General features: G+C 71.6%; 51 protein-coding genes and 4 pseudogenes (1 of these 55 only partly in view). 30 read left to right on the top strand and 25 right to left on the bottom strand.

What is annotated here, in order from left to right; translation table 11 throughout:
• Window positions 1–19: 19 nt before the first annotated feature.
• The 5 genes and pseudogenes from istB (PSED_RS17470) to PSED_RS17450 form a co-directional block, all read right to left on the bottom strand.
• The gene (gene istB, locus PSED_RS17470) at window positions 20–787 is read right to left on the bottom strand and encodes an IS21-like element helper ATPase IstB (RefSeq protein WP_041759784.1); all 768 of its coding nucleotides are present in this window, start codon (window positions 785–787) and stop codon (window positions 20–22) included.
• Window positions 784–1827: pseudogene (locus PSED_RS17465) on the bottom strand (Mu transposase domain-containing protein); the annotation flags it as partial. The gene istB (PSED_RS17470) and the pseudogene PSED_RS17465, both read right to left, overlap by 4 nt.
• A 44-nt stretch (window positions 1828–1871) precedes the next feature.
• Window positions 1872–3593, bottom strand: a complete 1722-nt coding sequence (locus PSED_RS17460; protein WP_013675570.1) for a tyrosine-type recombinase/integrase — start codon at window positions 3591–3593, stop codon at window positions 1872–1874.
• Between the two features lie 94 nt (window positions 3594–3687).
• Window positions 3688–4737, bottom strand: a complete 1050-nt coding sequence (locus PSED_RS17455) for a tyrosine-type recombinase/integrase (RefSeq protein WP_041759782.1) — start codon at window positions 4735–4737, stop codon at window positions 3688–3690.
• The gene (locus PSED_RS17450) at window positions 4658–5422 is read right to left on the bottom strand and encodes a hypothetical protein (protein ID WP_233899065.1); all 765 of its coding nucleotides are present in this window, start codon (window positions 5420–5422) and stop codon (window positions 4658–4660) included. The genes PSED_RS17455 and PSED_RS17450 overlap by 80 nt, the downstream gene beginning before the upstream one ends.
• Before the next feature lie 205 nt (window positions 5423–5627).
• On the opposite strand from PSED_RS17450, the pseudogene PSED_RS17445 reads away from it, so the two are divergent.
• The 3 genes and pseudogenes from PSED_RS17445 to PSED_RS17435 all read left to right on the top strand — a co-directional run.
• Window positions 5628–6509, top strand: a pseudogene (locus PSED_RS17445) (Mu transposase domain-containing protein); the annotation flags it as partial.
• Window positions 6506–7285, top strand: coding sequence for an IS21-like element helper ATPase IstB (gene istB, locus PSED_RS17440; protein WP_013673103.1), 780 nt, complete (start codon window positions 6506–6508; stop codon window positions 7283–7285). The pseudogene PSED_RS17445 and the gene istB (PSED_RS17440), both read left to right, overlap by 4 nt.
• A 186-nt stretch (window positions 7286–7471) precedes the next feature.
• Window positions 7472–8077 (top strand): DUF6197 family protein, encoded by a 606-nt coding sequence (locus PSED_RS17435; RefSeq protein WP_013675568.1) that lies wholly within the window; start codon window positions 7472–7474, stop codon window positions 8075–8077.
• A 753-nt stretch (window positions 8078–8830) separates the two neighbouring features.
• On the opposite strand, the gene PSED_RS17430 is transcribed toward PSED_RS17435, so the two are convergent.
• On the bottom strand, window positions 8831–10720 hold the full coding sequence (locus PSED_RS17430) for a transketolase (RefSeq protein WP_013675567.1): 1890 nt from the start codon (window positions 10718–10720) through the stop codon (window positions 8831–8833).
• Between the two features lie 78 nt (window positions 10721–10798).
• A complete protein-coding gene (locus PSED_RS17425) occupies window positions 10799–11476 on the bottom strand; it encodes a BON domain-containing protein (RefSeq protein WP_013675566.1) in 678 nt (225 codons plus the stop codon).
• Between the two features lie 694 nt (window positions 11477–12170).
• Here PSED_RS17425 and fdhA point away from each other — a divergent pair.
• Window positions 12171–13418 carry a formaldehyde dehydrogenase, glutathione-independent gene (gene fdhA, locus PSED_RS17420; protein ID WP_325176111.1) on the top strand — a complete coding sequence of 416 codons (1248 nt, stop codon included), beginning with the start codon at window positions 12171–12173 and terminating at the stop codon, window positions 13416–13418.
• Window positions 13419–13639: 221 nt separating this feature from the next.
• Here fdhA and PSED_RS17415 read toward each other — a convergent pair.
• Window positions 13640–13788: pseudogene (locus tag PSED_RS17415) on the bottom strand (IS3 family transposase); the annotation flags it as partial.
• 168 nt (window positions 13789–13956) lie between these two features.
• Window positions 13957–14409: an Hsp20/alpha crystallin family protein gene (locus tag PSED_RS35665; RefSeq protein ID WP_083845452.1), complete on the bottom strand. Its 453-nt coding sequence runs from the start codon at window positions 14407–14409 to the stop codon at window positions 13957–13959.
• Between the two features lie 49 nt (window positions 14410–14458).
• Here PSED_RS35665 and PSED_RS17410 point away from each other — a divergent pair, with 49 nt between their 5' ends.
• A complete protein-coding gene (locus PSED_RS17410; protein WP_013675564.1) occupies window positions 14459–14956 on the top strand; it encodes a phosphate-starvation-inducible PsiE family protein in 498 nt (165 codons plus the stop codon).
• Window positions 14957–14979: 23 nt separating this feature from the next.
• Here the strand turns inward: PSED_RS17410 and PSED_RS17405 are convergent, their stop codons facing one another.
• From PSED_RS17405 to PSED_RS17380, 6 genes and pseudogenes are all read right to left on the bottom strand, one after another.
• Window positions 14980–15837 carry a PPK2 family polyphosphate kinase gene (locus tag PSED_RS17405; RefSeq protein WP_013675563.1) on the bottom strand — a complete coding sequence of 286 codons (858 nt, stop codon included), beginning with the start codon at window positions 15835–15837 and terminating at the stop codon, window positions 14980–14982.
• Window positions 15838–16209: 372 nt separating this feature from the next.
• Entirely contained in the window at window positions 16210–17769 is a 1560-nt protein-coding gene (locus tag PSED_RS17400; protein WP_233899061.1) for an FAD-dependent oxidoreductase, read from the bottom strand.
• Window positions 17770–17930: 161 nt separating this feature from the next.
• Window positions 17931–18194: a UBP-type zinc finger domain-containing protein gene (locus PSED_RS17395; protein WP_013675561.1), complete on the bottom strand. Its 264-nt coding sequence runs from the start codon at window positions 18192–18194 to the stop codon at window positions 17931–17933.
• A gap of 260 nt (window positions 18195–18454) precedes the next feature.
• Window positions 18455–18790: pseudogene (locus PSED_RS17390) on the bottom strand (type VI secretion system ATPase TssH); the annotation flags it as partial.
• Window positions 18791–18883: 93 nt separating this feature from the next.
• On the bottom strand, window positions 18884–19219 hold the full coding sequence (locus tag PSED_RS17385) for a chaperone modulator CbpM (RefSeq protein ID WP_013675560.1): 336 nt from the start codon (window positions 19217–19219) through the stop codon (window positions 18884–18886).
• Window positions 19216–19635, bottom strand: coding sequence for a DnaJ domain-containing protein (locus PSED_RS17380; protein WP_233899059.1), 420 nt, complete (start codon window positions 19633–19635; stop codon window positions 19216–19218). The genes PSED_RS17385 and PSED_RS17380 overlap by 4 nt, the downstream gene beginning before the upstream one ends.
• A 261-nt stretch (window positions 19636–19896) precedes the next feature.
• On the opposite strand from PSED_RS17380, the gene PSED_RS17375 reads away from it, so the two are divergent.
• The gene (locus PSED_RS17375) at window positions 19897–20349 is read left to right on the top strand and encodes a DUF1931 family protein (protein WP_013675559.1); all 453 of its coding nucleotides are present in this window, start codon (window positions 19897–19899) and stop codon (window positions 20347–20349) included.
• Between the two features lie 192 nt (window positions 20350–20541).
• On the opposite strand, the gene PSED_RS17370 is transcribed toward PSED_RS17375, so the two are convergent.
• The 3 genes from PSED_RS17370 to PSED_RS17360 all read right to left on the bottom strand — a co-directional run bounded on the left by PSED_RS17370 (window position 20542) and on the right by PSED_RS17360 (window position 23826).
• A complete protein-coding gene (locus tag PSED_RS17370) occupies window positions 20542–21297 on the bottom strand; it encodes a hypothetical protein (RefSeq protein WP_013675558.1) in 756 nt (251 codons plus the stop codon).
• A 263-nt stretch (window positions 21298–21560) separates the two neighbouring features.
• Window positions 21561–22895: an NAD(P)/FAD-dependent oxidoreductase gene (locus tag PSED_RS17365; protein ID WP_041759773.1), complete on the bottom strand. Its 1335-nt coding sequence runs from the start codon at window positions 22893–22895 to the stop codon at window positions 21561–21563.
• 46 nt (window positions 22896–22941) lie between these two features.
• Complete coding sequence (locus PSED_RS17360; protein ID WP_041759771.1) at window positions 22942–23826, bottom strand: PrsW family intramembrane metalloprotease; 885 nt, start codon at window positions 23824–23826, stop codon at window positions 22942–22944.
• Between the two features lie 278 nt (window positions 23827–24104).
• Between PSED_RS17360 and PSED_RS17355 the strand changes: the two genes are divergently transcribed.
• Window positions 24105–24266: a hypothetical protein gene (locus tag PSED_RS17355; protein ID WP_158511320.1), complete on the top strand. Its 162-nt coding sequence runs from the start codon at window positions 24105–24107 to the stop codon at window positions 24264–24266.
• A 578-nt stretch (window positions 24267–24844) separates the two neighbouring features.
• Here PSED_RS17355 and PSED_RS17350 read toward each other — a convergent pair.
• Complete coding sequence (locus PSED_RS17350) at window positions 24845–25441, bottom strand: Dps family protein (RefSeq protein WP_013675554.1); 597 nt, start codon at window positions 25439–25441, stop codon at window positions 24845–24847.
• A 124-nt stretch (window positions 25442–25565) separates the two neighbouring features.
• Window positions 25566–27254 carry a PucR family transcriptional regulator gene (locus PSED_RS17345; protein WP_013675553.1) on the bottom strand — a complete coding sequence of 563 codons (1689 nt, stop codon included), beginning with the start codon at window positions 27252–27254 and terminating at the stop codon, window positions 25566–25568.
• Between the two features lie 942 nt (window positions 27255–28196).
• Here PSED_RS17345 and PSED_RS17340 point away from each other — a divergent pair.
• The gene (locus PSED_RS17340) at window positions 28197–28418 is read left to right on the top strand and encodes an Hsp20/alpha crystallin family protein (protein WP_013675552.1); all 222 of its coding nucleotides are present in this window, start codon (window positions 28197–28199) and stop codon (window positions 28416–28418) included.
• Between the two features lie 322 nt (window positions 28419–28740).
• On the opposite strand, the gene PSED_RS17335 is transcribed toward PSED_RS17340, so the two are convergent.
• Window positions 28741–29346 carry an MEDS domain-containing protein gene (locus PSED_RS17335; protein ID WP_013675551.1) on the bottom strand — a complete coding sequence of 202 codons (606 nt, stop codon included), beginning with the start codon at window positions 29344–29346 and terminating at the stop codon, window positions 28741–28743.
• Between the two features lie 611 nt (window positions 29347–29957).
• On the opposite strand from PSED_RS17335, the gene PSED_RS17330 reads away from it, so the two are divergent.
• A complete protein-coding gene (locus PSED_RS17330; protein ID WP_013675550.1) occupies window positions 29958–31124 on the top strand; it encodes an FUSC family protein in 1167 nt (388 codons plus the stop codon).
• A 216-nt stretch (window positions 31125–31340) separates the two neighbouring features.
• Here the strand turns inward: PSED_RS17330 and PSED_RS17325 are convergent, their stop codons facing one another.
• Both PSED_RS17325 and PSED_RS17320 read right to left on the bottom strand, forming a co-directional pair.
• Window positions 31341–31583 carry a hypothetical protein gene (locus PSED_RS17325; protein ID WP_143770514.1) on the bottom strand — a complete coding sequence of 81 codons (243 nt, stop codon included), beginning with the start codon at window positions 31581–31583 and terminating at the stop codon, window positions 31341–31343.
• A gap of 341 nt (window positions 31584–31924) precedes the next feature.
• Window positions 31925–32524, bottom strand: a complete 600-nt coding sequence (locus PSED_RS17320; RefSeq protein ID WP_013675549.1) for an SH3 domain-containing protein — start codon at window positions 32522–32524, stop codon at window positions 31925–31927.
• Between the two features lie 255 nt (window positions 32525–32779).
• Here PSED_RS17320 and metK point away from each other — a divergent pair, with 255 nt between their 5' ends.
• The 3 genes from metK (at window position 32780) to PSED_RS17305 (ending at window position 34787) form a co-directional block, all read left to right on the top strand.
• Complete coding sequence (gene metK, locus PSED_RS17315) at window positions 32780–33982, top strand: methionine adenosyltransferase (protein WP_013675548.1); 1203 nt, start codon at window positions 32780–32782, stop codon at window positions 33980–33982.
• On the top strand, window positions 33979–34443 hold the full coding sequence (locus tag PSED_RS17310; RefSeq protein ID WP_013675547.1) for a cupin domain-containing protein: 465 nt from the start codon (window positions 33979–33981) through the stop codon (window positions 34441–34443). The genes metK and PSED_RS17310 overlap by 4 nt, the downstream gene beginning before the upstream one ends.
• Window positions 34444–34589: 146 nt before the next feature.
• Window positions 34590–34787 (top strand): hypothetical protein, encoded by a 198-nt coding sequence (locus tag PSED_RS17305; RefSeq protein ID WP_013675546.1) that lies wholly within the window; start codon window positions 34590–34592, stop codon window positions 34785–34787.
• Window positions 34788–34814: 27 nt separating this feature from the next.
• Here the strand turns inward: PSED_RS17305 and PSED_RS17300 are convergent, their stop codons facing one another.
• Complete coding sequence (locus tag PSED_RS17300; protein WP_013675545.1) at window positions 34815–36092, bottom strand: geranylgeranyl reductase family protein; 1278 nt, start codon at window positions 36090–36092, stop codon at window positions 34815–34817.
• 118 nt (window positions 36093–36210) lie between these two features.
• On the opposite strand from PSED_RS17300, the gene PSED_RS17295 reads away from it, so the two are divergent.
• The 11 genes from PSED_RS17295 to PSED_RS17245 all read left to right on the top strand — a co-directional run bounded on the left by PSED_RS17295 (window position 36211) and on the right by PSED_RS17245 (window position 48162).
• Window positions 36211–38271: a primosomal protein N' gene (locus PSED_RS17295; protein WP_013675544.1), complete on the top strand. Its 2061-nt coding sequence runs from the start codon at window positions 36211–36213 to the stop codon at window positions 38269–38271.
• Between the two features lie 112 nt (window positions 38272–38383).
• On the top strand, window positions 38384–38932 hold the full coding sequence (def, locus tag PSED_RS17290) for a peptide deformylase (RefSeq protein ID WP_013675543.1): 549 nt from the start codon (window positions 38384–38386) through the stop codon (window positions 38930–38932).
• A complete protein-coding gene (locus PSED_RS17285) occupies window positions 38932–39864 on the top strand; it encodes a methionyl-tRNA formyltransferase (protein ID WP_013675542.1) in 933 nt (310 codons plus the stop codon). Before def ends, PSED_RS17285 begins: the two co-directional genes overlap by 1 nt.
• A 34-nt stretch (window positions 39865–39898) precedes the next feature.
• Window positions 39899–41347, top strand: a complete 1449-nt coding sequence (locus tag PSED_RS17280; RefSeq protein ID WP_013675541.1) for an RsmB/NOP family class I SAM-dependent RNA methyltransferase — start codon at window positions 39899–39901, stop codon at window positions 41345–41347.
• A 118-nt stretch (window positions 41348–41465) separates the two neighbouring features.
• Window positions 41466–42152 (top strand): ribulose-phosphate 3-epimerase, encoded by a 687-nt coding sequence (rpe, locus tag PSED_RS17275; RefSeq protein WP_041759765.1) that lies wholly within the window; start codon window positions 41466–41468, stop codon window positions 42150–42152.
• A gap of 67 nt (window positions 42153–42219) precedes the next feature.
• Window positions 42220–43377: a bifunctional diaminohydroxyphosphoribosylaminopyrimidine deaminase/5-amino-6-(5-phosphoribosylamino)uracil reductase RibD gene (ribD, locus tag PSED_RS17270; RefSeq protein ID WP_013675539.1), complete on the top strand. Its 1158-nt coding sequence runs from the start codon at window positions 42220–42222 to the stop codon at window positions 43375–43377.
• Window positions 43378–44010: a riboflavin synthase gene (locus PSED_RS17265; RefSeq protein WP_013675538.1), complete on the top strand. Its 633-nt coding sequence runs from the start codon at window positions 43378–43380 to the stop codon at window positions 44008–44010.
• A complete protein-coding gene (locus PSED_RS17260) occupies window positions 44007–45320 on the top strand; it encodes a bifunctional 3,4-dihydroxy-2-butanone-4-phosphate synthase/GTP cyclohydrolase II (RefSeq protein ID WP_013675537.1) in 1314 nt (437 codons plus the stop codon). Before PSED_RS17265 ends, PSED_RS17260 begins: the two co-directional genes overlap by 4 nt.
• Window positions 45321–45593: 273 nt before the next feature.
• Window positions 45594–46076 (top strand): 6,7-dimethyl-8-ribityllumazine synthase, encoded by a 483-nt coding sequence (gene ribH, locus PSED_RS17255; protein ID WP_013675536.1) that lies wholly within the window; start codon window positions 45594–45596, stop codon window positions 46074–46076.
• On the top strand, window positions 46073–46990 hold the full coding sequence (locus PSED_RS35520; RefSeq protein ID WP_013675535.1) for a PH domain-containing protein: 918 nt from the start codon (window positions 46073–46075) through the stop codon (window positions 46988–46990). The genes ribH and PSED_RS35520 overlap by 4 nt, the downstream gene beginning before the upstream one ends.
• Before the next feature lie 449 nt (window positions 46991–47439).
• On the top strand, window positions 47440–48162 hold the full coding sequence (locus PSED_RS17245; RefSeq protein WP_013675534.1) for an HAD family hydrolase: 723 nt from the start codon (window positions 47440–47442) through the stop codon (window positions 48160–48162).
• Window positions 48163–48176: 14 nt separating this feature from the next.
• Here PSED_RS17245 and PSED_RS17240 read toward each other — a convergent pair whose 3' ends face one another.
• A complete protein-coding gene (locus PSED_RS17240) occupies window positions 48177–48884 on the bottom strand; it encodes a DUF2786 domain-containing protein (RefSeq protein ID WP_013675533.1) in 708 nt (235 codons plus the stop codon).
• 136 nt (window positions 48885–49020) lie between these two features.
• Between PSED_RS17240 and uvrC the strand changes: the two genes are divergently transcribed.
• From uvrC to tpiA, 7 genes are all read left to right on the top strand, one after another.
• The gene (uvrC, locus tag PSED_RS17235) at window positions 49021–51249 is read left to right on the top strand and encodes an excinuclease ABC subunit UvrC (RefSeq protein WP_013675532.1); all 2229 of its coding nucleotides are present in this window, start codon (window positions 49021–49023) and stop codon (window positions 51247–51249) included.
• Window positions 51250–51281: 32 nt separating this feature from the next.
• Entirely contained in the window at window positions 51282–52139 is an 858-nt protein-coding gene (gene rapZ / locus PSED_RS17230; protein WP_041761478.1) for an RNase adapter RapZ, read from the top strand.
• 31 nt (window positions 52140–52170) lie between these two features.
• Window positions 52171–53259, top strand: coding sequence for a gluconeogenesis factor YvcK family protein (locus PSED_RS17225; protein WP_041761476.1), 1089 nt, complete (start codon window positions 52171–52173; stop codon window positions 53257–53259).
• A gap of 84 nt (window positions 53260–53343) precedes the next feature.
• A complete protein-coding gene (gene whiA, locus PSED_RS17220) occupies window positions 53344–54327 on the top strand; it encodes a DNA-binding protein WhiA (RefSeq protein ID WP_013675529.1) in 984 nt (327 codons plus the stop codon).
• Between the two features lie 120 nt (window positions 54328–54447).
• On the top strand, window positions 54448–55461 hold the full coding sequence (gene gap, locus PSED_RS17215) for a type I glyceraldehyde-3-phosphate dehydrogenase (protein ID WP_013675528.1): 1014 nt from the start codon (window positions 54448–54450) through the stop codon (window positions 55459–55461).
• On the top strand, window positions 55458–56636 hold the full coding sequence (locus tag PSED_RS17210) for a phosphoglycerate kinase (RefSeq protein WP_013675527.1): 1179 nt from the start codon (window positions 55458–55460) through the stop codon (window positions 56634–56636). Before gap ends, PSED_RS17210 begins: the two co-directional genes overlap by 4 nt.
• Window positions 56637–56691: 55 nt before the next feature.
• On the top strand, window positions 56692–57289 hold the 5' portion of the coding sequence (gene tpiA / locus PSED_RS17205) for a triose-phosphate isomerase (RefSeq protein ID WP_013675526.1). The gene runs 215 nt beyond the window's last position; 598 of the gene's 813 nt are visible here — the first part of the coding sequence; its start codon is at window positions 56692–56694; its stop codon lies beyond the right edge, outside the window.

The following is a 57289-nucleotide window of genomic DNA, read 5'->3' as shown; positions in this document are numbered from 1 at the left end:
TCTGGTCCGTGGTTGTGTTCTACCCGGCTTCTTGCTCTGCGGCCAGCGGGACACGGCCGGGACGCTTGCGTGGTCGGTAGCTGGCGCCGTTCATGTGGATGTGGTGACTGGTGTTGATCAACCCGTCGAGCAAGGACTCGGCGACGACCGGGTTCGGGAACAGCGGATACCAGTCGACCGGGGAGCGGTTGGACGTCAGCACCAGCGACCGTCCGGCGCGTTCGTTGATCAGCTCGTAGAGGTCGTCGGCCTGGGCGGCGGTGAGTTCGCGCATGCCGAAGTCGTCGAGGATCAGCACGGCGGGGCGGGCGAGCTCGCGCAGCCGGCGGGCCCAGCTGTGATCGGCGTGGCCGCCGGCGAGCTCGGCCAGGACTCGGCTGGTCTTAGCGAACCGGACGTCGGCGCCGTGGCGAATGGCCTGGTGACCGAGGGCCTGTGCGACGAAGGTCTTGCCGACTCCGACCGGCCCGGTGAGGATCACCGACTCGCCGGCGTCGAGCCAGCGCAGCGCGGCCAGGTCTCGGATCTGCGCGGCGGGCAGCTTCGGGTTGGCGTGGAAGTCGAAGCCTTCCAGGGTGACCTGTTCTTCGAAGTGGGCCCGGCGCAGCCGGCGCGCGAACGCGGCCTGGTCGCGGCGGGCGACCTCGTCCTGGCAGAGGACTTGGAGGAAGTCCAGGTGGCCGAGCTCGCCGGCGCGGGCCTGAGCCAACCTGGCGTCAAGGGTGTCGAGCATCCCGGACAACTTCAGCGCCCGCAGCGCCCCGCGCAGTCCGTCGTCGGCGCTCACCGCTGCCGCGCCTTCGGGTGTGAGCTCTTGGTGCCAGGGACGGACGCGATGGACAGGGGGACGACGTTCGCGGACGTGGCGGTCGAGGGGACGACGTCCGCCGGGGACGCGACGACGTCCGGCGGGTCGGCAAACAGGCGCTCGGGTCCATGCAGGTGCGCGGCGGCGCCGCCGTCCCCGGAGGCGCGGACCACGGCCCGTGCCTCGGTGCCCGCGGCCAGGATGCCCTTGACGGTGCGGTAGGTCGGGTCACCGACCTCGACCGCGCGGGCGCAGGCCGCTTCCAGACGGGCCGGCCCGTAGCGGTCGGCCAGCCCGAGCACCCCCTGCGCGGCGCGCAGCCGGAACAGCGCGTTGACCTCCAGCAACTCGTCGACCACCCGGGTGCAAGCGTCGCCGACCTCGGCGGCGCGGTCTCGACACCAGGTTGGAGTGCGCATGTGGAACGCGATCTTCTCCGGCGGGTAGTCGGCCGTGTCGGTCTGTCGTCCCCACGGCTTGGTGACATGGGTCTTGACCAGCACGCCGTCGTGGAAGATCTGCACCGTGGTCGGGGTCTCGCGGACGTCGACGTGCTCGCCGATCAGCCGCCAGGGCACCGAGTAGAGCGTCTTCTTCCCGACCTTGACGTGGATGTCCGGGCCGACCTTCGGCCGCGACCACGATGCGAGTTCGAACTCGCTACGCGGCAACGGCAGCAGCGCCGGCTGCTCGACCGCCGCGAACACCGCCCCGGGCGCGGCTCCGTCCAGCGGCCGGCAGGCCCGGGTGCCGGCGACCTCGACACACCAGCGCAGCGCCGCGGCCTGCATCTGGGCCAGGCTGGCGAACTCACGGCCGCGCCAGAAGCTGTCCCGGACATAGGGCATCGGGCGCTCCACCCGCGCCTTGTCCCGCGGCTTGCGCGACCGGGCCGGGTCGATCAGCACCCCGTAGTGCTCGGCGAGCTCCCCGTAGGACCGGTTGAGCAGCGGGTCGTAGAGATCCGGACGATCGACCCCGGTCTTGAGGTTGTCGGGCACTAGCCGGGCCGGCGCACCTCTAATATGCGGGTCTCGTTGTCAAGTCCTCCGTCCTAGTGCAGTCAGGATGCGTGGTCGTCGAGACGGGCCAGGAGCCCGTCGAAGATCTGCTTGCGAGCAACCTGTCCCTTGTTGGCGGCGTCGTCGCGCTGGCGTTCCAGGGTGGGGCGGAACTCGATGGTGGTGACGAAGAACGTGCAGGACTCGCAGATGGACTCGAAGTGGCAGTCCATCTCGATTGGTCGGGCGCAGTAGCCGTTGCCGAGCATCCGCCGGTGCACCTCGGCTCGGAGCTTGCGCATCTCTGAGCCCTCCGCATCCGCGGGCAGGTGCTTGGGCGCGTCGTAGAGGGCCTCGACGCGCTCGGAGACCGCGAAGTACTCGTCTGCGACGGTTCGGTTGGCGATTCGGGCATAGACGCGTGTCATCGAGAGCGATCGGTGGCCGAGCAAAGCCGCGATGGCCTCCAGCGACATGCCCCGGTTGATCGCTTGAGTGGCCAGCGTGTGCCGCAGCTGGTGCGGCGTGACCCGGCCCAGGCCGGCGCGGTCGGCGGCGTTGCGGACGGCGGCCTCGATCCGGGAGGCGTTGACCGGCCTGCCGTGGTCGGTGAACAGCAGGTCGGAGCGTAACCCCTCGGGCCGGCGGGCCAGCCAGTCGTCGATCAGGGCCTTGAGCTGCGGGTGCAGCGGGACGTAGCGGTCGGTGTGCATCTTGCCGACCGGGACGCGCAGCCAGTAGGCCGAGCCGATCTGCACGACCGCGTCGATGGTCAGGCCGAGCATCTCCGAGCGGCGCATTCCGGTGCGGGCCAGGATCTCGATCGCCAGGCGGGCAAACGGGTCTGGGTCGTTTCGGGCAGCTGCGAGCAGCTTCGCGGCGGCCGCGTCGTCCAGGAACCGGGGCAGGGGTTCGTCGGCGATCGGGAAGTCGCTGTCGAACACCAACTGCCGAGCCGGGCGGTCCTCGGTGTCCCACTCGTCGAGGCGCCGGAAGAAGCCCCGCAGTTTGCTCAGCCTGTCCCGGACGGTGTGTCGGTGCAGGGGCCCGCCGCGGGCGGCGGGGCGTTCCAGCAGCCAGGTCTTGTAGCGCTCAATGTGCTTGCGGCGCAGGTTGGCGACGCACCGGGTCTCGGGATCCTCGGCGGTGACCAGCAGCGCGAACTCCCGCAGGGTCAACTCCGCGTTCTTCACCGTGCCTGGACGCAGCGTGGTCGTGATCTGCTGCAGATAGTCGCGCATCGTCGTCGCAATGGCGGTGGGGACCCGCGCCCACTCCAGCTCGCGGACGTCGGCCCGGTCCGGGCTGCGGCGACGCGGCAACGAGTCGGACAGCCCGGCGTGGAAGAGCGTGGCCTCCAGGTTGAACAGCGATGTCGACAGGGCCTTGGCGCCCCGGTTGGGGATCCGGTGGGCGGCTTCCAGCAGCAGGCGGCGTCCCTCGTCCCAGTCGGCCTGGACCAGATCCTCCGGCCGCTTTCCCGCCACCGCAGCCAGATGGGCCAGCAGGTTGAACTGCCCGTGCGCGAGGTGGTCGCGGAAGCCCAGCATCCGCGTGGTCTCCATGAACCGCAGGTGCAGCTCCGGGTCGACTCGAGCCAGGATGATCCCCAGCCGAGGCCGGCGCGCGACCAGGTAGTCCGCGCCCGGACGCAGCCGCCCGGTCACCGCGAGCCAGCCGATGAACCGGTGGGTCTCGTGGTTGAACGCCAGCTGCTGGTCCAGCGGCAACATCGAGAACGACGCCAGGTCGGGCACCCTCGCCAGCAGCGCCCGCGCCCCCACCGCACCTTGTGGTCGGTGCCCATGCCCTGGGCGGCCCGATGCGCCAGATACGACGCGACGAGATCGGGCCGGGCCATCGGAAGCGGCCGAGGCATCAAGGCTCCCCTGGCCCTGCTTGACGTCCCGGCTCGGCGAGGTCCGCGTCGATGGCGGCGGCAGCGTCAAGATACTGCTGGACCAGCCAGGCGTTAGCCAGGTGAAGGTAGACGCGAGTCGACTCGATCGAACGGTGCCCGGCCTGGGCCTGCACCGCCTCCAGCGCCATCCCGGCCTCCCGCAGCCGGGTCAGGCAGGTGTGCCGCAGCTGATGGCACGTCAGCTTCGGCAGGCCCGCGCGCCAGCGCGCGCCGTGGACGATCTCATCCAGCCCCGCCGCCGTCAGCGGCCGACCGCGTGTCGGACCGCGCAGGACCACAAACAGCCGGTCGTGATCCACCGCCGGTCGCTCCCGATCCAGGTATTCCCCGACCGCGGCGAAGAACTGGGCGGAGACCGGCACCAGCCGCTGGTGCCCGCCCTTGCCCTCCGCGATGAACACCCGCCGCTCCCCGGGCGAGAGGTCCGGCAGCCGCAGCGCCAGCACCTCGCAACGCCGCAGCCCGCCCAGCAGCATCGCCAAGACCATCGCCCGGTCCCGGTCGGTGTTCAAGACCCTCAGAACGGCGTCGACCTCGTCCGGCCCCAGCACCCTCGGCAGCGTGCGCGGTGTCCGCAGCAGCGGCGCGCCGCGGGTCGCGCCCTGCCGCCGACCGGCAAGACCCGACGGCACCGGATTGCGGTCCACCGCGACGTCGTCCCGCGTCATGAGATAGCCGAACAACCCCGAGACGCTTGCCAGCCGCCTCTTGATCGTCCGAGCCGACAACCCCGCCTCACCGTCCTCCAGCCGCACCACCTTCACACCACGGCGCGGCGCCCGCTGGGCGGTGATGAACGCGAAGATGTCCGCGGTCACCACAGCCGCCGGCTCCTTGCGCACGACGGTGAAGAACACCTTCAGGTCGTAGGCGGTAGCCAGCAGCGTGTTCGGCCGCCCCCGCGACGCGACGAACGCCAGGTAGTCGTCAAGAAGGGCATGCCCAAGCGACACCGAGAGCTGGCCAGCGGCGTCGACTCGGCGCACCAACCTCGGTTGCCAGACCACGCGCGCTCCTCGGCAGGACGGACGCCCATCCTCGCCTGCGCGACTCCGAGAACGCGGGTTCGACACCCGCATAACCGTCGAAGAATGCGAACGCGTCCACGTGGGCCCGGGTCCACTCCCGCTGGTCCATGGTCAGCACCGGGCGCACGAACATGTGTCGTGAGCAGGCCAGGACCAGCACGAACGCCCACACCGCCCGTCGACGGCCGGACTGCGGGTCGATCCACATCCCGAGCTTGCCGTAGTCGACCTGGCCCTCCGAGCCCGGCACCACGTCGTCCGGGCGCAGCACCCGTACCTGCTGCCGGCGGGACTCTTCAGGCAGGTTCGCCCGCACCCAGCGGCGCAGGCTGGCCACCGACGCCTCCAGGCCCCGCTCGTCACGCAGCCGCTGGTGAATCGTCGCCACCGTCACCGCCGCCTCGAGCTGGGTGACGATGTAGTCGCGGTGGGGCTCGATCTGTGGCCAGGACACCTGCCGCAACGTGGTGTCGACCAGCTCCGGGAACCACTCCCGCACCCGCCGAGCCCACTCGGCGGACGGCACCGGCGGCCCGCCCGGGACGAACCCGGCGGCCTCGGCCGGGGCCAGATACTTGCGCACCGTCTTTGGGTCCACCCCCAACGAGGCGGCCACCTCGGTCTTTGGCCGCCCCGCATACCAGTGGACCAAGATCTCGGTCACGTCGATCACGGTGAAACTTCTCCTCGCCATCGCGGGTCCCTCGCCGTCGACACACACGTCGACCGCGCAGGCTGGGCACTGCGAGGACCAGGCCCCCGACAACACGCCGCAGCGCGTACGTCGTCCCCACGGGAATTCCGTGATCGCGGTAGGGAATTACGTGATCGCGACACCCACTCGAGCAGGGAATTTCATGATCGCCGACATCGTGGAGAACCTCGTCGGCTACGCCAAGTCCGACCTGATCATCGGCTGTGGTCTCGTCGCCGACCTCGACTCCAGCACAGGTCAGCGGCCGGTGGACCTTGCCGCGGCCAACGAGGCCGCCCGGCAGTGGTGCGTCGAGGTGAACGCGGCGACGCACTCGGAGATCGCCGCCGTTCCGGCCCGGCGCCTGGCCGAGCACGAGCTCGCCGTGTTGGGCGGATTGCCGTCGCTGCGGCCGCGGGTCACCGGCCCGGCCGTGCTGCGCAAGGTCGACCGGCTCTCCTGTGTCCGGTTCGGCTCGGCTCGCTACTCGGTGCCCACCACCGCGATCGGCACCCGGGTCGAGGTCCGCACCCACGCCGACCGGCTCACCATCCTCACCACCGCCACGCCCGGCAGCATGACCGGTGGGGTGGTGTTGGCCGAGCACCGCCTGGTCGGGCCGGGTGAGGCGTCGGTGATCGACGCGCATTACGGCGGTCCCCGCCCTGCCACTCCGGTTCGGGCCGTCCGCCCCAAGACCGCGCAGGAGAAGGCGTTCTGCGCGCTCGGCCCGATCGCGGCGGCGTTCCTGACCGGCGCCGCCGCGGCCGGATCGGCCCGTCTCGGGACTGAGTTGGGTGAGCTGCTGGGCCTCGGGCAGGCCCACGGCGAACAGGCGCTGCTCGACGCGCTGGCCCGGGCGACGGCGTTCCGGCGGTGGCGAGCCGAGGACGTCCGCTCGATCCTCGCCGCCGGCGCGGCCGCACCCAGGCCCCGCCCGGCCGGAGAAGCCCTGGTCGTCGAGCTGCCCGCGGTCCCGACCCGCTCCCTGGCCGACTACGCCATCACCACCACTACCGAGCCGGACACCGCGGTGGTCGATGGGGATGCGTCATGACCGCGAGCAAGCCCCCGGCGCTCGATGCTGACCTCGAGGCCGGGCTCAAGCGGCTCAAGCTCGCTGCGATGCGCCGCCTGGCTCCGGAGCTGTTGCTCACCGCCCGGACCCAGCGCTGGCGCCCCGAAGAGCTGCTACGCACCCTGGTCGAGGCCGAGGTCGCCGCCCGGGACGCCTCCAACATCGCGAACCGGCGCAAGGCCGCCGGGTTCCCGGTCGCCAAGACCCTCGACGAGTTCGACCTGTCCGCCTCCTCGATCCCGAAGGCCACGTTCGACTACCTCGCCTCACTCGAGTGGATCCGCGCTCCGGAGAACCTCGCCCTGGTCGGGCCGGCAGGGACCGGAAAGTCCCACCTGCTCGTCGCCCTCGGCACCGCGGCGGTCGAGGCCGGGCACCGGGTCCGCTACTTCACCGCGGCCGAGCTGGTCGAAGCGCTCTACCGCGGCCTGGCCGACAACTCCGTCGGCCGGCTGATCGGCCAGACCCTGCGCCACGACCTGATCATCATCGACGAGATCGGGTTCGCCCCGCTCGACGACACCGCCGCCCAGCTGCTGTTCCGGCTCGTCGCCGCCGCCTATGAACGCCGCAGCCTCGCCATCAGCTCGCACTGGCCCTTCGATCAATGGGGACGGTTCATGCCCGAACACACCACCGCGGTCAGCCTGCTCGACCGGCTCCTGCACCACGCCCACGTCGTCGTCACCAGCGGCGACTCCTACCGCATGCGCGAGGCCAGGACCGCGAAGGGAGCCCCCATCAACACCAGCTGAACGACCCCGGACCGGGGACTTTCACCTGGCCACCAGCGGGGACCACGAACTGGCCGTTGACAGCGCTGAACACCACATGGCCACCACATGGCCGACGCCGCATTGGGCGTTGACCCTGGCGTGCCCACGCGGCGCTCGCGGGCGGCCTGCCAGGTTGATCCTTCAGCACGGCGACGGGAGGACCAGATGACGCTCGACGCGACCGCCACGGAAGCGCGGCCGGCGCACCATGCGAAGCGCCTGCTGCGGTGGCGTGATCGGCGGCGGGAACGGGAAATCCTGGCCCGACGCGATCGCATCGGCGCGCAGATGGCCGAACTCCGTTACATCCAGGACCTCATAGCCGCTGCGCAAAAGGTGGTCGCGTCCGGCTGGGTCCGTGGAGGGTGGTTCGTCGTCCTTGACGGCAGTGGCCGGAAGCGCACGGTGAACGCCTACGACGCACGATATATGAACGGCTGGCCGATCGTGGGTGGGTGCTTGGTCGGGGCGATCGTCCACGCCGGTGGTGGGCTGGCGGCGGCGGAGGAGCAACCGGTGCGACGAGCGTTGGAACTCACGTGGCACACACTCTGCGGCCATGCGGAGGATCCCATCCGCTGGTGTCCTGCGCCGGACGCCCGAGCCGCTCACGTCCGCGACCTGACGCGGTGGAACGACGACGCAGGACGCACCGCTGACGAGGTGATCGCGCTGTTGCGGTCCGTTTGGCAGGCCGCGGCAGAAGAGCGCACACGTCTCCGCGCGGTAGGCGCAGAGACGGGCGGCCCGTCAGAAGCTTCATTGGCCTGACCCGCGCCGCCGGAGCGGGCCGACCGACGGCGACCTCAGCGCCGCCGTCGGTCACGGCGTGATCGGTCGCGGGGCGCCGCATTCTGGCCGGCAGTCAACTGCGACCCCGGTTCACCTCGATCCGGTCGTGCGGATGGACGCACCTACCGTCGGACGAGGGCAGGGCCCCGGTCGGTCGGCGATCACGCTCTGTCCGGCCCACCGTCGAGACAACGCTGGCGTACTCGCCGCGAGGGTCTGCGTTGGTCTTGCCTCCTGGTGCCGCACTCGACGACCTCGCCGGGGACGTATCAGTACCTCAACGCTCGCTTCCATGATCGCACTGGCCTGAAACGATCAGCAGGGCCCCAAAGTGCTCAACAACGGGCTCATCGCCTTCATGGCGTCGACGGATGCGGAAGCGCAGTGTGCCCATAGGCGGCCGCACTCCCGCGCGGAGCAAGCCGTCGCGCCGCCCCGACGAGCGCGAAGCGGCAACGAGGACTGTCGCGGCGCGAGCCTCCGGGCAGTGCGCTGCGGCAGTTCGATCGCCGAGGGCCCTGTGCTGACGACCCGCTTGCCGACGGCCGGTTCGGCACTGACGCGTCCGTTGCCCAACTAGAGCTCAACGCAGATAACGGGCTGTCGCATTCGCCACGAAGAAGGGGAGGGCCATGGATGTCGAAGACCGGACGCTCAAGGAGCGACATCGTGAGTTGCCAATTGGCTCGTCGAAGCGGGCCCGCCATCGAGACAGATCGAGATACCTTCTCGCTACACCTTCTGAAGCAATTGGCGCACTGCAGTCGTGATGTGATCCGCGTCGAGGCCCGCCCAGGCAAGGAGTTCCTCGGCTGAACCCGAGCCCGGCATCTCGCGCACAGCTAGGTGCGCCAGGGATAGACCGGTGCCTCTGTCGGTGAGAAGCGCGGCGGCGACAGCCGAGCCGAGGCCGCCCTCAGGGTGGTGGTCTTCGACAACGACGAGACGACCCGAGGTGACCGCGACCGCTGCCGCGAGGGTGTCCCGGTCGATGGGCTTGATCGAGTAGCAGTCGATGACGCGGGCGTGGACTCCATCCTGGGCCAACAGCTCGGCTGCGCGTAGGCAGGCGTGCAGAGTGACGCCGGCGCCGACGAGGGTGACGTCGTCGGCGTCGGTGGACCGTAATACCTTGGATCCACCGACCGGGAACGCCTCGCCGGCTGGGTAGAGGACGGGGTAGGCGCCGCGGGTGGTGCGCAGGTAGCTGATGCCCGGCGTGGCTGCCATGGCCTCGACGAGGGCGACAGTGCTGGCCCCGTCGCTGGGATAGAGCACGATCGAGCCCTGGACGGCGCGCATCATCGCAATGTCCTCGAGTCCCATCTGAGACGGGCCATCGGCGCCGATCTCGACGCCGGCATGGGAGCCCACAAGGCGGAGGTCGACCCCGGAGATGGCTCCCATGCGGATGAAGTCGTAGGACCTGGTGAGGAAGGCTGAAAATGTGGAGGCGAACGCGATGTAGCCGCGAACGTTAAGCCCTGTGGCTGCCGCGAGAAGCTGCTGCTCGGCGATGAACATCTCGAAGTACCGCTCCGGGAACGCGTGAGCGAACTCATCGGTGTAGGTGGAGTTGCTGACCTCGGCGTCGAGCGCGACGACTCGGTGGTTCTGCGCGCCGAGTGCGACAAGCGCGTCGCCATACGCCTTGCGAGTAGCGACGCTGTGGCCAACTGTGTAGGTAGGCCATTCTGTTGGCGCTGTTGGAGCCGGTGCCGTCACTGTGGCCGGGATACTGCTTGGCATCGGCCGCGGGCCGCGCAAGACGAGTTTGCGGACACCACCGAGCTCGGCGATGGCCATGTCGGCCATGTCGGCAGGGAAGGCCTTGCCGTGCCAGTTGGGGTCGTCCTCGACCATGGAGAAGCCGCGGCCCTTGACGGTCTTTGCCAAAATGACGGTCGGCTGCCCGCCGGCGGTGTCCTCAGCCGCCGTAAGGGCTTGGTCGATAGCCCCGACGGCGTGCCCATCGATCACGATCGCGCGGGCCCCGAACGCCTCGACGCGGCGGGCGTAGGTGTCCATGTCCCAGCCGAGCTCGGTGCGGCCGCGCTGGCCGAGGCCGTTGACGTCGACGATGGCGATCAAGTTGGACAACTGGTAATGCGAGGCCTTGTCGAGGGCTTCCCAGATGGAGCCCTCGGCGGTCTCGCTATCGCCGCAGAGCACCCAGACGCGGAAGGGCAGCCGGTCGAGGTACCTGGCGGCCAGGGCGATACCGACGCCGTCGGGAAGACCCTGGCCCAGGGAACCGGTGGCGACGTCAACCCATGGCAGCACCGGGGTGGGGTGGCCCTGCAGGCGCTGGCCGAACCGGCGGAAACCCGTCATGAGTTCGTCGTCGGTGATGACGCCGACAGCCTTGAAGACTGAGTACAACAGGGGCGCGGCATGTCCCTTGGAGAAGAGGAGGTGGTCGTTGGTCGCCGAGCGCGGATCGTCCCAGTCGTAGCGCAGGTGGCGGCTGGCTAGAACCGCGATCAGGTCGGCGGCCGACATGCTCGACGTCGGGTGACCGGAGCCGGCGCTGGTACTGCACCGGATTGAGTCGACACGCAGCTGGGCGGCGAGTTCGGCAGCCGTCGCGAGATCGACGGGCACGGCCGATCGGGCAGTCATGGGGTCCCCTGACGAGGCGGTGGTGGGTCCTGCTCAATGGGCGCGCACAGGGTTCTCGAGACCTCGGCGGGGTTTCCCTCAGGGTGAAATTTTGATGTAGTTTTCAACGTCAGCAACGCCGGGGGCGGACCACGCAACTTTTTCTGCCTCTTCCTTCTCGGCCCAGCTGCGCACCGATCCCCGGAGCACGACCGTGTCGCCTTCCACCTCCACCGTGATGCGCTCGGCGTCAGTCTCGGCATTCCGGATCAAGGCCTCTTGGATCTGCCGAGTCAGCCGGTCCGGAGCGGGACGGACGGAGGGCCGGACTCTGATCGTGTTGTAGACACCACGCACACCCGCCAGTCGGCGGACGGCTCGCTCCGCGGCCCGCCTCTCGTATTCCCAGTTCACGTCGCCCCGCAAGGTGACGTATCCCCGTGACACAGTCACCTCGATACGATCCGCCGGCACCAGCGTCTCCCACGCCAGTGCGCGGGTGGCCTCCGCGGCGATGTCGGCATCCGTTCGCTCTGCAGAACTGGGCAGGCGTACCTCGATGTCATTCGCCACCGCCTTGACGCCTCGCACCCGGTGGGCAGCACGCTCAGCAGCCGTACGTTTTGCATACGAGTCCACCCATCCCGTCAGAGCAACCACACCGTCCTTGACCACGACGCCGATGTCAGTCGAGCGGACTCGCGCATCCCATTCCAGCTCTGCCAGGACTTCACGCTGGATCTGTTGGTCGGTCTGAGTGATGGTGTCGGTGGTCATCAGGCGATCCTTCCTGGAATGGTCCTTCGTCCTCCTCGCCAGCCTGCCGACGACACCGCACTACGACCTCCCCCTGGCAATGCGAGCCCGGTGGATCGAAGTTGACACCTCGGGTCCCTTTCCGGGGAGCTGTCGCTCCCGGGGTCTGCAGCCTGTTCGGCGCCTTGAGCACGGGGGAGTTGTGCGGCAAGGTGAGCAGGACCGACGACGACGCTGACCGGAAGTCCGGCGATGCGGCCCCGGGGCTGGCACCGATCGGAGCAAGGCGGCCTCGCGGGCGACGGGCCTCTTGCAGGATTGGCACTTGAAGTCGATCCAACGAACGGGACAGACCGATTCTGTGCCGACCACCATGCGGGTCCCCGGTCGGCGGGCGCCCACGCGGTACCAATACCGAGATTGGCAGGGTGGCGAAGGGCCCGCCGCGGGTATCCACGTTACAGCGCAACAAACTGCTGGCGTGGTCGTTCGGACCGGTCGGGCAGCGGACCGCGACCGCGAAGCCGAGCCCCCAATGGGTCGCCCTCCGACCCGGCGGTACAACGCCGTCGAGGGGCGGGCACCGGGCGTGATCCTGCCGGCGCGAAGCCGTGTGCCGCATTCCGGCCTGCCGGGCGCAGGCCGTGATCGGCGCCGGCTGCAACCGTGACGGGGGTGGCCGCGATATCGCGGCGCTACCGCGACGCCGAGGCGTGTGCTGAGGCAGGTGCCGAAGCTTGATGGGGGTACGGCTGTGGCTGATAACAGGGGAGTGGTCTACGCGGGGCCGGGTAAGGTTGCTGTGGAAACAATCGATAATCCAGAGTTGATCCTGAGGCCGGGTCCCGGGGTGCCACCGATCAACGAGAACAGGGAATGTCCACACGGCGTGATCCTCAAGGTGGTGGCGTCCAACATCTGCGGCAGCGACCAGCACATGGTGCGCGGTCGGACCACCGCGCCAGTCGGCCTGGTGCTCGGCCACGAGATCACCGGTGAGATCGTGGAGGTGGGGCGCGACGTTGAATACCGTCGCGTCGGCGACCTGGTGTCGGTGCCATTCAACGTCGCCTGCGGGCGTTGCCGCAATTGCGTGGAGCGCCGTACCGATGTGTGCTTGAACGTGAACGACCACCCCGGCGGGGCGTACGGGTATGTCGATATGGGCGGCTGGCGCGGCGGCCAGGCGGAGTACGTGATGGTGCCCTACGCCGACTGGAACACGCTGAAGTATGCGGACAAGGATCAGGCGATGGCAAAGATGCTGGACCTGACGATGATCACCGACATCTTCCCGACCGGATACCACGGCTGCATGGAGGCCGGTGTCGGGACCGGTTCGACGGTTTACATCGCTGGCGGTGGGCCTGTTGGGCTGGCCGCCGCGACGTCGGCGTTCCTGCTGGGCGCGGCTGTCGTCATTGTCGGCGATCCCAATGAGAGCCGGCGAGAACATGCCCGCTCCTTCGGCTGCGCCACCGTGGACCCGCTGGCTGGGCCTTTGCCCGAGCAGATCGCCGAGATTCTCGGCGTCCCAGAGGTCGACGCTGCAGTGGATTGTGTCGGGTTCGAGGCGAAAGGCCATCAAGACGGCACCGAGCAGAACGCCGCGGTGCTCAATCAGGCCATGGAGGTAACCCGAGCGGCCGGAGCAATCGGGATTCCCGGCCTGTACGTGACCGAGGACCCCGGCGCGAAGGACGAAGCGGCCAAGCATGGCGCGGTATCGTTGAGCCTGGGCACGGGATGGGCGAAATCGCTCACGTTCGCCACCGGCCAGACGCCGACGATGCGGTACAACCGGACGCTGCGTGAAGCGATCCTGCACGATCGCGCGCCAATCGCGCGCAACGTCAACGCGACGGTGATTGCGCTCGATGACGCCCCGCGGGCGTATCGGGAGTTCGATGCCGGCGCGCCGAAGAAGTTCGTGATCGACCCGCACGGCATGCTCAACCGCTGATCGGGGCCCGGCGATAAAGAGGTGTGGTGAGTCGCAGCCATCGGCGGTGGTCGCGAGGCGAGTGCCGGGTAGAAGCGTCGTCCTCGGTGGCTGTGGCGAGGTGGTCGCGAGTCCCGCGGGCAACACTCTCGGCGGTGTCCCCGGTGCCTCAGGGCTACCCAGCCCGACGCGCGCTGAGGGTGTGGTCTTCGCGGACGACGACCAGCGCTTGCTCCCGTCTTCGCCCGGCGGAGTTCGCAGATCTCCTGCTCGAGCTCGCGAACCGGGCCGTCTCGTCGGTGGTGAGGCCGGGCTGGCGTCCGTCGTCGATGTCGGCCTGGCGCACCCACAACCGCACCGACTCCACCCCGTGGCCGAACTGGTCAGCGTCCGCTTGATGGTGCCGTGTTCCCGTTGCCCTTGCCCACCTCGCCGACATCGACCTGCCTCCGACTGCACGATCCCCGCGGCGATCGGAGTGAGAAGGGCGACCGGGAGCAGCGCGGTCGGCTTCGGGCTCGTCGGCCTCATCAGCGCCGACTGGCCAGGGTCAAGGCGCTCAATCCGCGCACTTCGGGACCCGCACCCTGAGCACACCGTCTGACAGCGTCGCACCCACGCGGTCGCGATCGATTTCGGCCGGCAGCACCAGGCGGCACTCGAACCGGCCGACCGGCCGGGTCTGTTTGCGCAGATTACCCAGGGTGGCTCTTGCCCCCGCCAGTGTGGGCGAGGCGACCCGCCTTGGCGCCGGCCGGCCCAGGAGCCTGCTCGGGCGAAAGGCGGGGACTAATCCTGCCGGTGCGAAGCCGGGTGGCCGATCCGGGCTTGGCGGGTGCAGGCGTGCCGCGGTGACGGCTGCGAGCGTGAGGCCTGCGCTACGGGATCGCGACCAGGGGCCGGGTGGAGGTAGCTGCGGTGATACGCAACAGGGGACTCGCCCACACGAATGCGAGAAGATCTGTGGGGGAGCCCGTCCATTACCCCGAGCGCGGAGGCATCGCAGGGCCATCGGAAGGTCGCCCTCGGAGTGCCCAGGACGGGCGAGCTCTGAACCCGACATGAGAGCCGGCAAGCGCGGCCCGTTGACGCACGTCCTCCGCGCGATAGAGCTCGGTGAGGACGCCCTCCACATTGTCGTGTCGATCCTTCTCGGGGCGCTCGGGGTGGCTCTGATCACCGACACGGTTCGGCGTGTCGCCGTCGTCCTGGCCGGCCCCTACAACCTTCCGGCGCTCGTTCTCGGCGTGCTCGAAGAGGCCCTTCTGCTGTTCATCGTCGGAGAGCTCCTGCACACCGTCGCCATCGCGCTCCGACATCGGGGGGCGCTGGACCCCGAGCCATTTCTCGTCGTGGGCATCGTGGCAGGGATCCGCCGCGTGCTGATAGTGACGGCTGAAGCCGAGCCGTCTTTCAGGTGGAACCCTCAAGGTGTCGAGTTGCTCATCCTCATGGCGTTGATACTGGTGATGACGGTGGCGACATTCGTCTGGCGACGGGCGTCTCGCGCCCTCCCGGAGCCGGTGGTCGACAGTTCCAAGGTCACGCACACCAGGTGACCAAGCAGCTGCGCGATTCTCTCCTAGGGCCGCTGCGCCGCCAGCCTGCTCAGTCGCGCACATTCCGCGTCCGGCTCCCAGCCCCGCGGCGGCGGCCAGGCGAGACCCATGGCGTCAAGTTGCTCGACGAGAACTTCGCCGATCGCCCAGTTGCGATACCACTTGCGGTCGGCCGGAACCACGTACCAGGGAGCAACTTCGGTGTTGCACCGCTCCAGCACGTCCGCGTACGCGGCTTGATAGTCCGCCCACTGTGCGTGCTCGTCGAGGTCGTGCGGATGGTACTTCCAACGCTTTCTCGGATCCTGCAGACGCGCCCGCAGGCGCCTCCGTTGTTCGTCTGCGGAGATGTGCAGGAAGCACTTGATGATTCTGATCGAAGCGGAAACCTTCGCCTCGAAGCGGTTGATGACGTCGTAGCGGCTCGACCACTGTGCGACCGGCACGAGCCGGTGGACGCGGGCGACAAGCACGTCCTCGTAGTGGGAGCGATCGAACGCTCCGACGATTCCCGGTGGCGGCAGCCGACGCTTGATCCGCCACAGGAAATGGTGCTCGCGCTCCTCGACGGTCGGCGCTGTGAAGGCGTGATAGTGCACGCCCATCGGGTTCATCAGGCTCAGGACGTGCTCGACCGTGGCGCCCTTTCCGGCGGTGTCCATGCCCTGCAGTACAAGCAGGACGCTGCGTTCCGAGCCCACGCGGCCCTGGGCGTACAGCTGCTCCTGCAGGAGTGCCAGGCGTGGTCCGAGGCGTATCGTCGCCGCCTCGGCGTCGAGCTTGCCCTTTCCGGTGAAGCCGGGAGTCACGTTCGTGGCGATGTCCTGGAGATCCACGGGACCGGCCGGCGCCCGCAGCAGATCGCTGACCCGCGTCACCACCGCACATCCCGCACCGTCGCAATGGCGAGGCAGGAGTAGGGCGCGCGGTTTCGCTCGCGGACGCGATGCGACCCGTGCACTACGTCGACGCAGAGTGCGACACGTGGGAGTTTGTCTCGCTGGACGGCGTGCCGGTGATGTGGCACTACACCGTAGATGGTGCGCCCTTCCGCCCAGAATGCCGTCGCGCGGTGCCGGGGCGGTCGATGGCGCGCCGCTTCACCCCGGCTCGGCCAGGCGAGCGGGGACGGCCAGCGCAGCGGGTACTCACCACCGACGGCGACCGGAGCCAGGATCTGCCCCTGCTGTCGGGCCGGACGTGGTGAACCGTCGCGATCGGCCGGTGTCGCGGTGGCCGGCGGCACCAGCACGTCAGAGTCCGCTGAGGTGCTCGTGGACGAACCGGACGGCCATTGCGCCCTCGCCCACCGCCGACGCGACCCGCTGGACGGACCCGCTGCGCACGTCGCCCGCGGCGAAGACACCGGGGGAACTTGTTTCCAGCGGCAACGGCGCTCGCTCGAGCGCGGCGAACGCCTCCGCGCCTCGCTCGCTCGCCGCGGACCCGGTGCGGATGTACCCGCCGGTGTCGAGGTCGACGCTACCGGCCAGCCAGGACGTGCACGGAGCTGCTCCGATGAACACCATGAGTTCGCGCGCCTCCAGCCTGCGGCGTTGCTTGGTGACGGTGTCCTCGACGACGACGGCCTCCAGCACACCCTGCTCGCCGAGTAGTTCGCGAACCTCGGAGTGCAGCAGCACCTCGATGCGCGGATGCGCGAGTATCCGGTCGGCGAGGTAGCGAGACATGTTCTGGTCGAGGGCGAGTTCACGGACCACGAGGTGGATCGCGCGGGCGTGGTTGGCCAGGAAGACAGCCGCTTGGCCCGCGGAGTTGCCGCCGCCGACCACGACGACCGGGTCGCCGGCGCAGAGCAGGGCTTCGATCTGAGTGGCGGCGTAGTAGACACTGGACTGTTCGAACTCGTCGAGCCGCTCGACCGGGAGCTTGCGGTACCGGGCGCCGGTGGCGACCACGACTGTGCGCGCCGTGGCGTGGCCACCGTCGGCCAGCCCCACACGGTACCCATCGTTCTCGCGCCGCAGTGACGTCGCAGTGAAGGGTACCTGTGTGCGCGCGCCGAACTTGTCGGCCTGGATCAGGGCGCGTTCGGCCAACTCCGCCCCAGAGATCCCGGCCGGGAAGCCGAGGTAGTTCTCGATCCTTGACGAGGTGCCCGCCTGCCCGCCTGCCGCCATCGCGTCGAGCACCACGGTGCGCAGCCCCTCGGAGGCGCCGTAAACGCCCGCGGCCAGCCCGGCTGGCCCGGCTCCGACGACGAGCAGATCACACACGGTGGCGTCGACCTTGGTCAGAGTACGGAGCCCGATCATCTCGGCCAGTTCGGCGTTGCTCGGATTGCGCAGCATCCGGTTACCCCACACGACCAGCGGTATGTCGTTCGCCGGGATGCCCAGCCGGCGGAGCGTGCGCTCGGCTTCGACATCCGTCTCAAGGTCGATGAAGCGGTGCGGGAGCCGGTTGCGGCTGGCGAAGGTGCGCAGCCGGGCGGTATCGGCCGAGTAGCGGGAACCGATGATCCGGAAGCCGGCTCCGAGCCCGATCGCCTCGGTGCGCCGGAGCAGGTAGGCCCTCAGGATCTCGTCGCCCAACCCGATGTCCTGAGTGACGATCTTTCGGACGTCCTGGACCGGAACCGCGAGCACCTCGCCGGCCGAGACGACGACCGACGAGAAGAACGACACCTGGCCGGTCAGGAGCCCCAGTTCGCCGAGGAACCGGCCAGGACCGTGCACCCACACGACTCTCTCCTTCGGCGTCCGGTAGCCCTCGACGGTGGCGACCAAGCCACTGAGTACGACGAAGAAGGCTGGGGGCGGCTCACCGTCGGCGATCAGGATTTCGCCCACCTGAGTCCTGCGCCGCACGCCGTGCGCCGCGAGTATCTCGATCTGCGCGGCCTCCAGTCGGGGAAAGGCGCCGTAGAGGTCCGGCGTCTCGGCCAGACCACTCTCCGCCGATGGCAGGGTCGGTTCGCTCCGCGCCGATGACGATTCCCTCGCTGGCTCGCTCATACGAACGTCTCATCGACGAAGCACCAGAGCCACGACTCGCCCGGCTCGAAGGACCGCACGATCGGGTGGCCTGCAACGCCGGCGTGTGCTCGGGCGTGTCGGTGCGGTGACGAGTCACAACATCCCACATGCCCGCAGCTCATACAGAGCCGCAGGTGTACCCACGGCGACCCGATTCGCAGGCAATCCTCGCAGCCCTGGGGGGTCCGAGGCGCCACCGGGCGGACGAAGGCCAGGTGCGGATCGGCGGCCCTGGTCACGACACGCTCCCGAGCGGCATGAACCTGTCGGCGGGTGGCAGCGCCTCGGGGATCCGCTCGCGCGGCGCCGTGATCGGCATCATGCCAGGTTCGCGGGCGACGACGGACCCACCGTGCGACACGATCAGCGCGGGTACCGCTTGCACTTCGAACTGTTGCGACTTCGTGGACGACCGACCGACGTCGACCGGCAGGGACGCTCGGCCGACGACGTCGGTAGAATCGTCGTCGGTTGTGTCGGTGATCCCGGTCGAGGGCTCGTGGCAGTTGCTGATCTTCAGTAGGAGCAGGCCCTCAGCCGCCTCGATCTCGGAGAGCACGGCCTGGAGCCGCTCCTCGAACTCGCCGCGGTACTTCGCCCCGGCGACCGGCAGGCCCGGGTCCATCGCGAAGATCGTGCGGTCGCGCAAGCCTTCGGGGACGTCTCCGTCCACGATTCGTCGTGCCAGGCCCTCGACGATCGCGGTTTTCCGACGTCGGGGTCGTCCGATCAGCACCGGGCCGTTCTTGGACCCGCGGGACAGGACCCGGACCACCCGACGGATCTGGCCGTCGCGGCCGATGACGGGGTCCATCCTTCCGGTCCGGGCCGCGGCGCCACCGATCTCAGAGTGCTCTGCCCGGACCGCCAGTTGCTTGGCTGTGGGCAGCGCGTGCTGCGATTTCTGGGTCAGGTGGTTCAGGTTCACTCAGGCACTCCGTCCAGCGTCGTGGGGTCTGGGGTCGGCGTGCCGCCGCCGGCGCAGCGCGCCCTCGAGTTCAGCGATCCGGTCTAGTAGTTCGATCACGAGGCCGAGGGCGGCATAGTTCAGCGACAACCCTCTACGCAGGCGCTCCATGCGGGCCATCGTGGCGATTTCACCCGGCGGAAACCACAGCCGCCCGTCGGCGTCTCGGCTGGCGCGGAGCAGTCCGAGTGCGACGAAGCGGCGCAGCAGGTCAGGGTGTATCCCACTGCGGCGGGCGAACTCGTCGTGGCCGATCCGGCGCCGCGGCTGATGGACCGGGAGGTAACGGATGGTCATCGGGTGCCCGCCTTTCGACCAGGCTCTCTCCCGCCTGACGTGAGACCGGCGCGTCGCCGATGGAATCCCGACACGTCGGCGAGTTCCGCAAACGGCTCCCGCTCACGGAGGGTGAGCGCCGGCGGGATCATGAGTTCTTCGGGCGCAGGATCGCGGTTGACGTCGGGATGGTTCGTACTGGCCAGCCTGCAATAGGCCTGCTGCAGGTCGGAGTCGTCTGCGTTTCGGGGCACGCCGACGGCGTCGTAACAGTCGCGGGCGACCTTCAGGTCCCCGAATCGCCGGTGGAGGATCACCGAAGTCGGCCGCAACTCGTGTGCCGCTCCTTCATCGCCGGCCTCCCCTAGGCGTTCCTTCTTGACGGTGGAGCTGCGGTGGGTGCCCGCCTCGACAGCAGGATCGACGAGTGTCCTCACAGTCACAGCCGACTGCCCCGGTCGCTTCGACACACGAGCGGCAAGACCGCTGCTCCGGCTCACCCCTGCAGGTCCAGCGGCTCGGGTGCCGCCCCCCGCTCCAGTGACTGGCCTCGCTGTCTACTGTGCTGCCGGCCTCACGGCACGAGACGCGCCCTCGACATTCGGTATGCAGGGCTGAGGCGGGGGCCTGGGTACGGAGCGGAGGATCGGCCCCAGCCGCGTCGGTGGCGGTGGCTGTTCCCGGCGAACTGGAGTGACATGACCCGGCCGATCGGTATCCCGGTGTTCGAGCGGTTCTTCCGAGAGGTGGGGGGCCTGAACATCGACAAGCAGGACATCCGGCGGTACCGGCAGTTCGTCGACGAGATGATCGACGACATCGCGATCACGGGTCGCAATGCGGCCAAGCGGAACGGGCGCGATGTTATCGCGCCCGCCGATCTGCCGATCACCAAGGGGATTCAGGAACGAATGCGCGAGTTCGACAAACTGGACGTGGCCCCGGACGTTCGTGAGTTGCTGCGTTCGGACATGCGACGCCCGCCCAGTGACGTCACATTCGGTGAGGACACCGAGGACCTGCTGCCGGAGCTGTTCGGGGGGATGAGCGTCGCCTTGGCGCGATCGTTCAAGGTGATCGACCCAAGGCTCGTGCACCCGCGCACCGAACAGTGGGAACAGACCTTCCAACTGTTCCGACTCATTTTCTGAGGGCAGTCTCGCCTCCTCCACGTGAATCTGCCGCCCTTGCGCGAAATCCAGGGACCGACACCCCCATGGGTCGAGATCACCGGCATTCGTGTGGGGAGGCGCGAGAAGACCTGGAGGCGAGTTTCCACGACTACCCATTGTCCTGCCGGAGTCGACGTCGTGGAAAGGCTCACTGCGCGTCCGATGCGCTCGTCAGTCGTATGGTTCGTACCGGCTCCAGCCATCCTCGCGCGACCAAAGGAACACAGAGCGCCCGAGCACCGGGGCAAGCCACAGGTGGGAGACGTCCGGGCGGCGCGCGGGTGGTGCCGGCGGAACGCCGCTCCCTCTGACGAGGGACTCGAAGGCGTCCGCTGTCTGCGCCGTGCAGCCGATCGTCAGGTACAAGTGCCGTTCCGCCGTCCTGCGCCGGTGGAGTCTGCTCAGCGCGCGCCGGACGGGTTCCTCCGCCAACCAGGTATCCACAGCAGCGCCCACATTCGCCATCCCAGGGTTCGGGTACCGGCCTCGTCCCAGTGTCACCGTGGTCGGGCGGTCCAGCATGGAGGGGTCGCCGACCAGATGCGCAGGCACGGTGTGGACCAACCAGTGCAGGTCGGGCACAGCCATGGTCACCGCTGCGGGGAGCTGCCCGGGCCTTGCGACGCCGCTCGCCTCACAGGCTCGTGCCGCGATCGGGAAGATCTCCCGTAGCCTGGGCAGTCGCCGGACGTCGACAAGGGTTACCCGCCACCACCATCGCCCCGGTGCGGGCCACCACAGGCCGGGCCCGCGGCGCATGTCCTCGCGCTCGCCGAGGGTGGCCTCGGCGAATGCGGCGAGTCGACCGTTCCGATGGATCATGGTCATGTCGTCCGCGCCGCTCGCACGCCGAACTCTGATCCCGAGAACTTTCGCCGCCACCTCGGCGGGGGCCTCCTCCTGGGAGGTCTGCGACACGGTCGACATCTTTTCACCGTCGGGTCGGAGAGGGACACCCGTGTCGAGTCCGTCGTCACCGTCGACGACAGCACGGGTGCGCTGCTCGGCACATCGTCGGGCGGACTCGCGACCCCCAGGACGTCGAGTCTTCCCGTTGTAGGACGGTGGAAGCAACGGTCCCTCAGGTCCGCCGGCCGGAGGCCGATTCGCGTCGGTGGGCTGAAGCAGTTCGGCCCCGGCGACCGTTGCCGCCCGACGCGGTCCTTCCACTCGGGCAGGGGAGGGCTTGCTCAGGACGTGCCGTGCGAGGCCGGGGTGATGGGCAGCTCCGGAGCGGCGGAATCGAGCGGCACGGCCCCGGAGCGAACCAGCCCGAGCTGGACGCATTGCCGCGGAAGCACGGCGTCCAGAGCCCAGTCGATCGCGATGCGGAGCCGATTCGCCGGGATGGCAGCCAGGTGATATCCACGGCTCACGACCTTGGCGAGCGGCCCGGACAGCGGTATGCCGACGGGGTTCGCCGCGGCTTGGGTGCCGCCCAGGTCCACGGCAAAGCCGAGGTCGCGGTGCCGATACGGGGCACGGGTACCGCGGCCGAGAGTGGCCGCGACGTTGCGCGCGGCGAGCCGCCCCTGCCGTTGTGCGTGCTGCGCTGTCATGGCCGCGAGCTCACCCGGACGGGCCGGGTCGGGCACGGCGGCGGCGTCGCCGCAGGCGAAGAGCTCCGGGTGCCCGGGAACGGTGAGGTACTCGTCGACGACGAGGCGGCCCTGCCGTGTGGGCAAGCCGATGTCGTCGACCAGCGGATCCGGACGGACCCCCACACACCAGATCAGCGACCGGGTCGGGACCAACTGGCCGTTGGTCAACCGCACCGCGTCGTCGGTTGCTTCGGTGATCGAGGTCCGGACGCCAATCTCGACGCCCCGCCTGCGAAGCACCTGATCGGCGGTGCGGCCCAGCCGTGGGTCGAGCCCCGGGAGCACGCGGGAGGCGGTGTCGAGCAGCAGCCAGCGGATCGGCTGGTCGTGCAGGGCAGGACGGGCGCGGACGAGGGCGGCGGTGAACAGCGGGCCCTGTGCCGCGAGCTCGGTGCCGGTATAACCCGCACCGACCACAACGAACGTGCATCGGGCGGCCCGCTCGGTGGGGTCCTCGGCCAGCTCGGCAAGCTCGATCTGGCGGGTGACGTGGTCGCGGAGGTACAGCGCTTCCGGGATCCCACGGAAGCCGTGTGCGATCCGCGGGACGCCCGGAATGGGCAGCAACCTGTTGACGCTCCCGACGGCGATCACCAGCCGGTCGTAGCCGAACTCGACAGCACGGCCCTCGGGGGTCCGCATCGCGATCCGCCGTTGCTCGACATCGACCCCGGACACCTCGCTGAGTACGCAGGAGACCCCGGGAAGCGTCGCCGCCAACGGCACCGTGACGCGACGTGGATCCAGAATCGCGGTGGCCACCTCGGGTAGCAGCGGGAGGTAGAGGAAGTAGTCGGTGGAGCTGACCAGACTCACCTGGGCCGCGCCATGCACGAGCCGGGCCAGCGCACGGGCCGCGTGATAGCCGGCGAATCCGCTGCCGACGATCACTATCCGCGGCTCGCGTGTCAACGGGTCAGCCATGCGGCGTCGAGTCGTCATTGCGCGGGTGTCGTGCCGGACGGGTGGCTCAGACATGAGCGTCAGACCTCGCTCGAAGCATCCCGAAGAGCCAGAGCAGCCCGACGACGGAAATGGCAGCGAGACCGCTCCAGGTCAGCACAGTGAACATCGCGACCTGAGCGGCCGTGGGCTCAGGGATGTAGCCCAGCTCGAGCAGGCGGTACTGCCACGATTCGCCGGAGAAGACGTAGGTCACAATCACCGCGATGCTGCCCATTGAGTCCCAGAGGCCGTGCAGTATCGACACCCCGAGGAACGCGAGAACGAGCCTTCCGGTGATCGCGAACCCACGACGGGTGCTGTGCGCGAACAACACCCCGCCGAGTATCGCCGTCCACAGGCCGTGCCCGACGGGAGCGAGCAGACCCCGCAGCAGTTCGGTGCTGACGAGGTCGACGAGCGACATCCCCTGGACGGTGAAGGAGGCGGTGAGCGCGTAGCCGGCCGATTCGAACGCGGCGAAGCCGAAGCCGACTGTGGCGCCGAGGATCACTCCGTCCCGCATCGACCTGACGCGCAGGTTTCGGGCGCAGAACGCGAGGGCGGCGAGCTTGATCGCCTCCTCGATCAGCCCGACTCCGAAGAACAGCCAGGGCGACGGCTGCAACAGATAAGCTTCGGCGAGGGATGCTGCCAGTACGCCGAGCACCCCGCCGACCACGAAGGTGTGGAAGAGCAGTTCGGTGGTGACCTCGCCGGAACTCCGCTGTTCGAACGCCCAGGCGACGAAGGTCACCGGGACGAGAAAGCTTCCGAGCAGGACCAACGTGGGGATGAGGATGGCGTTGGCGGTAAGGTAGGTGATCAGGCCCGCAAGTACCCAGAGCGCCAGACCCCAAGCGAAAATTCGCCGCCAAACCCCGCGTCGTCCGCTGATCCGTGACGTCGTCATGTCCGCACCGTATTGATGTCGATTCTCGGAACCGGATGTTTCGAAGGGCCGGAACGGCGGGGAGTGGCTGAGGCGCAGCCTGATGTATACCGAGACGTGGCTACCCATTCGTCGGGACGCCTCGGCCACGGATTCGTCCCTGCGCACGCTCGCCTGCCCGCCGAGGTTCCTCTGCCGGGCTGGCCGCCGCCCGCGACCCCCCGTGAGTCCGCCGGAACCTGCACCGAGCCCGGCGCTACCACAGCGGGCTCGGCCGAATGTTCTACCCCGCCGCCCTCTTGGCCATCAAACGTGCCGGTGGACCCCTGCGGACCAGCTACGAGTGCGAACGCGTCATCGGCAAAGGGCACGTCCGGGCGCTCATCGTGCTCGCCCGTCGTCTGGTCCTCGTCAAGGCCCCGATCCGCGACAACCGCTTCACCACCAAGGCCTTGGCCTGAGCGGTCGCGGCTTGACTCGATCATCGAGACTCCTCGTCCAGTTGGGTGCTCGCCCGCCGGACGCGGCCCCTCGGCATGGTGCGACGAAGTGAGCGGACGCGGGTCGGCCCGCCGGCACGAGATCGGGACGTCCTGGTTGCTCCCTCAGGTCTCGCCCGGCCTGGTGTTGCGCTCCCAATTCTCCGCAGGATCGTCGCGAAGATGGCTGGGCTGTGTCGTGGTCGGAGCGGCCGAGCACGACGTCACGGCAGGAGGTCGCCGACAGCAGTGCTTCGCTGGTGTTCCCCGGATCGACAATGCCCGGCGTGGCTGAGTGCTCAGCCTGGTGGTTGGTCCGATGAAGGTCACCTCCGACAGATCTCGACCTCGAGAACTACCTGGCGGCCCGGCGAGGTCGTATCGCAGGTCGTCCTCCGGGCTCGGCACCGTCAGCGCCAATTGAGCTCTCTGCGGATACATGTCCTGCATATATGGGCCGTGCACGCACCGATGGCCACGTCCCGGTTCGGCACGGCTCGCGTGCCCTGATCCGACGCCGTCAGCCCGGTGTCGCCGGTGATGCGATGGTCGGTCGGTGGCTACTGGTGCTCGCTTTCGGCCGTGCGGACGAGCGGTGTGTCGACCAGGTGCTCGGCGAGGAACCAGGCCTGCAGTTCGCAGGTCCGGATCACGTCGGAAACGAGCAGGTCATTCGTGCCGTCGTCGCCCTGCGCCGCGACATGGGCAGCGGCGTCGTGTGCGTCGATGAGGATGGTTTCGTGTGCCTCGAGCAGCCGGGAGAGCATCGCCGGAACCTCCTCGACGCCGTCGGGTGAGCGTGGGATGCGCGTGATCTCGGCGACGTGACGGGGATCGCCGACGGCCACCCCACCGAGGGTCTGTACGCGTTCGGCCACTGTGTCGATGAGTTGAAGTAGTTCGCCGGCGTGTTTGTCGAGCATCAGGTGCAGCGCGTAGAAGGTAGGTCCGCGCATCAGCCAGTGGTGCTTCTTGTACAACGCATGAAGGACTTGTGTATCGGCCAACGTTCGGTTGAGTCGCTGGCACGAGTAGAGCCGAGCGTCCCGGGGGAGCGCGAGCGGGAGCAACCGGACCGTGCCGAAAGCCTGCACTTCGTGGCTGTGTTGGTGTAGCCAGGGTTGCGTGCCAACCGGATGCTTCGACGTGGTGGCCATAGGCCCTCCCCGGGGTGCGTGGACGCTCTCAGTCTGCCCGTCACCCCTCGACCTGGTTCGTGGTCCCGGGGGGGCGAAATGGGTCCGCTCACCCGGCCCTGCGGGGAGGAGTCCGCGTTCTCGGCTACGTCGCGCCGTTGAGGATCTGCCATGCGCGGGTGGCGATGTGCAGGTTGAGGCGGGTGTCGGCGACCCCGAGGTCGTGGCCGGTCAGTTCGCGGATGCGACGGAGGCGGTAACGGAGCGTGCTGCGGTGGATCAGCAACGCGTGTGCGGTGGCGTCGTAATTACCCCCACATTCATAGTACTGCCACAGGGTGTTCACAAGATCGTAGCGGTGCCTCGTGTCATAGTCGATGAGCGGACCGAGCCATTCCCGGATGAACTCGACCATTTCGCGGTGGCTCTCCTCGGTCCCCAAGATGCGATAGAAGCCGAGCTGCTCGAAGGTCGTCACACCAATGTGGTCCGCCGAACGTCGCCGGACCGCGAGCCCGCGCAACGCCTCGGCGTAGGAGCGCGGCAGTTCGGATGGCCGCCTGTACAGCCGACCCACGCCGATCGCACCGGCCCGCGCTGGCAGGGCTGCGCTGAGAAGGCGATGCAGTTCACCCCAGTCGTGTGCGGTGTCGTCGTGCTCGCGCGCGGGCGCGACGAGCACGACGTTCCCGCCACGGCGGGTGAGAAGTGCACGGGCCTGCGTGATTCGGGTCGTGGCCTGGTCGACGGCCTGGATGATCTTCTCGGTGTCGTCCGTCCCAGGCCAGCTCACCACAACGACCTGATGGGGTAGGCGGAGATCGTGATTGAGCGCTGCGGACCGCGCGAGCGCGCTCTCGTCGTCGGCGCCGGTGAGGAGATCGTCGACGAGATCGCGCCTGAGACGCAATTCCGCTTCGGCCAGGCTGCGCTGATGTGCTAGCTCCATCGCAAGCACCACCCCGGCGTCTTCCAGAGCGAAGATCTCGAATTGCCCGGCTCGCCGCTCGGGATCGATGAGGACGAGGACGCCGAGCACCTCGTTGCGTGGTTGGGCCAGCGCGAGGACCCGATCGCCGTGACGCATCGGTCGCCTGTGCCGCTGCACTCGGTTGAGCAGCTCGGTGCGGTCGTGCGCTGACATTCGCCGGCGTGGCATCGGCCGCTCGCCACCCGCCGACCCGAGCACGTTACCGAATTTGTCCTCGATCACCACTGCCAGACCGGTCACCTCGTGCAGGGCGATCGCGATCTCGGGCGCGGCCCCGCCGCTCGCAACCACGTTCATGAACGATTCGTGCAGGCGGGTGCGGCGTCCGAGGTCGTCAACGACGGCCGTGAGCTCCAGATTGAGAGCTGCGAGCTGTGTGTTTCGCTCGCGAAGCTCTGCGGACATGGCCACCTCGCTCCGATACGTGGCCGCGCTGCTGAGTGCGGCGCCAGCTAGTTGGGCCAGCGTTTGGACCAGGAACAGCTCGTCCGTTGTCGGAGTGGCCAGGGCGGTGATGACGAGGTAGCCGGCGTGCCCGCCGACCGCGTGCAGCGGATAGGCCCAAGCCCACGTCGCCCCGGGAACCCTGACCCCGCCGTCTGTCCCGGCGAGGGCGTTCAGCTGGGCCTTGAGCTCAGGTGGCGGGGTTCCGTTCTGCGGCAGGTCCCTCCGGTCGAGGTAGGCCTCGGCACCGAAGGACCCGAATGCGGGAACCGCGCTCACCGCGAGGGCGAGGATCTCATCGTCCTCGACCCGATCGAAGAACATCATTGATAAGGTGAAGAGAGCAAACAAGTTGGATATCTGGCCGCGCAGCGTCTGGATCACTTCGCGATCGTCCATGGGTGCTGAGCTCCTTGCCGTCAACTGGGACCGGAGTGCGGCCGAGTTGGTTGTCACAGGTGGCCCGGCGCCGCGATTTGCGACCGTGGGCCGCAGCGGTGAACCGAGCCCGAGTGCCTGCGACGGCGTGACGCCTACCCACCCGGCTGAGGGCTGAACATTTTTCCTCGGGAGTCGCCGTCCGCGGCGCCCGTGCGCCGGCGTGCGCGGCCGTCATGATCGTGCGGTGACGAGCCGTGGTACCGGGGTTCGGGGTCATCGTCCGTGTGGTGGAGGGCGCGAGGGGTGAGGCCCGTCAACAGAGCACGCCGCCGGTGGTTGCCAGCTCAGTCCACACTGCACAGCTGCCGGTCGAGCCACCAGACGTGGGACACGTCGATGACGAGACGGTGGGTCGCGCTGCCGGGCAGCCCGCTCAAGCGCGCTGGGGTTGGGCGCGGACACTAGCCGCGTCCAGATAGGCCGCCGACGCAATGCCGTGGTCACCGCGTTGCGTCCACGCCGTGATCGGCCTGGGGTCCCTGTCGCGTAGCGATAATCGTCGACTTGAGCGTGTGTTCGAACTCCGCCAGCTCGACTTTCGTGCCACCATCCGGGACGTGCTTCAGCCGGTGAGAAGACGCCACCATGAGTCGGTGACGTTCTGCGAAAACGTCGGGTGACATGCTTACCCGGTCCCCCTGGTTGAAAAAGGTAACCGTCTTGAAGAGCCGCCAACGTCCGGCTCCGATATCGGCATCATACGACATATTTGGCATCAAATGAAGCATGCAGGCCGCGTCACGAGGAGCCGGGGCGCCCTGAGCTCGGCCGCCCCCGCCGGGCTGAAGCAGTGACGGCACGTTGCGCCCCTCGGGCCGGTCCGGCCCAGGCGCCGGTCTTGTCAGGCTGGATCTGCCGCGGTGGGTCCAGGCTCACGAATCAGGCGAAAGGAAGAACCACATGACCTTGATGCAACTGGACTCGTTCTGCGAGTGTGATCGCATTGTGGAGCAGAATTCCCCGGAGGGCCGCGCGGCATTCCGGTTGCAGCGTCGCGGCTGCGACACGTTCCTGGTCGATCTCGATATTCCCGGGGTGGATCGAATCGACGTCGAGGTGACGGTCGAGCGCTGTCTGCTCACCGTCAGGGCCCCGCCGCGCCGCCGATCGCCAGCACGGTGACGAGGTGATCATCGGCGAGCGGCTGCACGGCGGGAGGTGTGCCAGCCGTTCTCGGCGACAACCCCGATCCCGGCGGTCGGACCGCCGACCTGCGCGAGGGTGTGCTGCACCGGACCATCCCAGGTCGGCGAGGCGAGCACGCGAACCAAGCCGGTTGGACTTCACACCTGGCGAGTCCGACGTCTCCAGGTCGGTGCAGGCGCTCGGGTGACCTCCGCGGCATTCATTGCGCGTCGCACCCCTCGGCACCGGCGGCTGCGGAGAGACGGGACGAGGACCAAGGTAGCGGCAGTCAGCCGGGTGATGTGCCTCCGCGTGGCCCCTAGGAGTACGGATTCGCCAGTGCCACTCCGTCGACCCAGACCATGGGATGTGTCCTCGCCAACTCGACCACCAGGCGGCCGTCGAGGTCGGACACGTCGTACAGGAACATGAAGGCGATCGGCTGGCCGATGGCCAATGTGGTGAGCTGTGCTTCGAACCCCAGTAGCTCGTCGGCCTCCCCGTAATCGGGTAGCCACGCCGTGGCGTCAACGGAATACCGCTGGAATGCGTATCCGTCCTGTACACGGTTTGCGATCACCCGTTCCCAGAACGTGGAAGCGGCCGCCGGCCCGCTTTGGTCGCGGGCGGACGGCCAGTCGGGAGCCTGACAGAGGGCGAGCCGTCCACTGGAGCGATTCGAGTGGATGTCCAGGTCGATGCTGAGCCGATCAAGCACAGCCTGGCTCGTTCCGCGGGTCAGATAGATCGTGCAGCTGTGATCGTGCGCCAGACCGTCGCGCAGATAGCGATCGAGCATCGCGTCACGTTCGGCGAGGCGACTGTAGAGGGCGACGATGTGTCTACCGGCGCCGATTTCGGGTAATCGGGGTCGCGCGGGCGAACTCCCGGTCGAGTCTGAGCGGCGAGTGGTTGCTGGCCGCATTGGAGACCTCCTTCGGTCGAAGCTGAACTCAGGTGGTGCGGAAGCGCCCATGGACGCGGATTTCCTTCCCTTTGCCCCAAGCGCTCCGATCTCTTACCACTGCACCCCACGGTCGCAGTCGGGGACAAGTCGTGCCGGCAGGTCTCGACCCAAGGGGCCGGAAAGAGCTGCTGCCTAGGCCAATCGACCCGAGTCCAACGGCCCTAGCGGGTCGATGGCGCCGGGTGACGCAGAGCAAGATCGTCCACGGCTCGCTGGGCCAACCGGCGGGTGAGTTCTGGGCCGTTTGCAGTGCGGCGGAACAGCGTGATCATCACCAACTGTTCTCTCGTTCGCGAATGCACGACGCGCGCGTGCTCGTGCTGGGAGACCCCTCCTGGTCGTCCTTCCGCGGGTGCGTCCCGTGGAGAACCGGCAGTGCGTCCGTGCACGAATGCGGCGGTTCGACCTTCGTCGGTGCGGAGCTTTCAAGCCGTGAGCCGGCGGCGCGCCTCGGAATGGCAATCGGTTTTCGGTGAATGGCAACGATGCGAACATGGGAACCCTCTGGGCGAGGTCACTGGCCCCCATTCGCCGAGATCATCCGGCGGAGTCACAGGCCTGGCCTCCACGTGGCGAAGACGACGCTCGCCGCGACACTGGCCTACGCCCTCGCCGACTGGTTCGGGACCAGCAGCGGGCCGGTGCTCGCACCGCTGACCGCGTTGCTCGTGGTCCAGGTGACCATGTACCAGACCGTCACGCAAAGCTTGCAACGCATAGCAAGTGTGCTCGGTGGGGTTCTGGTCGCCGTGGCCGTTGCCAGGGTGGTCGGGTTGAGCTGGTGGAGCCTCGGCGGAGTGGTCGCCATATCACTGCTGCTCGGCAGGCTCCTTCGCCTCGGCCCACAGCTGCTGGAACTGCCCATCAGCGCAATGCTCGTGCTCGCCGTCGGAGGCGCACCGGCCGTCGCGAGCAGCCGGATCTACGAGACACTGATCGGTGCCTCCGTGGGGGTGCTCGTCAATTTGCTGATCGCTCCTCCGCTATATCTGCAGCCGGCAGGGAGTGCGTTAGGTGAGCTCGCCGACCGGATTGCTGGGTTCATGACCGCCTTGGCTGCCGCACTGCGCTCCTCGTGGTCGCGGGCTGACGCGGACCGCTGGCTGGATGAGGCACGGGCGTTGGGTCGTGAGGTGCTAGCCGATCGGACCCTGGCCCGCGCCGAGGAGAGCGCCCGGCTGAATCCGCGCGCGGCCCGCACCCGAGCGGAGCAGCCCCGGTTACGTACCGCCCTGACGGGTCTCGACCGCTGCTACTTGTCGTTGCGTGAGCTCTGCCGCGCCTTGTTGGACCGGACGTACTTCGTCCCTCCCGAGGAGGAGACAACCGCGTACGACGACGACGTGCGGGCCGCGCTAGCCGACTTTCTCGACGCGGCATCCGATGCGGTCCGCGCGGTGGGGCGGTTCGCCTCGGCGACCGAGCCCGTCCGTCCCGAGGATGTCGGCATCGAGACCCACCTGGCCGAACTGCTTCGCCGCCGCAACCAGCTGAGCGAGCTCCTCCGCGTCGATCCGTACACGGACCCGGACGCCTGGGAACAACACGGAGCCCTCCTTGCATCGGTCGATCGGTTGCGCGTCGAGGTGGAGGCGGCGGCGCGTCCGCCCGGTCACTCGTGGCACCCGCCGGCGCTGACCGAGCGGCAACGCGAGCCCTGCGGCGACTGCGTCGGGACCGGTGGCGGCGGAAGCCTCCGTCCGCCGAAAGCTGACCAGAGCGCGACGTCCCGGTAACCGGATGGGCCGTCCGTCGCGGCCGGTGGCTTGGCTGTGCCCGGGCTGATCCAGACGTCCGTCCAGTGGGACGGGATGCCGATGGCTCCGGACGTGCTCGACGATTTGGCCACGACCGGGAGTTTTGTGGCGGGCGTCGAACCGGGCCCAGCGCGCGTGCAGGTGCCGGTTGGCTCGCTGTGCCCGATCCCGTACGGCCGGGCTCGCGAGGTGCCGTCAACGACGCCGTCCCACGCAGACACCCCGCGTGGACACCCCGACCGGGGCCATGACGGGTGCGAACTCGCCGGTGGTGGCCATCTCGGCGATCGCGGCGTCGTGGCGGTCCCGGCGGGCGAGGGTGGCGAGCACGGTGTCGGAGGCGATGCCGAACGCCAGGCCCCTGCTCGGGCTGGTGGGCACCGTCACCGAGACGATCTCGTCCCAGGTGCAGCAGCCGGGCCGGATGCCGGGCGTCACGCTGTCGGTCTGATCCGGTCACCGGAGAAGCGCGGCAACCGACACAGCGCCGCGACCTGGCACGAGAGCCCCTGCCCGGCCACCGAGCGGGCCGGCCCGAACCCGGTCGGCCGGCCTCGTGGACCACCTCGACCGGCCCGGCCAGCCCCCCGCAGCAGCTCGTCGGGATCCGGGGTCAACCGGCGCTCCTGCAGTGCTCGTACGCGTGGATGCCAGGGCCTCCCACATCTGTGGCTCTACCGGCCAGGAGCCACTTCTGCCGGCAACCCACGTTCACATGCGGTGAGGCCCCAGCCCGGACCTCCATACCGTCCGGGCCCCGGGGAGCCGTGGCGGTGTGCTCAGCGGAGCAGGCCGGGGGCGCGCGTCGGCGTGTCGTCCGAGCCCGAGTCGTTGCCGCCCTGGCCGCCGCCCTGGGCGTCGGCGGGCTGCGCGGCCGGCTGTGCGCTGCTCGTGGCCGGGGCCTGGGTGGTGGTCGGCGCCTTCGTCGTCGTCGGGGCCTTGGTGGTGCTCGACGCCGACGGGGCGCTGCGCTGCTGCGACGACGTCGTGGTGGCGGGTGCCGCCGTCGTCGGGCGGGCCTGCTCGCCGCGGGCCGTGCCCGAGGTCGTCGGGGCGGTCGAGGACTTCTTGGTCGTCGACGTCGAGCTGCTGCGGCTCGGGTTGCTCGACACGAACTGCTCCGAGGCCCAGCCGTTGAGGTTCGTGAGCTGCACGAAGCCGTTGCGGTGCTCGCCCAGCGTGACGTCGGTGCCACGCTTGCAGACCGTGACGACGGAGGCGGTCGCGCTCGGCTGCGAGCGGACGTTGACGTTGTCGGTGCAGCGGCCCTGCTCGGCCGCGGAAGCCGTGCCGACGAGGACCAGGACGGTGGTCGCGCCTGCCGCGACGACACCGCCGACGATCGCGACCAGGCGGCCTCGACGTTGCAACGCGTTCATCTGGGGGGTACCTCCGTTGGGTGGATGCGTCACGAGGCCCAACGAGTGCCGTGCTGACCGATTCGCCATCGGCGCACACATCACCGGAAGCGGTGAACGACGTCCGGCGCGTCCGCACTGTCGACTACACGGTGTGACCGGGCGAGCGCGCGCCGACGCCCTGGTCAGGCGCGACCGGACCGTCGGACGGGTCGACTACGCTCGGCCCCGCCAGCAGGACGTGACTGGCAGGACGTGACTGGACGGAGAACACGCGTGACGAACCCGGCCCGACGGCTCTTCACCAGCGAATCGGTGACCGAGGGACACCCGGACAAGATGTGTGACGCGATCAGCGACTCCGTCCTCGACGCGCTGCTCGTCCAGGACCCGCGCAGCCGGGTCGCGGTCGAGACGCTCGTCACGACCGGTCAGGTCCACGTCGCGGGTGAGGTCACCACGAGTGCCTACGCCGACATCCCCACGCTGGTCCGCGAGAAGATCCTGGAGATCGGCTACGACTCGTCGGCCAAGGGTTTCGACGGCAACTCCTGCGGCGTGAACGTCGCGATCGGTGCGCAGTCCGCCGACATCGCACAGGGCGTCGACACGGCCTACGAGTCGCGCGTCGAGGCCAGCGAGGACGAGATCGCCCGCCAGGGCGCGGGTGACCAGGGCCTGATGTTCGGCTATGCCAACACCGACACCCCCGAGCTGCTGCCGCTGCCGATCGCGCTGGCGCACCGGCTGGCCCGCCGGCTCACCGAGGTCCGCAAGTCCGGCGTGCTGCCCTACCTGCGCCCGGACGGCAAGACCCAGGTCACGATCGAGTACGACGGCGACAAGGCCGTCCGTGTCGACACCGTCGTGGTGTCCAGCCAGCACGCGGCCGACGTCGACCTCGACGCGCTGCTGGCCCCCGACATCCGCGAGCACGTCGTCGAGCCCGAGCTGGCGCGCGCGGGGCTGGACGCCGAGGGCGCCAGGCTGCTGGTCAACCCCACGGGCCGGTTCGTCGTCGGGGGCCCGATGGGCGACGCGGGGCTGACCGGGCGCAAGATCATCGTCGACACGTACGGCGGGTTCGCCCGCCACGGCGGCGGCGCGTTCTCCGGCAAGGACCCGTCGAAGGTCGACCGCTCGGCCGCCTACGCGCTGCGCTGGGTCGCCAAGAACGCCGTCGCGGCCGGCCTGGCCGACCGCATCGAGGTCCAGGTCGCCTACGCGATCGGCAAGGCCGCGCCCGTCGGGCTCTTCGTCGAGACGTTCGGGACCGAGCACGTCGACCCGATCCGCATCCAGTCCGCGATCACCGAGGTCTTCGACCTGCGGCCGGCCGCGATCATCCGCGACCTCGACCTGCTGCGCCCGATCTACGCGCAGACCGCGGCGTACGGCCACTTCGGCCGCACCGACGTCGAGCTGCCGTGGGAGTCGACCGCGCGGGCCGACGCGCTGAAGTCGGCCGCCGGGGCGTGAGCTTCCCCGATCCGGCCGGACGGGTCGTCGTCTCGCGTGGCGACGACCCGCCCGACCTGCCGGGTCCGCCGTCGGTCCGGTTCGTCGCGACCGGGTCGCGGACGGCCGGCCGCTACGGGCTCTTCGAGTACCGGATGGCACCGAGGAGCCCGGGCCCGGGCCCGCACGTGCACGCCACCTTCTCCGAGGCGTTCCACGTACTCGAGGGCGAGCTGACCATCTTCGACGGCGAGCGCTGGGCGGCCTACCGTCCGGGCGACTTCGTGCACGTCGCCGAGCACGGCGTGCACGCCTTCCGCAACGACTCCGACGCCGCGACGGCGTTCCTGATCCTGTTCGCGCCCGGTATCGCGCGCGAGGAGTTCTTCACCGAGCTGGCCGCGATCCGGGCCGAGGGCCGCACGCTCGACGACGAGCAGTGGCGCGAGTTCTACGCCCGCCACGACCAGGTCAACCTCTGACGGCCGGCCCCGCGCCGCGGTGATCCGCCGGCCGCGCGTCGCGGTGATCCGCCGGCCTCGCGGCGTCCGCCCTGCCGGCCGCGGCCGGGGCCGCTACCCTCGCGGGACCGTCCGAAGTGTCCGGCCCGGCGAGACCCGGAGGCACCATGCGCGTCCTGGCAGGGATCGTCGTGCTGTGGTTGATCGTCGGGGCCTTCGCGGCCTACCAGCGGGGGTACTTCGGCGGCACCTCGGCGTCGTGCACCGGCATCGGGACGACGCTGCTGACGATCGTCGTCGGCCCGCTCAACTACGTCGGCGTGAACCCGAAGATCGACTGCACGGTGCCGCAGCCGTCGTCGTGAGACCGACGGGCCGGCCGCGGCGGGCGCTCAGGCCCGTGCGCGCAGGTCGGGGGCCGGGAACGGCGGACGGTCGTCGAACCGGCTCGACAGCCGGCCCGCCGCGCGCCACGCCCGCGCGGTGAGGTCGCGGTCCTCGTCGGTGACGAGGTTGCCCATGACCCGCAGGGCGACGGTCATCAGCGCGCGCGAGCGCATGCCGACCGGTCCCGCCAGCGGCAGCAGCCGGGGGATCGTCAGCAGCCCCGCGAGCCGGCGCGCGATGGAGAACGCGTGCCCGTAGTGGTGGCGCAGCGTCGCGGGCCAGGCGTGCGCGAGGTCGTTCTCACCGGTCATCAGCTCGGCGAGGACGCGCCCGGTCTCCAGCCCGTAGTCGATGCCCTCGCCGTTGAGCGGGTTGATGCAGCCCGCCGCGTCGCCGACCAACCCCCAGTTGGGCCCGGCGACCCCGGAGACCGCCCCACCCATGGGGAGCAGCGCCGACGATCGCATCCGCAGCTCGCCCTCGAGCCGCCAGTCGTCGCGCCGGGCGGCGGTGTACAGGTCGATCAGCGCCCGCAACCGCACGCCGGCGGGCCTGCGGTCGGTGGCGAGCGTGCCGACACCGATGTTGACCTCGCCGTTGTGCAGCGGGAACACCCAGCCGTACCCGGCCAGCACCTCGTCCTCGGTGCCGCGCAGCTCCAGGTGCGAGGAGATCCACGGATCGTCGGAGCGGGCCGAGCGGATGTAGGCGCGCGCGGCCACGCCGTACGCGGTGTCCTTGTGCCATTCCCGGCCGAGGACCCGGCCGAGCGGCGAGCGGTGCCCGTCGGCGACGACGACGCGCTCGCAGCGCACCGTGCGCGTGGTTCGGTCACCGAGCTCGAGGACGACGCCGCCGATCCGGTCGCCGTCCCACTTCACGTCGACGGCCTTCGCGCCCTCGACCGGGACGGCCCCGGCCGCCAGCGCGACGTCGCGGATGCGGGCGTCGAGCTCCAGCCGGGGGACGGCGGAGCCGTGGGCGGGCAACGACCCTCCCGGCCACGGCAGCTCCAGCGTCTCCCCGAACCCGGCCGCCCGCAGCCCCCGGTTCTGCCCGTGCTCGCGCAGCCACGGGCCGAGACCGAGCCGGTCGAGCTCCGCGACCGCGCGCGGGGTGAGCCCGTCGCCGCAGGCCTTGTCGCGGGGGAACACGGCGGCGTCGGCGAGCACGACGTCGATGCCGTGCCGCGCGGCCCACGCGGCGGTGGCGGAGCCCGCGGGCCCGGCGCCGACGACCAGGAGGTCGGTGGCGGCCGGGACGGGGGACGGAGCGCGCTGCATGTCCCCAGTGTCGCAAGCCGTGGGCGCGGGCGTCGGAGGACGGTCACGCGTCACATCGCGGTGACCTGCGGGCGGGACCGCCGCCCGGAGCGTCGGGGGCGGATGCCAGGGTGATCGCATGGCTCGGCCCGCACACCCGGAGGCCGCCGCCGCGCCGCCGGCGCGGCGGCGCGCGGCCGGGCGCGGCGAGTGGGAGCCGGCGGGGACCGCGCCGGTCGCCCGGATCGCCGTCGACGTACCGCTCGCCCACCTCGACCGGCCCTTCGACTACCGCGTCCCGGCGCATCTCGACGACGTCGCCGCGCCGGGGGTGCGGGTGCGGGTCCGGTTCGCGGGGCGTCTCGTCGACGGGTTCCTGCTCGACCGGGTCGAGGAGTCCGACCACACCGGGCGGCTGGCCTGGGTGGAGAAGGTGGTCTCGCCCGAGCCGGTGCTCACCGCGGAGGTCGCCGCGCTGTGCCGGGCGGTCGCCGACCGGTACGCGGGTGTGTTCGCCGACGTCGTCCGGCTGGCGGTACCGCCGCGGCACGCCCGCGCCGAGGCCGCGGCGGCCGAGCCCGCGGTCCCACCGCCGCCCGCGCCGGCGCCGGACGGCACCGGCTGGACGGCCTACCCGCGCGGCGCGGCGTTCCTGACGGCACTGGCCGCCGGCCGGGCCGCGCACGCGGTGTGGCAGGCGCTGCCGGGCGAGTCGTGGACAGACCGGCTGGCCGAGGCCGCCGTCGCGACCGCGGCCGCCGGTCGCGGGGCGCTGCTCGTCGTACCCGACCAGCGCGACGTCGACGCCCTGCACGCCGCGTGCGCCGCGCACCTGCCGCCGGAGAGCGTCGTCGCGCTGACCGCCGAGCTCGGCCCAGCCGAGCGGTACCGCCGCTGGCTGCGGGTCCTGCGGGGTACCGCGCGGGTGGTCGTCGGCACCCGGTCGGCGGCGTTCGCGCCGCTCGCCGACCTGGGGCTGCTCGCGGTCTGGGACGACGGCGACGACTCCCACGCCGAACCGCGGGCACCGTACCCGCAGGTCCGCGACGTGCTGGTACTGCGCGCGCACGCGGCGGGCGCGGCGTTGCTCGTCGCCGGCCACGCCCGCACCGCCGAGGCGCAGCTGCTCGTCGAGTCCGGCTGGGCGAACGAGATCGTCGCCGACCGGGCCACCCTGCGGGCGGCGATGCCGCGCGTCGGCGCCCTGGAGGACTCCGCGGGCGCGATCGCCCGCGACCCCGACGCCCGCGTCGCCCGGATCCCGGCGGCGGGCTTCGCCGCCGCCCGGGCCGCGCTCGCCGCCGGCCGGCCGGTGCTCGTCCAGGTCCCGCGGGCCGGTTACGTGCCGTGGCTCGCGTGCGGGCGGTGCCGGGAGAGCGCCCGCTGCCGGCACTGCGCGGGGCCGCTGGCGCTGCCGTCGGGTCGCGGCGACGAGGGCGCAGCCGCGTCGCCGTACTGCCGTTGGTGCGGGCGGGTCGAGTCGTCGTTCCGGTGCGGGGGCTGCGGCGGGCGGGCGTTGCGGGCCTCGGTCACCGGTTCGCGGCGGACCGCTGAGGAGCTGGGCCGGGCGTTCCCGGGGGTGCCGGTGCGGCAGTCCGGCGGCGGCGCGGAGGTGGTGGCGCGCATCGACCCCGGGCCCGGGATCGTCGTCGCGACCCCCGGTGCCGAACCGGCTGCCGACGGTGGCTACGGCGCCGCGCTGCTGCTCGACGGCTGGGCCCTGCTCTCGCGCCCGGACCTGCGCGTGGCCGAGGAGACCCTGCGGCGATGGCTCGGCGCCGCCGCGCTGGTCGTGCCGCACGGGCGCGGCGGGCGGGTCGTGGTCGTCGCCGACGCCTCGGTACCGGTCGTGCAGGCGCTCGTGCGCTGGGATCCCGCCGGGCACGCGGCGGCCGAGCTCGCGGCGCGCGAGGAGGTCGGGTTCCCCCCGGCGGTGCGGATGGCGGCGGTCGAGGGCGGGCCCGCGGCCGTCGCGGAGATCCTCGACGCGGGGCTGCCCGCCGGGGCCGAGGTGCTCGGCCCGGTCGAGATCGACCCGGTCGCCTCCGACGAGGGACCGCGCGAACGGGCGCTGGTCCGCGTACCGCGGACCGAGGGCCGGGCGCTGGCCGCCGCGCTGGCCGCCGCGCAGGCCGGGCGCAGCGCCCGGAAGGCGGCCGACCCGGTCCGGGTGCGGATGGACCCCCTGCAGATCGAGTGACCTGCCCCGGGCGGGCCCCCGGGACCCGCACGCCGCCGGGGCGCGCGATCGCTGCGTGGCAGAATCGACGGGCCGACATCCCGCCGTCCGCGCCACCTCAGCAGGGAGCCCAGTGTCCGTCCAACCCGTCCGGCTCTTCGGCGACCCGGTCCTGCGCACGCCCGCCGTCGAGGTCACGACCTTCGACGCGGAGCTGCGCAAGCTCGTCGCCGACCTCACCGACACCATGCACGACGAAGGCGGCGCCGGCCTGGCCGCGCCGCAGATCGGGGTCGGGCTGCGGGTGTTCACCTACGACGTCGACGGCTTCGCCGGGCACCTGGTCAACCCGACGTTCGACGTCGTCGGCGACGAGGAGCAGACCGGGCCGGAGGGCTGCCTGTCGATCCCCGGGCTGCGCTGGGACTGCACGCGCCACCTGCACGTCGTCGCCCGGGGCTGGAACGTCCACGGCGAGCCGGTGACGGTCGAGGGCTCCGAGCTGCTGGCCCGCTGCATCCAGCACGAGACCGACCATCTCGACGGCGTCCTGTTCGTCGACCGGCTCGACGCCGAGACCCGCAAGCTAGCCATGGCCGAGATCCGCGCCGCCGAGTGGTTCGGGCAGCCGGAGCCCGTGGTCAAGGTCAGCCCGCACCCGATGTTCGGCCGGGCCCGCTAGTGCGGCTGCTGTTCGCCGGTACGCCGGAGCCGGCGGTACCGGCCCTGCGGGCACTGCTGGAGTCGCCGCGCCACGAGGTCGTCGCCGTGCTCACCCGGCCCGACGCGCCCGCCGGCCGCGGCCGCAGCGTGCAGCGCTCGCCCGTCGGCGCACTGGCCGACGAGGCCGGTGTCCGGGTGCTGACGCCGCGGCGGCCGTCCGAACCCGAGTTCCTCGCGACGCTCACCGAGCTGGCGCCCGACTGCGCGCCCGTCGTCGCCTACGGCGCACTCGTACCCCGCGCCGCGCTCGACGTCCCGGTCCACGGCTGGGTCAACCTGCACTTCTCGCTGCTGCCGGCGTGGCGTGGTGCCGCGCCCGTGCAGGCCGCGATCCGCCACGGCGACGACGTCACCGGGGCGACGACCTTCCGCCTCGAGGAGGGCCTCGACACCGGCCCGACCTACGGCGTGGTGACCGAGACGGTCGGCGCCGAGGACACCGCGGGCGCGCTGCTCGGCCGGCTCGCCGTGAGCGGGGCACGGCTGCTCGTCGCGACGCTCGACGGGATCGCCGACGGGACCGTCACCGCGGTGCCCCAGCTCACCGAGGGGGTGTCGCTCGCACCGAAGGTGCTGGTCGCCGACGCCCGCGTGGCCTGGGACGCACCGGCGGTCGCGGTCGACCGGCTCGTGCGCTCGGTGACCCCCGAGCCCGGCGCGTGGACGCACTTCCGCGACCAGCGCCTCGGCCTCGGTCCCGTCCGTCCGGTCCGCACGGGCGGCATCGCCCTCGCCCCGGGTGCGCTGCACGTCGAGAAGCGCCGGGTGCTCGTCGGGACCGCGACGGTCCCCGTCGAGCTGGGCGAGGTGCGCCCGACCGGCAAGAAGGCGATGCCCGCGCCCGACTGGGCGCGCGGTGTGCGCATCGCCGAGGAAGAGGTACTGACGTGAGCGTCCGGTCCGGCCCGGCAGGCAGGCACCCCCGATGACTGAACCGCACCGCGGCGGCGACCGCCGCCGGTCGGGCGGGGCACGTCGCAACCCCGGCCCGCCGCGGGGCCGCAGCGGGCCCGCGCGTCCCGTCACCGTCGACCCCGCCCGCGTCGCCGCGCACGAGCTGCTCACCGCGGTCCGCGAGCGCGACGCCTACGCCAACCTCGCCATGCCGGCGATCCTGCGGCGGCACCGGCTGCGCGACCGCGACGCCGCGCTCGCGACCGAGCTCGGCTACGGCACGCTGCGTGCCCTCGGGCTGCTCGACGCCGTGGTCGCGGCGTGCGCCGACCGGCCGCTGCACCGTATCGAGCCGCCGCTGGTCGACGCGCTGCGCCTGGGCGCCTACCAGCTGCTGCGTACCCGGATCCCCGCGCACGCGGCCGTCGACACGATCGTCGACCTGGTCCGCGACCGGGCCGGCTCCCGCTCCGCCGGGTTCGTCAACGCGATCCTGCGCAAGGTCGCCGAGCAGGACGAGGCGGCCTGGACGGCGCAGCTCGCCCCGTCAGTCGAGGAAGACCCGTTGGGGCACAGCGCGTTCGTGCACGCGCACCCGCGCTGGATCGCCCAGGCGTTCGCCGACGCGCTCGGGGGTACCGCCGAGCTCGACGCCGCCCTCGCGGCCGACGACGCCCGGCCCGTCGTGCACCTGCTCGCGCGGCCCGGCGAGATCACGGCCGAGGAGCTCGCGCTCGTCACCGGCGGCACCGAGGCGCCGTACTCGCCCTACGGCGTGCACCTCGAACCCGGCTCGGGGGACGTCGGGGACATCGACGCCGTCGCCGAGGGTCTCGCCGTCGTCCAGGACGAGGGCAGCCAGCTGGTGGCGCTGGCCCTCGCCCGCGCGGAGCTGGCCGGTGACGACGGCGGCCGCTGGCTCGACCTGTGCGCCGGCCCCGGCGGGAAGGCGGTGCTGCTCGGCGGCCTGGTCGCCCTCGACGGGGGCGCGCTCGCCGCGGTCGAGCGCTCCGAGCACCGCGCCGACCTGGTCCGACGAGCCGTCGACGGGCTGCCCGTCACCGTGCACACCGCCGACGGCCGCGAAGCACCGCTGCCCGACGCCGCGTTCGACAGGGTGCTCGTCGACGCGCCCTGCACCGGCCTCGGTGCCCTGCGCAGGCGGCCCGAGGCGCGCTGGCGGCGCAACCCCGAGGACGTCGCCGGGCTCGCGCGGCTGCAGCGCGAGCTGCTCACCGCGGCGCTGCGCCACGTCCGGCCCGGCGGCGTCGTCGCGTACGTGACCTGTTCGCCGCACCTGTCGGAGACCGTCGGCGTCGTCGGCGCGGTGCTGCGCAGGCACCGCGACGTCGAGAAGGTCGACGCGCGCGCCGTCCTGCCGGGGGTGCCGGACCTCGGCGACGGGCCCGCCGTCCAACTGTGGCCGCACCGCCACGGCACCGACGCGATGTTCGTTACACTGCTGCGCCGCCTGCCCTGATCCCCCGGTACGGTGAGCGCCCGGGTGAGGTTCGCGCGGCGCAGAAGTCGTTGCGGGACATCGCCCACACATGCGTGCCCGGCAACGGGTGCCCAGTAGCCTCTGAGGCGTGCATCCATTGATCGCCCCCAGCATGCTGTCCGCCGACTTCGCTCGGTTGGCCGACGAAGCCGACGTGGTCACCGGGCCCGTCGGTGAGGGAGCCGACTGGCTCCACATCGACGTGATGGACGCGCACTTCGTGCCGAACCTGACCCTCGGCCTGCCCGTCGTCGAGTCGCTGCTGAGGGCGACGGAGGTCCCGCTCGACTGCCACCTCATGATCGACGACCCCGACCGCTGGGCGCCCGCCTACGCCGAGGCCGGTGCGTACAACGTCACCGTGCACGCGGAGGCCGCCCACGACCCGGTCGCGCTGGCCAGGAACCTGCGCGCCGCGGGGGCCAGGGCCGGGCTGTCGATCAAGCCCGGCACGCCGCTCGAGGACCACCTCGACACCCTCAAGCACTACGACACGCTGCTGATCATGAGCGTCGAACCGGGCTTCGGCGGCCAGGCCTTCATCCCCGAGGTGCTCGACAAGGTCCGCACCGCGCGCCGGCTCGTCGACACCGGGCACCTGACCGTGCTCGTCGAGATCGACGGCGGGATCAACGCCGACACCGTCGAGCAGGCCGCCGAGGCGGGCGTCGACTGCTTCGTGGCGGGGTCCGCCGTCTACGGCGCCGACGACCCGTTGCGGGCCGTCCGGGCCCTGCGCGAACAGGTCGTCCGCACCAGCCCGCACCGGTGGACGAACGCATGAGGTTCCCGACGGCGACCGACGGCGACCGCGCCTGCCGCGGCGGTCGCCGGGGTGCCGGGGCGGTGTCATGACCGTGCCCGGCGCGTCGAACGATCCCGCCCCGACGGTCGGCGACGGGCCGCTCGACGCCGCCGCGGCGATGCGGCTGGCGCTGGCCGTCTCGGCCCGCGTGCACGGCACGACCAGCCCGAACCCGCCCGTCGGCTGCGTCGTCCTCGACCGCGACGGCCGGGTGGCCGGGACCGGGGCGACGGCGCCGCCGGGCGGTCCGCACGCCGAGGTCGCGGCGCTGGCCGAGGCGGGGGAGCGGGCCCGCGGCGGCACCGCCGTCGTCACCCTCGAACCGTGCGCGCACCACGGACGCACGCCACCCTGCACCGACGCGCTGCGCGCCGCGGGGATCGTCGCGGTGCACGCCGGAGTCGCCGACCCGAACCCGGTCGCCGCCGGCGGCGCCGCGGTGCTGCGCGCCGCGGGCGTCGACGTCACCGTGGGGACGCTCGGCGCCGAGGTCGCGGCCGGCCCGCTGCGCGGCTGGCTGCACGCGACGCGCACCGGGCGCCCGCACGTCACCTGGAAGTTCGCGGCGACGCTCGACGGGCGCAGCGCCGCCGCCGACGGCAGCAGCCGGTGGATCACCGGCCCGGCCGCCCGCGCGCGGGTGCACGCTCTGCGCGCGACGAGCGACGCCGTCGTCGTCGGGACCGGGACGGCGCTGGCGGACGACCCCGCGCTCACCGCGCGCGACGCGGCGGGCACGCCCGTACCGCGCCAGCCGCTGCGGGTCCTCGTCGGTCTGCGCCACCCGCGGCCGGGCTCGCACCTCGACGCCCCCGACGTGCTGCACCTGCGCACCCACGACCCCGACGAGGTGCTCGCCGCACTGCACGCCCGCGGGGTCGTCGACGTGCTGCTCGAGGGCGGTCCCCGGCTGGCGGGGGCGTTCCTCGCCGCCGGCCGGGTGGACCGCGTGCTCGCCCACCTGGCGCCGGCGCTGCTGGGCGCGGGCCCCGCCGCGCTCGCGGACGCGGGGGTGGGAACGATCGCGGACATCCTGCGGTTGCAGGTGGCATCGGTGGAACTGGTGGGGGGTGACCTCGTGGTCGACGCGGTGCCGGGCCCGGCGCGCGGCGCGGTCGACCCGGTTGCCCCGTGGTCCGCGGACCAGGCCGGGCCCGTCCCGGCGGTGGTCGACGGCGGGCTCGGACGGAAGGGACGGCGGTAGATGTTCACCGGGATCGTCGAGGAGGTCGGCGAGATCGTCGAGGTGCGCCACGACGGCGACGTCGTGGTGCTCACCGTGCGGGGGCCGCGCGTCTCCGAGGACGCGGCCCACGGCGACTCTATCGCCGTCAACGGCTGCTGCCTCACCGTCGTCGACGACGAGGGCGCCGCCGACGACAGGTTCCGCCTCGAGCTGGTGCCCGAGACCCTGAAACGGACGTCGCTGGGTGCCGCGGCCGCGGGGGTGAAGGTCAACCTCGAGCGGGCGCTGCCGGCCGGGGGCCGGCTCGGCGGGCACATCGTGCAGGGCCACGTCGACGGCGTCGCGACGCTGGTCAGCCGGACCCCGGGCGAGCGCAGCGACGAGGTGCGCTTCAGCCTGCCGCCCGAGCTGGCGCGGTACGTCGTGGAGAAGGGCTCGATCGCGGTCGACGGGGTCTCGCTGACGGTCGCGGCGACCGACGCCGACACCTTCACCGTCGCCCTCATCCCCACGACGTTGGCGGACACCACACTCGGAATCCGTGCTCCGGGGGATACCGTCAACCTCGAGGTTGATGTCGTCGCGAAATACGTCGAACGGCTGACCGCCGGGTACCGGCGCGGCGCCGACGAGGAGGCAGGGGTCCAGTGAGCGACCACGCGAGCACCACGACCGGTACGGCGGAGTCGCGCCGGAACGCGTTCGAGCTCATCGAGCGCGCCGTGGCGGACCTGGCCGAGGGCAAGCCCGTCGTCGTCGTCGACGACGAGGACCGTGAGAACGAGGGCGACCTGATCTTCGCCGCGGAGAAGGCGACACCGGAGCTGGTGTCGTTCGTGGTGCGCTACACCTCCGGGTACGTGTGCGTCGCGCTGACCGAGGAGGACTGCGACCGCCTCGACCTGCCTCCGATGCACCACACCAACACCGACAACTTCCGCACCGCGTTCACCGTCACGGTCGACGCGAAGGAGGGCGTGACGACGGGCATCTCAGCCGCCGACCGCGCCCGCACGATCCGGCTGCTGGCCGACCCCGCGGCCGCGCCCGCCGACCTGGTCCGGCCGGGCCACGTCCTGCCGCTGCGGGCCCGCGAGGGCGGCGTCCTGCGCCGGCCCGGGCACACGGAGGCCGCGGTCGACCTCGCGCGGATGGCCGGGCTGTCCCCGGCGGGCGCGCTCTGCGAGATCGTGTCCCAGAAGGACGACACCGACATGGCCCGCGGCGACGAGCTGCAGGTCTTCGCCGAGGACCACGAGCTCACGCTCATCACGATCGCCGACCTCATCGCCTACCGGCGGCGGTTCGAGAAGCACATCGTCCGGGTGGCGCAGGCGCGGATCCCGACCCGCCACGGCGACTTCATCGCCTACGGCTACGACTCCCTGCTCGACGGCATCGAGCACATCGCGATGGTCGTCGGCGACGTCGCGACGCCCGAGGGCGACGGTGAGGACGTGCTCGTCCGGGTGCACTCCGAGTGCCTCACCGGCGACGTGCTCGGCTCGCTGCGCTGCGACTGCGGCCCGCAGCTCGACGCCGCGCTCGAGGCCGTCGCCCGCGAGGGGCGCGGCATCGTGCTCTACATGCGCGGGCACGAGGGCCGGGGCATCGGCCTGCTGCACAAGCTGCAGGCCTACCAGCTGCAGGAGGCCGGCGCCGACACCGTCGACGCGAACCTGGCGATGGGCCTGCCCGCCGACGCCCGCGACTACGGCATCGGCGCCCAGATCCTCGCCGACCTCGGGGTGCGCAGCATGCGGCTGCTCACCAACAACCCCGACAAGCGAGCCGGCCTGGAGGGCTACGGCCTGACGATCAACGGCCGGGTCCCGATGCCGATCCGGCCCACCCCGGAGAACCTGCGCTACCTGCGGACCAAGCGCGACCGGATGGGCCACGAGCTCCCCGGTCTCGGCGATGCGCCCGAGGACGCCGTCGGCGGGGGCTCGGGCTACTGAGGGGCCGTCCGACGGATCACCCGCCGCGGTCTCGGCGCCCGGACGGCTCGTGGCTGCGTTGTCGGCGGGCCTGGACACGCCCGGTATGCCGACCCGGCTCCGCCGTGCCGCGAACCGCCCGGGTCACCGAGCCCGTCGACGACGATCCGTCAGACACCGTTCAGCCGGTCCGCGTGCCCGGCGCCACGGCGGCCGGGCGCGCTCCCGCCGGCGCGTGTGACGGGTCCCGGGGTGCGTGGCCGGTCCGCTCGGCGACGGGGCAGGATGGACGCCATGAGTGGTGAGGGACGTCCCGTCGACCTCGGCGATCTCGACGGTGCCGCCGACCTGCGGGTCGGCATCGTGGCGGCGAGCTGGCACGCCGAGATCACCGAGGTGCTGCTGCAGCGCGCGGTCGCCGTGGCGGAGAAGGCCGGTGCGGTCCCGACCGTGGTGCGGGTGAGCGGGACGATGGAGCTGCCGGTCGTGTGCCAGGCGCTGGCCCGTACGCACGATGCCGTCGTCGCGCTCGGCGTCGTGATCCGCGGTGGCACACCCCACTTCGAGTACGTCTGCGACTCCGTGACCGCGGGCCTCACCCGGGTCGCGCTCGACGAGGGCGTCCCGGTCGGCAACGGTGTGCTCACCTGCAACACCACCGAGCAGGCCGTCGACCGCTCCGGCATGCCGGGCTCCGCGGAGGACAAGGGCGCCGAGGCGACCATCGCGGCCCTGCACACCGCGCTGGTCCTGCGCGGGCTCCGGACCCCGGCATGAGCGGGCGCCAGGTGGGGACGGGAGCGACCGTGCGTGGGACGGGCGACGACGGGCCCGACGCAGCCGCGCCGCGGCCGGCCGGGGAGCAGGTGACGGGGGAGCAGGTCATACTGCGGCCCCGCCGCGTGCTGTGGCTCGCGTGGATCGGCGCCGTCGCGGTCTTCGTGCTGTTCGTCGTCATCGCCGTCGTCCTGCGGACGGCGGACACCGGCGTCTACTTCCGGCTCGCCGACCAGATCTCGATGGTGGTGCTCGGGCTCCTGATCGCCGGCGGGCTGCTGCTGCTCGCCCGGCCGCGGGTGCGTGCGGACGCCCGGGACATCGAGGTGCGCAACATCCTGCTCACCCGCCGGGTGCCGTGGACCGAGGTTGTCGGTGTGGCCTTCCCCGACGGCGCGAGCTGGGCCCGGCTCGACCTTCCCGACTACGAGTACTTCCCGATCCTCGCCGTGCAGGCGGCCGACCGGCAGTACGCGGTCGCCGGCATCCGCCGGTTGCGGGCGCTGCACGCCGCGGCACTCCAGGCAGCGGCACTCCAGGCAGCGGCCCACCAGGCGGTGGGCGAGCGGCCGGCCGGATCGGGGACCGTCGCGAGTGCCGGTGCCGCCGAGCGGCCCCCGGCTGCCGGCGGCGGCCTGGCCGGCCCGCAGCTCACCCCGGACACCGGGACGACGCCGACCGGGACGACGCCGACCGGGACGATGCCGACCGGGACGACGCCGACCGGGACGACGCCGACCGGGACGACGCCGACCGGGACGACGCCGACCGGGACGACGCCGACCGGGACGACGCCGACCGGGACGACGCCGAGTGCGGGAACGGCGGGTGCAGGGACGCCGGATGCCGCGACATCGGGCGCGATACCGCGCCACGACGACACCCCTGGCAGCGCAGGCGACTCAGGAGCCTGACCTGCGCACGCCCTCCGGTGAGGAGTCGGCCGGGGCGGAGCTCGCCTGGGCGGCGTCGGCCGAGCGGCCTCGGCACGGGCGGCGTCGACAAGCGGCGCCGCTTGGCGTGATGTCGGCGAACGAGGCGTCGGCCGGGGGTGACGTCGAGCGGGCACGGTGTAGAGCCGGCACGGTGTAGAGCCGGCACGGTGCAGAGCGGGCACAGTGTCGGGCGGGCGCGAATCGGCCACGTGGGTCGGAGCGTCGGCGAGGTGCGGTGCGACCGGGCGAGCATCGAACGGGCGGAGTCGGGCGGCGCAGGTCGGCGCTCACCGCCCGCCGCCGGGCGCCCCGGCGCGCGCGCCACTCCCGAGGATGATCAGCACGGGAGAGCATGACGGTGCGTGACCGGCCCGGTACGGTTCTCGGACGTCCGGCTCGGCACCGTGAACGGGAGGAGACCGCGTCCGATGGCCGGCCCGACATCCGGTGCATCCTCCGTCCCCGCGAGCGGCCGCGCCCCCGCGGCCCGGCCGCGCGCCGTGTTGCTCGACGTCTACGACACCACCCTGCGCGTCGGCGTGCTCCGCGAGCGCTTCGTCGACGTCGGTCGTCCGGAGCTCGAGTGCGACGTGTTCCTCGCCCGCGCGATGCGTGACGGCATCGCGTTCAGCATGGCGGGCGCCGACGGGTCGTTCGGCTCGTACGTGCGCGAGGCACTGCGCGCGACGACCGGCCACACGCTCTCCGAGGACGCGCTCGACCACGTCATGGCCGGGTTCTCCGCGCTCCCGCCGCAGCCCGACGCCGAGTACGCGTTGATGGCCTTGGCCCGGGCGAAGGTCTCTGTCTACGCGTTCGGCTACGGCAACGAGCGGGTGCTGTCGGACGCGCTCGACCGCTCCGGGCTGCGGACGTACCTGCGCGGCACGATCTCCGTCGACGACCTCGCCCGGCTGCGCCCGGCCGCCGGTGCCTACCACCACGGCTGCCGGACGGCCCACGCCGAGCCCGCGCGGACGGCGCTGGTCAGCGTGCACGCCTGGGACATCCACGGGGCGGCGCGCGCCGGGCTGCTCACCGGCCTCGTCTGCCGCGGCGAGGGCCGCGTCCCGGCGACCATGGAACAGCCGCACGTCCGGGGCGAGCGGCTCGACCAGGTCGTGGAGGCGCTCCTCGCGCTGCCGGGCTGACCCGGCCGGCACGCTCACCGCGGTTCCGCGGCCAGCCGGCCCCGGCCGAGGTCGGCACGGGACCCGGCGAGGACGCCCGCCCCGAAGCCGGACCCGGACCGGCGCGGCCGCCGGGCCGTGCCGAGGTCGGGGAAGGCCGCGGCGAACGCCCGGTCGACGGCGGCGCCACGGTCGGCGAGCACCAGCGCGGCGGTGCGTCCGCCGGGCGCCGGACCGGCCGCGGCCCGCGCCACGGCGGACCGTTCGGCCGCGAGCAGGCGCTCGTGCACGCGCGCCGCGAAGCCCAGCAGCCACGACCGCCGGTACGCCGCGACGGACTCGCCCGGGTCGGGCGGACGACACCGCGCAAGCTCGCGGGTGGCCTGCACGACCAGCGACTCGTAGAGCAGCCCCACCCGGTCGCGGTCGACCGCGTGCCCGACGACCGTCACCGCGCGCACCCGGCCCCGGCCCGCCGGGTGCAGCACCCACCGGCACCGCAGCGCCGACGCCGTCCAGCCCAGCAGGCGCGCCTTGCCGCCGCTGTAGGGCTCGCAGAGCTCGACCCGCGTACAGCCCACCGGATCTGCGCCCGGGCGGGCCGCGGCGAGCAGCGCGGCGTCGACCCCGTGCCGGGCGGACAGCTCGGCCGCCTTCGCGGTGTATACGCGGGCCTCCGCCTCGGTGCCGGCGCGTTCGGCCTTGGCCAGCAGCTTGCGGATCCGGTCGAGCGTGTCGGCCATCCGTCCCCCCGGGACTCGCGCGGAGCGATCGAACCCATGTTCGACCCGGACGGAGTCTTATCACCCGGCCCCGACAGAACCGGGCGGCACCAGCCGGTGAGCCCCGCCCGGCCGGCGGTTCTACGCTGGGGAGGCCATGCCGGACCCTGCCACGTATCGCCCCGCCCCGGGTTCCATCCCGGAGGCGCCCGGCGTCTACCGCTTCTCCGACCCCCGCGGCCGGGTCATCTACGTCGGAAAGGCGAAGAGCCTGCGCAGCCGGCTCAACTCCTACTTCGCCGACGTCGCCGGGCTGCACCCGCGGACCCGGCAGATGGTGACGACCGCGGCCGCCGTGGAGTGGACCGTCGTCCGCACCGAGGTCGAGGCGCTCCAGCTCGAGTACAACTGGATCAAGGAGTTCGACCCGCGGTTCAACGTCCGCTACCGCGACGACAAGACCTACCCGGTCCTGGCGGTGACGCTGAACGAGGAGTTCCCGCGGCTGCACGTCTACCGCGGTCCCCGGCGCAAGGGCGTGCGCTACTTCGGGCCCTACGCCCACGCGTGGGCGATCCGCGAGACGCTCGACATGCTGCTGCGCGTCTTCCCGGCCCGGACCTGCAGCGCGGGGGTGTTCCGCCGGCACGGCCAGATCGGCAGGCCCTGCCTGCTCGGCTACATCGACAAGTGCAGCGCGCCGTGCGTCGGCACCGTGACCGCCGACGAGCACCGCACGATCGTCGACGACTTCTGCGACTTCCTCGCCGGCCGCACCGACCGGATGGTCCGCGAGCTCGAGCGACGGATGGAGGACGCCGCCGGGGCACTGGAGTTCGAGAAGGCCGCCCGGCTGCGCGACGACATCGGGGCGCTGCGCCGGGCGATGGAGAAGCAGGCCGTCGTGCTGGGCGACGGGACCGACGCCGACGTCGTCGCGTTCGCCGAGGACGACCTGGAGGCCGCGGTGCAGGTCTTCCACGTCCGTGGCGGTCGGGTGCGCGGGCAGCGCGGCTGGGTGATCGACAAGGTCGAGCCGACCGACACCTCGCAGCTGGTCGGCCGGTTCGTCAGCCAGTTCTACGGCGAGCAGGCGGCGCTGGCCGGGTCGGCCGACGACGCGCACCAGCCGGTGCCCCGCGAGATCCTCGTGCCGGAGCTGCCGCCGGACGCCGAGGCGCTCGCCGAGTGGCTCTCCGGGCTGCGCGGGTCCCGGGTCCAGCTGCGGGTGCCGCGCCGCGGCGACAAGCGCGCGCTCGCGGAGACGGTGGCGCGCAACGCCTCGGAGGCGTTCGCGCGGCACAAGCTGCGCCGGGCGGGCGACCTCACGGCCCGGTCGGCGGCGCTGCAGGAGATCCAGGACGCGCTGGAGCTGGAGTCGGCGCCGTTGCGCATGGAGTGCATCGACGTCAGCCACGTCCAGGGGACCGACGTGGTCGCGTCGCTCGTCGTGTTCGAGGACGGGCTCGCGCGCAAGTCCGACTACCGGCGCTTCGAGATCAAGGGCGGCGCCGACGGCGGCGACGTGGCGGCGATCGCGGAGGTCGTGCGCCGCCGGTTCCGGCGCTACCTGGCGGAGACCGCCGTGGAGACGGCCGTCGACCCCGGCGGTGGTGCGGCGAACGGTCGCCCGGCGGTCGTCGCCGACGGGTCGGCGGCGGACGGCCATCCGGTGGGCGACGAGGAGCCACGCACCCGTAACGCGGCCGTGGACTCCGCCGAACCCCTCGACATCAGCGCCACGGTGAGTGCCCCGTCCGCGACCGTCCGAACGGGCATCGACCCGCACACCGGACGGCCGCGGAAGTTCGCGTACGCGCCGAACCTCCTCGTCGTCGACGGCGGCCCCCCTCAGGTCGAGGCCGCCGCGCAGGTGCTCGGCGAGCTCGGGATCGACGACGTGGCGGTGTGCGGGCTGGCCAAGCGCCTGGAGGAGGTCTGGCTGCCCGCCGACCCCGATCCGGTGATCATGTCCCGGACCTCGGAGGGGCTGTACCTGCTCCAGCGGATCCGGGACGAGGCGCACCGCTTCGCCATCACCTACCACCGCCAGCGTCGTTCCAAGGGCATGGTGGCCTCCGAGCTCGACGCCGTACCGGGGCTGGGCCCCTCGCGGCGCCAGGCGTTGCTCAAGCAGTTCGGTTCCGTGCGCAAGCTGCGGGCCGCCGGTGTCGACGAGATCGCCGCGGTGCCGGGTTTCGGCAGGCGGACGGCCGCGGCCGTGGTCGCGGCGCTGCACGGCGAGGCCCCCGCGGGCGACGCGCAGCCCACCACGCCCGCGGGCGGGGCGCCGGACGCCCCCGGCGCCGCCGCGGACCCCGGCGCCGCCGTGGGTGGCGTGCTCCCGAGCACCGCCGCGACCGCTGCCCACGGGGAGTCGTCGTGACCGCGGACCGGCGGGACACGGCGCCGGCGGGTATCGAGGTCGCGCTGGTCAGCGGCCTGTCCGGGGCCGGCCGCAGTACGGCGGCCAAGGTGCTGGAGGACCTGGGCTGGTTCGTCGTCGACAACCTCCCGCCCGAGCTGATCGCGACCATGGTCGACCTGGGTGCCCGGGCCCGGGGCGAGATCACCCGCATCGCCGTCGTCATGGACGTGCGCAGCCGCGCGTTCACCGACGACCTCGGCGCGGTGATCAAGGATCTCGACGCCAGGGGCTACAAGCCGCGGGTGCTGTTCCTGGAGGCGACCGACGCGGTGCTGGTCCGGCGCTTCGAGCAGGTCCGGCGCAGCCACCCGATGCAGGGCGACGGACGGCTGTCCGACGGCATCGCCGCGGAGCGCGAGCTGCTGCGGCCGCTGCGCGAGGACGCGGACCTGGTCGTCGACACCTCGACGATGTCGGTGCCGCTGCTGCGCGCCACGCTGGAGCGGACGTTCGGCGACGAGCTCTCGCCCGCGACGCGGGTGACGGTGCTGTCCTTCGGCTACAAGTACGGCCTGCCGATGGACTCCGACCTGGTCGTCGACGTGCGGTTCCTGCCCAACCCGCACTGGATCCCCGAGCTGCGCGACTTCACCGGGCGCGACGCGGCGGTGCGCGACTACGTGCTGAGCCAGGAGGGCGCGGAGGAGTTCATCGACCGCTACCTGGACCTGCTCGCGCTGATCGGGGCGGGCTACCGCCGCGAGGGCAAGCGCTATCTCACGGTCTCCGTCGGGTGCACCGGCGGCAAACACCGTAGCGTCGCGATCAGCGAGGAGCTGGCGCGGCGGCTGGCGGGGGCCGAGCACGTCGTGGTGAACGTGTCGCACCGGGACCTGGGACGCGAGTGAGCACACGGTGAGCGAGCGAGACGGAGGCGGCCTGCGGGCCGTCGCGCTGGGGGGCGGGCACGGGCTGCACGCCACCCTCAGCGCGCTCCGCCTGCTCGGCGACGTCATCGACCGGATCACGGCCGTGGTCACCGTCGCCGACGACGGCGGGTCGTCGGGCAGGCTGCGCCGCGAGCTCGGCTCCCTGCCGCCGGGCGACCTGCGGATGGCGCTGTGCGCGCTGGCCGCGCCCGTCGCGCCGGAGAACGGCGCCACGACCGTCGCGGCACCGGGCGAGGAACCCGGTCGAGAGACCGGCCACGCCGCCGCGCACGATGCCGCCGCTGTGCACGATGCCGGTGACGACCTGTGGGTGCGCGTCGTGCAGCACCGCTTCGGCGGCAACGGCGCGCTCGCCGGGCACGCCGTCGGCAACCTCGTGCTCGCCGGGCTGATGGACGTCACCGGCGACGCGGTGACCGCGCTCGACCGGATGGGCGCGCTGCTGGGCGCCCGTGGCCGGGTGCTGCCGATGAGCTGCGACCCGTTGACGATCGAGGCCCAGGTCACCGGCCTCGACGACGATCCCGCCGCGGTCCGGCTGATCCGCGGCCAGGTGGCCGTCGCGTCGACGCCCGGGCGCGTGCGCCGGGTGTGGCTGCGTCCGACCGACCCCACGCCCTGCCGCGAGGCGGTGGCCGCGGTGCGCGAGGCCGACGTCGTGCTGCTCGGCCCCGGATCGTGGTTCACCAGCGTGCTGCCGCACCTGCTCGTGCCGGGCTTGCGGGAGGCCCTGCTGACCACCGCGGCCCGCCGGGTCGTGGTGCTCAACCTGGCGCCGCAGCCGGGGGAGACCGCCGGGTTCTCGCCCGAACAGCACCTCGACGTACTCTCGCAGCACGCTCCCGCCCTTCGCGTGCACGCCGTGCTCGCGGACCGGGCCGCGGTTCCGGTCCCCGACCGGCTCCGGCGGGCCGCCCGCACCATGCTCGTCCCGGACGGGACGGTGCACCTGGCCCCCGTGGCCGCGGACGATCCCGCGGTCCCACGGCACGACCCGGCGGCACTGGCCGCGGCATTGCGATCCGTGCTGGTCGGCACGGGACGCGCCGCGGCCGGAGCAGTCGAGAGGAGGACCTGAGGTGGTGTGCACCCAGTGCAGCCCGGCAGCGTGCGGCCCGGCACGGTCGTGTCCGGTCCCAGGCGACGGCAGGAGGTGTCCCCGATGGCGATGACGGCCGCGGTGAAGGACGAGCTGAGCAGGCTCTCGGTCACGAAGCCGTCGTGCCGGCGGGCCGAGGTGGCGTCCCTGCTCCGGTTCGCGGGCGGGCTGCACATCGTCGGCGGCCGCGTCGTGATCGAGGCGGAGGTGGACACGGGCTCGGTCGCGCGCCGGCTGCGCCGCGAGATCCACGACCTGTACGGGCACCAGTGCGAGGCGCACGTCATCACGGCGGGCGGGCTGCGTCGCAGCGCGCGCTACGTCATCAGGGTGGTGCGCGACGGGGAGGGGCTGGCTCGGCAGACGGGGCTGCTCGACGCCCGTGGCCGTCCCGTCCGGGGGCTGCCGCCGCCCGTCGTGTCCGGTGACGTGTCCGACGCCGAGGCCGCCTGGCGCGGCGCGTTCCTCGCGCACGGGTCGCTCACCGAGCCGGGCCGCTCGTCCGCGCTGGAGGTGACCTGCCCCGGCCCGGAGGCGGCGCTCGCGCTCGTCGGCGCCGCCCGCAGGCTCGGCGTCACGGCGAAGGCCCGCGAGGTCCGCGGAGCCGACCGCGTCGTCGTCCGCGACGGCGACGCGATCAGCGCGCTGCTGACCCGCATGGGTGCGCACTCGTCGGTGCTGGCCTGGGAGGAGCGGCGGATGCGCCGCGAGGTCCGGGCGACCGCCAACCGGCTCGCCAACTTCGACGACGCCAACCTGCGCCGGTCGGCGCGCGCGGCCGTCGCCGCGGCGGCGCGGGTCAGCCGGGCGCTGGAGATCCTGGGTGACGACGTGCCGCAGCACCTGCTGGCCGCGGGCAAGCTGCGCGCCGAGCACACCCAGGCGTCCCTGGAGGAGCTGGGCCAGCTCGCCGATCCGCCGATGACCAAGGACGCCGTGGCCGGCCGGATCCGCAGGCTGCTGCACATGGCCGACAAGCGCGCCGCCGACCTGGGGATCCCCGACACGGAGTCGGCGGTCACACCGGAGATGCTCGAGGACGCCTGACCGGGGGTCCGCCGCAGGTGGCGGGCCATGAATCGATTCCGACCAGGGTGCGCCCGGGCCAGGACGCGGACGCTAGTCTGGCGGTCAGGTTCGCCTGAATTCCATCCTCGGGAGGTACTCGTGACGGTTCGCGTCGGCGTGAACGGCTTCGGTCGGATCGGCCGCAACTTCTGGCGGGCGGTGGACGCCCAGCGCGCCGCCGGCACCAGTGACATCGAGATCGTCGCGGTGAACGACCTCACCGACAACGCGACGCTCGCGCACCTGCTGAAGTACGACTCGATCCTGGGCCGGCTGCCCTACGAGGTCAGCACCTCGGGCGACGACATCGTCGTCGACGGCAAGCCGCTGAAGGCGCTCGCCGAGCGCGACCCCGCGCAGCTGCCGTGGAAGGACCTGGGCGTCGACGTCGTCGTGGAGTCCACCGGCATCTTCACCAAGCGCGAGGGGGCCGCGAAGCACCTCGACGCCGGGGCCAAGAAGGTCGTCATCTCCGCGCCGGCCACCGGCGAGGACATCACGATCGTCAAGGGCGTCAACGACGACCAGTACGACGGCAGCCAGACCATCATCTCGAACGCCTCGTGCACGACGAACTGCCTCGCCCCGCTGGCGAAGGTGCTGGACGACCTGCTGGGGATCGAGAAGGGTCTGATGACCACGATCCACGCCTACACCCAGGACCAGAACCTGCAGGACGGCCCGCACAAGGATCTCCGCCGGGCCCGGGCGGCCGCGCTGAACATCGTCCCGACGTCGACGGGTGCGGCCAAGGCGATCTCGCTGGTGCTGCCGCACCTCAAGGGCAAGCTCGACGGCTACGCGCTGCGGGTGCCGATCCCCACCGGCTCGGCGACCGACCTGACCGTCGAGGTCCGCAAGGAGGCCTCGGCCGAGGAGATCAACGCGGCGTTCAGGGCCGCTGCCGAGGGTCCGCTCAAGGGCATCCTCAAGTACACCGAGGACCCGATCGTGTCGTCGGACATCGTCACCGACCCGCACTCGACGATCTACGACGCGGGCCTGACCAAGGTCATCGGCAACCAGGTCAAGGTCGTCGGCTGGTACGACAACGAGTGGGGCTACTCGAACCGGCTGGCCGACATCACCGCGCTCGTCGCCTCGAAGCTGTGAAGACGCTCGATGACCTCCTGGACGAGGGGGTCGAGGGCCGGACCGTGCTGGTCCGCTCCGACCTCAACGTCCCGCTCGACGGCGACCGGATCACCGACGACGGCCGCATCCGCGCGTCGGTCCCCACGATCTCGGAGCTCTCCGGAGCCGGGGCGATCGTCGTGATCACGGCGCACCTGGGCCGGCCGAAGGGCGGGCCGGACCCGGCCCTCTCGCTCGCGCCCGTCGCGTCGCGGCTCAGTGAGCTGCTCGGCGCGCCGGTCAAGCTCGTACCGCTCGACGCCGTGCCGAACATGGCCGCGGGTGACGTCGTGCTCGTCGAGAACATCAGGTTCGACCCGCGCGAGACCAGCAAGGACGACGACGAGCGCGCCGGCCTGGCCGACGAGCTGGTCGCCATCGCCGGCGACGACGGCGCCTTCGTCTCCGACGGGTTCGGCGTCGTGCACCGCAAGCAGGCGTCGGTGTACGACGTCGCGCAGGACCTCCCGTCGTACGCGGGCGGGCTCGTGCAGGCCGAGGTCGAGGTGCTGCGCAGGCTCACCGAGGACCCCGCGCGCCCGTACAGCGTCGTCCTGGGCGGCTCCAAGGTCTCCGACAAGCTGGCCGTCATCGAGGCGCTGCTCCCGCGCGTCGACAGCCTGCTCGTCGGCGGCGGGATGTGCTTCACGTTCCTCGCCGCGCAGGGCTACGGGGTCGGTGCGTCGCTGCTCGAGTCCGACCAGATCGGCAACGCCCGCAAGCTGCTGGAGTCGGGCAAGATCCTCCTGCCCGTCGACGTCGTGGTCGCCGACCGGTTCGCCGCCGACGGGCAGGTGCGCACCGTCGCCGTCGACGCGATCCCCGACGGCTGGCTGGGGCTCGACGTCGGACCCGACACGGTGGCCGCGTTCGGCGAGGCGCTCTCCGGGGCCAGGACCGTCTTCTGGAACGGCCCGATGGGCGTGTTCGAGATGGCGCCGTTCGCCAAGGGCACCCGCGGCGTCGCGCAGGCGATCGTCGACGCCACCGCCGCCGGGGCGTTCAGCGTCGTCGGCGGGGGTGACTCCGCGGCCGCGGTGCGCGCCCTGGGCCTGCCCGAGGACGGGTTCTCCCACATCTCCACCGGCGGCGGCGCGTCCCTGGAGTACCTGGAGGGCAAGGCGCTGCCCGGCCTCTCCGTCCTCGATCGCTGACCGCCGACCCGCCAGGGCGGCCCGAACGCCCGGAACACCGAACACGAGGATGACAGTGACCCCGTCCGCTGGGACCCCGACGAGCGGCCGCAAGCCGCTCATCGCCGGCAACTGGAAGATGAACCTCACACACCTCGAGGCCATCGCCTTCCTGCAGAAGCTCGCCTACGGGCTGCCGGAGAAGTACTACGCCAAGGTCGAGGTGGCGGTGCTCCCGCCGTTCACCGCGATCCGCAGCGTCCAGACCGTGATCGACGGCGACGGGCTGCTGATGACCCACGGCGCGCAGGACATCTCGCCCCACGAGTCCGGTGCCTACACCGGGGACGTCTCGGGTCCGATGCTGGCCAAGCTCATGTGCCGCTACGTCGTCGTCGGGCACTCCGAGCGGCGCGCGTACCACCACGAGGACGATGCGGTCGTCAACGCGAAGGTGCGCGCGGCGTTCGCCAGCGGCATCACGCCCATCCTGTGTGTCGGGGAGGGACTCGACGTGCGCGAGGCCGGCGAGCACGTCGGCCACTGCACGACGCAGCTCAGCGCCGCGCTCGAGAAGGTCACCCCCGAGCAGGCGGCGACGCTCGTCGTCGCGTACGAGCCGATCTGGGCGATCGGCACGGGCCGGGTCGCCGGCGCGGGCGACGCCCAGGAGG

Source organism: Pseudonocardia benzenivorans CB1190, from assembly GCF_000196675.2.
Lineage (GTDB): Bacteria > Actinomycetota > Actinomycetes > Mycobacteriales > Pseudonocardiaceae > Pseudonocardia > Pseudonocardia benzenivorans.
The sequence above is the reverse complement of the archived record's forward strand: the minus strand, read 5'-3'. Positions and strand labels throughout refer to the sequence as shown.

Excerpts from the sequence above, each read along its gene's own strand:
- PSED_RS17365 (WP_041759773.1), bottom strand. The coding sequence starts at position 22,895 with ATGGCTGACCCGTTGACACGCGAGCCGCGGATAGTGATCGTCGGCAGC.
- ribH (WP_013675536.1), top strand. The coding sequence starts at position 45,594 with ATGAGTGGTGAGGGACGTCCCGTCGACCTCGGCGATCTCGACGGTGCC.
- PSED_RS17375 (WP_013675559.1), top strand. The coding sequence starts at position 19,897 with ATGACCCGGCCGATCGGTATCCCGGTGTTCGAGCGGTTCTTCCGAGAG.
- PSED_RS35520 (WP_013675535.1), top strand. The coding sequence starts at position 46,073 with ATGAGCGGGCGCCAGGTGGGGACGGGAGCGACCGTGCGTGGGACGGGC.
- PSED_RS17320 (WP_013675549.1), bottom strand. The coding sequence starts at position 32,524 with ATGAACGCGTTGCAACGTCGAGGCCGCCTGGTCGCGATCGTCGGCGGT.
- PSED_RS17350 (WP_013675554.1), bottom strand. The coding sequence starts at position 25,441 with ATGGCCACCACGTCGAAGCATCCGGTTGGCACGCAACCCTGGCTACAC.
- PSED_RS17425 (WP_013675566.1), bottom strand. The coding sequence starts at position 11,476 with ATGACCACCGACACCATCACTCAGACCGACCAACAGATCCAGCGTGAA.
- whiA (WP_013675529.1), top strand. The coding sequence starts at position 53,344 with ATGGCGATGACGGCCGCGGTGAAGGACGAGCTGAGCAGGCTCTCGGTC.
- PSED_RS17240 (WP_013675533.1), bottom strand. The coding sequence starts at position 48,884 with ATGGCCGACACGCTCGACCGGATCCGCAAGCTGCTGGCCAAGGCCGAA.
- PSED_RS17300 (WP_013675545.1), bottom strand. The coding sequence starts at position 36,092 with ATGCAGCGCGCTCCGTCCCCCGTCCCGGCCGCCACCGACCTCCTGGTC.
- PSED_RS17345 (WP_013675553.1), bottom strand. The coding sequence starts at position 27,254 with ATGGACGATCGCGAAGTGATCCAGACGCTGCGCGGCCAGATATCCAAC.
- istB (WP_013673103.1), top strand. The coding sequence starts at position 6,506 with ATGACCGCGAGCAAGCCCCCGGCGCTCGATGCTGACCTCGAGGCCGGG.
- PSED_RS17305 (WP_013675546.1), top strand. The coding sequence starts at position 34,590 with ATGCGCGTCCTGGCAGGGATCGTCGTGCTGTGGTTGATCGTCGGGGCC.
- PSED_RS17265 (WP_013675538.1), top strand. The coding sequence starts at position 43,378 with ATGTTCACCGGGATCGTCGAGGAGGTCGGCGAGATCGTCGAGGTGCGC.
- PSED_RS35665 (WP_083845452.1), bottom strand. The coding sequence starts at position 14,409 with ATGGCCCTGCGATGCCTCCGCGCTCGGGGTAATGGACGGGCTCCCCCA.
- PSED_RS17370 (WP_013675558.1), bottom strand. The coding sequence starts at position 21,297 with ATGTCGACCGTGTCGCAGACCTCCCAGGAGGAGGCCCCCGCCGAGGTG.
- PSED_RS17435 (WP_013675568.1), top strand. The coding sequence starts at position 7,472 with ATGACGCTCGACGCGACCGCCACGGAAGCGCGGCCGGCGCACCATGCG.
- PSED_RS17335 (WP_013675551.1), bottom strand. The coding sequence starts at position 29,346 with ATGCGGCCAGCAACCACTCGCCGCTCAGACTCGACCGGGAGTTCGCCC.
- ribD (WP_013675539.1), top strand. The coding sequence starts at position 42,220 with ATGACCGTGCCCGGCGCGTCGAACGATCCCGCCCCGACGGTCGGCGAC.
- PSED_RS17430 (WP_013675567.1), bottom strand. The coding sequence starts at position 10,720 with ATGACTGCCCGATCGGCCGTGCCCGTCGATCTCGCGACGGCTGCCGAA.
- PSED_RS17410 (WP_013675564.1), top strand. The coding sequence starts at position 14,459 with ATGAGAGCCGGCAAGCGCGGCCCGTTGACGCACGTCCTCCGCGCGATA.
- PSED_RS17245 (WP_013675534.1), top strand. The coding sequence starts at position 47,440 with ATGGCCGGCCCGACATCCGGTGCATCCTCCGTCCCCGCGAGCGGCCGC.
- PSED_RS17360 (WP_041759771.1), bottom strand. The coding sequence starts at position 23,826 with ATGACGACGTCACGGATCAGCGGACGACGCGGGGTTTGGCGGCGAATT.
- uvrC (WP_013675532.1), top strand. The coding sequence starts at position 49,021 with ATGCCGGACCCTGCCACGTATCGCCCCGCCCCGGGTTCCATCCCGGAG.
- PSED_RS17340 (WP_013675552.1), top strand. The coding sequence starts at position 28,197 with ATGACCTTGATGCAACTGGACTCGTTCTGCGAGTGTGATCGCATTGTG.
- PSED_RS17295 (WP_013675544.1), top strand. The coding sequence starts at position 36,211 with ATGGCTCGGCCCGCACACCCGGAGGCCGCCGCCGCGCCGCCGGCGCGG.
- PSED_RS17385 (WP_013675560.1), bottom strand. The coding sequence starts at position 19,219 with ATGACCATCCGTTACCTCCCGGTCCATCAGCCGCGGCGCCGGATCGGC.
- PSED_RS17280 (WP_013675541.1), top strand. The coding sequence starts at position 39,899 with ATGACTGAACCGCACCGCGGCGGCGACCGCCGCCGGTCGGGCGGGGCA.